Here is a 53,910-nt window from a genome sequence, read left to right as displayed (position 1 = left end):
GCGATCTCCAGCCGCTCGCGCGCACCGGCCCGGGCGACGGCCGCCCATGCCAGGACGGTGGCGGCGAAGCCCGGTTCGCCGGGTGCCGGCGCGGCGTCCGTACGGCTCGGGGCGGCGGTCTTCTTCGTTCGCGTACGAGAACCACGGCCGGTACCCGTGGCGGGCTCCTCCTCGGCCCGGCCCGGAGCGGGCACCGAGGCGTCGCGCAGGTCCGGGGTGTCACCCGCGGCCTGTGCCATCCGGTGGGCGAGCGCGAGCAGCCGGTCGTCGGCGGCGGTGACCCGGTCGGCCGCTGTCTTCCGCAGCCCGGCGAGCCGCTCCTCCAGGGCGGCGAACCGGCGGGTGTCGAAGAGCCGGCCGAGCAGCTTGGCGCGGGCCTCGGCGTCGGCCCGCAGGAACTTCGCGAACTCGCCCTGCGGCAACAGCACGACCTGGCAGAACTGCTCCTTGCTCATGCCGAGCAGCTGCTGGACCTCCTCGCCGATCTCCTGGTGGGACCGGCTGAGCGCCCTCCACTCCCCCGCCACCGGGTCGAACTCGCGCAGCGCGCTGTACGCCTTCTCCATCGTCGTGCCCGTGCCGCGCTTCTTCAGGCGGGGCTGCTCGGGGCGCCGGGTGATCTCCAGCCGGCGGTCGGCGACGGTCAGGTCGAGGACGACCTCGGTGAGCGTGCCGGGTGCGGCGAGGGCGCTGCGCAGGGACTGGCCGCCGGGGCGGGCGCCGGGCACGGAGCCGTACAGCGCGAAGCAGACGGCGTCCAGGACGGAGGTCTTGCCGGCGCCGGTCGGGCCGTGCAGCAGGAAGAGCCCGGCGCCGGAGAGCCGGTCGAAGTCGACGGTCTGGGCGGCGCCGAACGGCCCGAAGGCGGTGAGGGTCAACCGGTGCAGCTTCACGCCGACTCCTTCGCCGCCTGGTCGGTCCGTACCTCGTCGAACGCCGCGCCGAGCAGAGCGCGCTCCGCCGCGTCGGCGGCGCGTCCGGGCCGCACGTGGGCCACGAAGTCCTCGGCGATCTCCTGGTCGCTGCGGCCGCGCAGCCGCTGCGCGTAGGAGACGTCGGGGCCGCCGTCGCGTGCTTCGGGCTCGAAGGCGAGCGCGAGGGTGTGCGGGAAGCGCGCGGTGAGCCGGGCCATCGGCTCGTGCGGGCGCGCGGGGTCGGTGAGGGTGGCCTCGACCCAGGACTCCTCGTGCCGGGCGAGGCCGGGGTCGGCGAGCAGGTCGTCGAGGCGGCCGCGGAGGCGGGCGAGCGGGCGCGGCACGGGGCACGGCAGCCGCTCGGCCTCCACGGCGCCGTCCGCGCCCAGGTCGATGAGCCACATCGACTTGCGGTGCTGCACCTCGGAGAAGGAGTAGGCGAGCGGGGAGCCGGAGTACCGCACCCGCTCGGTGATCATCTGGCAGCCGTGCAGGTGGCCGAGGGCCGCGTAGTCCACGCCGTCGAAGACGTCGGCCGGTACGGAGGCGACGCCGCCGATGGTGATGTCGCGCTCGCTGTCGCTGGGCGCGCCGCCGGTGACGAAGGCGTGCGCGAGGACGACGGAGCGGGTGCCGGCGGGCCGGTCGGCGAGGTCGGCCCGCACCCGGTCCATGGCCGCGCGCAGTACCGGGGTGTGCTGGGCCTTCTCGGCGCCGAGCGCGTCGCGGACCAGCGCGGGTTCGAGGTACGGCAGGCCGTAGAAGGCGACGTCGCCGTGCTCGTCGGTGAGCACGACGGGCGTGCCGCAGCCGGCTGGGTCGGTGCGCAGGTGGATGCCGGCCTTCGCCATGAGGCGGGCGCCCACGCCGAGCCGGCGGGCCGAGTCGTGGTTCCCGGAGATCATGACGGTGGGTACACCGAGGTCGGCGAGGCGGTGCAGCGCCTCGTCGAACAGCTCTACGGCGGCGAGCGGCGGGACGGCCCGGTCATACACGTCGCCCGCGACGAGCACCGCGTCGACCCGCTGCTCGCGGACGGTCTCGACGAGGTGATCGAGGAAGGCGCGCTGGTGGCCGAGCATGTTCACGCGGTGGAAGGAGCGACCGAGATGCCAGTCGGAGGTGTGCAAGATTCTCAACAGACGGCTCCGACCTGCATGGTTTCCTTCTTCCGCGCGATGCGTCCGCGACCGGCCCGCAGCCGGTGGTCAACGGCACGCACCACGCTAGCGCCCCTGGGCCCCCGGTTTCCCACGGACCTCGGTTTTCCGTGCACCGGGCGGCCTTCCGCCGGGGATCGTCCGAGTCAGCCGGCGCCCTGCGGACGGGCGCGTTCGGGCACGACCTTGCCGGGGTTGAGGATGCCCTGCGGGTCCAGCGCGGTCTTGATCGCGTGGTGCATGTCCAGGACGGGCGCGGACAGCTCCTGTGCCAGGCCGTCGCGCTTGAGGAGCCCGACGCCGTGCTCGCCGGTGACCGTGCCACCGAGGTCGATCGCGTCCGCGATGATCTCGTGGAAGGCAGCCTGCGCGCGCTCCTGGGCCGCGGTGTCGCCGGGCGGGGTGATCAGCAGCGGGTGGAGGTTGCCGTCGCCGGCGTGCGCGATGTTGGCGATGAGGGTGTCGTGACGGGCGGCGGCGCGCTCGATGCGGGCGAGCATCTCGGGTACGGCGGCCTTGGGGACGCACACGTCCTCGGTGAGGACCGGGCCGAGGCGTTCCAGCGCCGGGTAGGCGAGCCGCCGGGCCGCGAACAGCGCGTCGGCCTCCTCCTGGTCGGTGGACTGCGCGGCCCAGGTGGCGCCCGCCTCCTCGAAGCAGGCGAGCATGTGCGCGGCCTCCTGCTCGCCGGCCGGACCGGGCGCGTCCGTACGGCCGAGCAGCACCACGTCCGCGTCGACGGACAGGCCCATGTTCTTCCACTTGTCGACGGCGGCCAGGCAGTGCCGGTCGATCAGCTCCAGCGCCGAGGGGGTGAGCCCGGCGGCGCCGACCGCGGCGACGGCGCGGCCCGCGTCCACGACGGAGGAGAAGTACCCGGCGACCGTGCGCTCCGGCTCGCGCTGCGGGCGCAGCCGTACGGTGATCTCGGTGATTACCCCGAGCGTGCCTTCGGAGCCGACGAGGAGTCCGGCGAGGTCGTACCCGGCGACGCCCTTGGCGGTCCGCCGGCCCAGCCGGACGAGCTCGCCGGTGCCGGTCACGGCCTCCAGCCCGAGCACGTAGTCCCGCGTGACGCCGTACTTCACGCAGCACAGGCCGCCCGCGTTGGTGGCGACGTTGCCGCCGATGGTGGACCAGGGGGCGCTGGCCGGGTCCGGCGGGTACCACAGGCCGTGCTCGGCGCAGGCGGCGCGCAGGTCGTCGTTGACGACGCCGGGACCGACGACCGCGAGCCGCTCGACCGGGTCGATCTCCCGGATCGTGTTCATGTGCTCGGTGGAGAGCACGACGCAGCCCTCGACGGCGTTGGCGCCGCCGGAGAGGCCGGTGCCGGCGCCGCGGGTGACGAGCGGGACGCCGTGCCGCAGGCAGGCGCGGACGACGGTGCGTACTTCCTCCGCCGTGCGCGGCCGGACGACGACGCGGGGCGTGCCGTGCGGCGCCCACTCCGCCTCGTCGTGCACGAATCCGGCGGCGACCTCCGGGTCCTCGACCAGCCGCCCGTCCGGCAGCTCCTGCCGCAGCTCATCGATCAGCACGCCGGATCACCCGCCACTTCCTCGAACATGTCTGCCATCTCCGCACCGTATCCGCAGCCCCGAGGGGCGGTGATCACCGCCCCTCGGCCGGGTGCTGCGCCGTCTCAGCGCAGCGTGCCCGTGAGGTGGTAGCTGCCCGAATCGAGCAGGTACTCGGCGGTGCCGTCGGCGAAGCCGAGGAACTTCACGCCGGACGCCCCGGCCAGTGGGGACCGGTCCTCGCGGACGGTGGACGGATCGGCGGTGGGGATGCGCAGCGTCGCCTTGCTGTTCGGCGGGACGACCGCGTGGTACGTCAGCGTCTCGCCGTGTACCCGCCACTCGCTGACGATCCTGCCGTACGGCGAGCGGTGCGCACCGGTCACCTCCCGGATCCTTCCGGTCGGATCGGGGTGCGGCTGGAGGAAGAAGTGCCGGAATCCGGGGTGGGCCGGGTCCTTGGCGATCCCGGCCATGTCCTCGTACATCCACTCCACGATGGCGCCGTAGGAGTAGTGGTTGAACGAGTTCATCTCGACCGGGCCGAAGCCGTCCTCCTTGGAGTAGGAGTTCCACCGCTCCCAGACCGTGGTGGCCCCGTTCTTCACCGAGTACAGCCACGACGGCATGGCGTCCTGGTGGAGCAGCCGGTACGCGAGGTCGGGCCGGCCTTCGGCGGTGAGGACCGGGGCGAGCACGTTCACGCCGAGGAAGCCCACGGACAGGGTGTACTCGTCGTAGTCCACCCGGCTGCTGTCCGGGTGGGCCCGCTTGTAGGCCGCGCTGTTCTCGATGTTCTCCGCGAGCAGCTCGACCAGCTGACGGCGCTGGGCCTGCGTGTCGTACAGGCCGAGTTTGAGCACCCACAGCAGTGCGGTCTGCGTGTTGTCCTCGGTGGGCTGCTCGCTGCCGCCCGGTTCGACGGCCGAGGCGCCGTCCAGGCCCGACCGGACCGTCAGCCTGCCCGCGGAGTCCGTGGCCAGGTACTTCGCCGTGAACGCCCCCTTGATGCGGGAGAACAGGTCGCGGTACTCCTTCACTTCGGCGTCGCGGCCGATGGCGCGGGCCATGTCCGCCATCAGCCGGGTGGAGTGCGCGTAGTAGACGTCGCTCATGAACTGGGCGCTGGTGCGCTGGAAGGCCAGCCAGTCTCCGAAGATCGCGCCCGGACCGGCGTACTTGTCGCCGGTGCGCCGGCGGATCCAGTCGAGGTACTTCGTCATCGCCGGCCAGCAGCGCTCGACCACGGTGGCATCGCCCGACATCTGCCACACGGTCCAGGGCACGACCACACCCGCGTCGGCCCAGCCGCTGCACGGCTGCTTGGGCTCGTACCGCGCCCCCGGTGCCACCGCGGTGAACTGCGCGCCGTCGACGCCGTACACCTCCTGCGATGCGGCCAGGTTGTACTCGGCGAAGTGGCTGAGGAAGTTCACGGCGTCGGCGTTGTAGAGGCCGGTGTTGGCGAAGAGCTGCGTGTCGCCGGTCCAGCCGAGCCGCTCGTCGCGCTGCGGGCAGTCGGTGGGGATCCACAGGTAGTTGCCGCGCTGGCCCCAACGCGCGTTGCCGAACAGCTGGTTCACCTGCTCGTCGTCGGTGGTGATGCTGCCGATGTCGTCCAGGGCCGAGGTGGCGACCTTCCCGGTCACCTCCGAAACGGTGACCGCCGCGCCGGCGGTGGCCACCGTGACCTCGACGTAGCGGAAGCCGTAGAAGGACAGCGAGTCCTGGTGGGTCTCCGGCGCGCCGCCCTTGAGGGTGTATGTGCTGGTCGCCTTGGCGGAACGCAGATTCGCCCGGTAGACCGAGCCCTCGGGGCCGTCCGCGCCCGCGCTGTCGTCGTTGAGCATCTCCCCGAACCGGAGAACGACCTGGGCGCCCGCGGGGCCGCTGACGGTGTAGCGGGGCACGCCGACCATGTTCTGGCCGAGGTCGAAGACCGCGGTGTCGCCGGCGCGCAGGGTGACGGCGGTGTGTGCGGCCTTTTCGGCGTCGGTGGTGGACCGGGACCGGTCGACGACGATGTGCCCCTTGCCGTTGGCGCTGGAGCTCTTGCCGGCGACCGTGCCGTAGACGACGACGGACTGCGGTCGCCGGTCCCACTCGGGCGCCAGCCGTGCGGACTCACCTGGGTACGCGACGAGCCCGGCGCCGGGAAAACGGGCGGTGAAGTCGTCCTCGTCGGCCGCCTGCCAGGCCGCGTCGTCGAAGCCGTTCGCCGCCCAGCCGGGCAGCTCCTTGCGCGCGTCGTAGGTCTGGCCGTCGTAGATGTCGTCGGCGCGGTAAGGGCCCGTGTCCGTCGCCTTCCAGCCCGCACCGGGCTCGGTGACCACCGTCTGTGTGGTGCCGTCGCCGTACCGGATCAGCAGTTTCGCCTTCAGCGCCAGGCGGTGGCCGCTCTTCGCGTAGTACGTACTGCCCTCGGAGATCCGGCTGTTGTACCAGCCGTTGCCGAGCACCGCGCCCAGCGTGACCCGGTCGCGGTCACGGGCCACCAGGTCGGTGACGTCGTACGTCAGATAGCTGACCGTGCGGTCGTAGTTGGTCCAGCCCGGCGTCAGCAGCTCGTGCGTCTCGCCCTTGCCGTGCGGCACTCCCACCCGGCTGCCGTTGACGTAGGCCTCGTACACGCCCAGCGCCGAGACGTACAACCGCGCCTCGCTCACCTGCCCGGAGCTGCCTGCTCTGGCTGCCTTGCCTGCTCTGCCCGCTTTGCCTGCGCGCAGGGGCACCTCGCTGCGCAGCATCGGCGCCCCGGGGCTGTTGGGCTTCTTCCCCGCCATCCCGATCCACTTGGCGCCGTCCCAGCCGGCCACTCCGTCGGTGCTCAGCAGGCCGGTCTCGAAGTGGGCGGTGGGGCTGTGGGAGACGGGGCGGCCGTCCTTGTCCCAGACCAGGACGGTCCAGTGGTACCGCGTGGACGCCGCGAGCCCCTTGCCTCCGTACGGCACGGCCACCGAGTCGGCGGAGGTGACACGGCCGCTGTCCCATACGTCGGCGGAGCCGGGGCTGTTCAGGCGCTGAGGAGTGGTGGCCACCAGGATCCGGTAGGCGGTCTGCCGCTGCCCGCGAACGGCAGACTCCAGGCGCCATCCGAAGCGGGGCCTGGCCGCGTCCACTCCGAGGGGCGCGGTGCGGTGCTCCACGGTCAGCCCGGTCACGGATGTCCCACCGGAAGGCATTCCGGCGGACGCCGGTATCCCGCCGAGGACCGGCTCGGCCGCTGCCGGGGTGGCGGCCCCCAGTCCTCCGGCCAGGGCCACGGAGGTGGCGCCGAGAGTCGTGGCGAGCACGGTCCTGCGCGCCACCCCACCGCTTCCCGTGCCGCTTGCTGCCTCGGTCATACCGTCTTCCCTTCAGCTTGGCGAGTCCCCGTAGAGTCATATCCGGATTGGATCGTTTCAACGCGCTGTCGCTGGAAGGTAGTAGGCGGACACGCGAGTGTCTACCACTCACGCAGCGAAACAATGAAACATTTCAAACAGCACCTGCAAAAAGCAGCGGCTCCCGGACGTGCCGCCGGGAGCCGCTGCCTCTCAGGGACGCGACAGCTGTCTGCTGATGACCAGCCGCTGGATCTGGTTCGTTCCCTCGAAGATCTGCATGATCTTGGCTTCGCGCATGTAGCGCTCGACGGGGAAGTCCCGCGTGTAGCCGTATCCGCCGTAGACCTGCACGGCGTCCGTGGTGACCTTCATCGCGGCGTCGGTCGCGATGAGCTTGGCGACGCTGGCCTGGCGGCTGTACGGGCGGCCCGCGTCGCGGCGGCGGGCGGCGTCGAGGTAGGTGGCGCGTGCCGAGTCGACGGCGGCGGCCATGTCCGCGAGGACGAAGCCGAGGCCCTGGTGGTCGATGATCTTCCGGCCGAAGGCGGTGCGCTCGTTGGCGTACGTGACGGCCGCGTCCAGGGCCGCCTGCGCGACGCCGGTGGCGCACGCCGCGATGCCCAGCCGCCCGGAGTCCAGTGCGGACAGCGCGATCTGCAGGCCCTGGCCCTCGCTGCCGATCAGCCGGTCCGCCTCGATGAGCGCGCCGTCCCAGTGCGCCGCCGTGGTCGGGATCGCGTGCAGGCCCATCTTCTCCTCGGGCCGTCCGAAGGTCAGCCCTTCGGCGGCGCCGGGCGCGAAGAAGCAGGAGATGCCGCGGCTGCCGACGGCGGTGCGGGCGAAGAGGGTGTAGAAGTCGGCCTTGCCGCCGTGGGTGATCCACGCCTTGCTGCCGGTGATCCGGTAACCGTCGGCGTCCCGCACGGCCTTGCAGGTCAGCGCGGCGGCGTCCGAGCCGGCCTGCGGCTCGGAGAGGCTGTAGCCGCCGACCTGGTCACCGCCGAGCATCCCGGGCGCCCAGCGGTGCCGCTGCTCCTCGCTGCCGTACGTCATCAGGGCGTACGCGGACATGGTGTGCACGCTGGCGGCCACCGCGACGGCCGCCCAGCGGGCCGCCAGCTCCTCAATGACCTGGAGGTACACCTCGTACGGCTGGCCCCCGCCGTCGTACTCCTCCGGGTAGGGCAGGCCGAGCAGTCCGGCCGCGCCCAGGGTGGTGAACAGGCCCTCCGGGTACAGCTCTTCGCGCTCGTGCTTGTCGACGCGCGGCGCGAGCTCCTTGTCGGCGATGTCGCGGGTGAGGTCGAGCAGGTCCTCGGCCTCCCGGGTGGGCAGCATCCGGTCGACGGTCATCGTGCCTCCATGTGCGTGCCCGCTGCGGGACGGGCAGTGGTGGTACCGAGACCCGCGAGTGCGGCGCGGGCCTGCTCGCGGAAGTCCGCGACGCGCGCGAGCTTGATGTCCTCGTACCCGCGCACGAGGTCCGGCAGCTCCGCGACGGCGCGCACGGCGTCGGCGCTCTCCGGCGTGAGGTGGGCGAGCGCGCCGCGCACCAACTGGCGGTACTCGCCGATCAGGGCGCGCTCCACGCGCCGGACCTCGGCGTACCCGAAGAGGTCCAGGGAGGTGCCGCGCAGCACGCGGCCGGCGCGCAGGGACCGGAAGGCGACCGGCGCCGTGCGGCGCAGCCGGATCTTGCGCTTCATGCCGAGGGCGCGCAGAACGGGCGGGTGCAGCAGGACGGAGACGCTCGATCCGGTGCCGAATTCGTCGTCCAGCTTGGCCTGTTCCGTGGCGTCGAGATGCAGCCGGGCCACCTCGTACTCGTCCTTGTACGCCATGAGCTTGTGCAGGCCGCGGGCGTAGGCGAGGGCGATGGAGGCACCGGCTTCGGCGCCGCCGCGCTCCTGGGCGAGGGCCGCGACACGGGCGACGTCGTCGGCGTACCGGCGGGCGTACCGCTCGTTCTGGTAGCCGATGAGGTCGGCGGTGCGGGTGGCGATGGCCGCGCGCAGCTCCTCGTCGGCGAGGTGCCCGGTGGTGTGCTCGGCGGCGATCGCCGCGGCGGCCGGGGTGATCCGGACGACCGGGCGTTCGGGGGCGGCCAGTGCGGCCGTCACGGCGCCGCGGTCGAGCACCGCGGCGCGGCCCCAGCGGAAGGCGGCGAGGTTCTTCTCGACGGCGGCGCCGTTGAGGCGGATGGCGTCCTCGACGGCCTCGGCGCTCAGCGGGAGGCAGCCGTGCTGGTAGGCGGCGCCGATGAGCACCATGTTGGCCGGCATGTGGTCGGCGAAGAGGGCTTCGGCCAGGCCCTGCGCGTCGAGGTAGAGGTTGTCGTCGCGGCGGGTGACCGACTCGATGCGTTCCAGGGCGTCGTCGGGCGAGCCGGGCAGCACGACGCGGCCGGTGACCATGGCGGCGGTCGGTACGACGGCGGTGTTGACGACGGCGACGGTGTGGCCGGCGCGGGCCACCGCCATGTTGCTGTCGGAGGCGGCGCCGAGCAGGTCGAAGCCGACCAGGACGTCGGCGGTGCCGCGCGAGGCGCGCAGCGCGCCGGTCACCGGCGTCTTGGCGATCCGCAGGTCGCTGAGGACGGGCCCGCCCTTCTGCGCGAGGCCGGTCTGCTCCAGCCCGGCCGCGTACAGGCCGTCCAGCCGGGCCGCCATCTGGAGGATCTGGGAGACGGTGACCACGCCGGTGCCGCCGACGCCGGGCATCCGCAGCAGGGTGCCGGCAGGGCCGAACCGGCGGGCCGGTTCGCGCAGTTCCACCGGCAGGTCGGGGATCTTCCGGGGCTCCTTCCGGCCCGGCTCGACGAGCAGGAAGGACGGGCAGTCGCCCTTGAGGCAGCTGAGGTCGGTGTTGCAGGACGCCTGGTGGATGCGGGTCTTGCGGCCGAACTCGGTCTCGACGGGCTGCACGGAAAGACATGTCGATTTGTCGCCGCAGTCCCCGCATCCCTCGCAGACCCGCTCGTTGATGGCGACCTTCTCGACCGGGGTGGGCAGCTGGCCGCGCTTGCGCAGCCGCCGCTCCTCGGCGGCGCAGCGGTCGTCGTGCAGCAGGACGGTCACGCCTTCGGTGGCGGCCAGTTCCCGCTCGGCCTCGGCGAAGTCGTCTCGGTGCCGCACGGTCGCGATCGGGTCCAGCCGTACGCCGCGGTAGCTGCCGGGCTCCGCGGTGGTGACGACGACCTTGCGCACACCTTCGATGGCCAGCAGTCGGATGACGGCGGGGATGTCGAGGCGGCCTTCGGCGCGCTGGCCGCCGGTCATCGCGACGGCGTCGTTGTAGAGCAGCTTGTACGTCATGGTGACGCCGGCGGCGACGGCGGCGCGGACGGCGAGCGAGCCGGAGTGGTGGAACGTGCCGTCGCCGAGGTTCTGCACGAAGTGCGCGTCGTCGGTGAAGGGCGCGATGCCGATCCACTGGGCGCCCTCGCCGCCCATCTGGGTCAGCCCGATCTGCGTGCCGCGCCCGGCGCCGTCCAGCGCGATCATCGCGTGGCAGCCGATGCCGACGCCGACGAGCGTGCCGTCGTCGGTGCGGGTGGAGGTGTTGTGCGGACAGCCGGAGCAGAAGTACGGAGTGCGGGCGGCGACGGTGGGCAGGGTGATGCGGGCGGGGCGGGCCGGGGTGAGCGCGTCCAGGTGCGCGCGGGCCCCGTCGGGCAGCCGGTCGGCGCCGATGCGGCGGGCCAGCGCCCGGGCCACGTCCTCGGCGCCCAGCGTGCCGCGCGCGGTGAGCAGCGGCCGCCCGCTCTCCTCCCGGCGCCCGACGACGACGGGCGCGTCCGCCGTCCGGTACAGCGCCTCCTTGAGCAGCCCTTCCAGGAACGGCACCTTGTCCTCCACGACGAGGACCTGCTCCAGGTCGCCGGTCATGGCCACCAGATCCTCGTCGGCGACGGGGAACGGCATGCCCATCCGGATCAGCCGGATGCCCAGCGCCTCCATGGCCGCCTCGTCCAGGCCCAGGTCGTCCAGTGCGCGCTGCACGACGGCGTACGAGGTCCCGGAGGCGAGCACGCCGAGGGTGGCACGGCGGGCGCTGAAGGTCACCTTGTTGAGCCCTGCTTTACGGGCGTAGGCGCGGGCCAGGTCGAGGCGGCGGGTGAGCATGTCGTGTTCCGCGTCGAGCGCGGCGGGGCCCACGAGGGCGGGGGCCGTGGGGCGCACGGTGCGGTCCGGCTCGGGGATGCCCTGGCGCACCGCGTCGAAGTCGACGGTCGCCGAGGCGTCGGCGATATCGGCGACGATCTTCAGTCCGGTCCACAGGCCGGTGGCGCGGGACAGCGCGACGGCGTGCAGCCCGAACTCGATGATCTCCGCGACGGACCCGGGCGCGAGGACGGGCATCGCCAGGCTCTGGCACATCCGCTCGCAGGTGCTGGGCACGGTGGAGGACTTGCTGCCGGGGTCGTCGCCGATCCAGGCGACAGCGCCGCCGAGCGGTGCGGTCCCGGCGAGGGTGGCGTGCCGGATCGCGTCGGCCGCGCGGTCCAGGCCGGGGTTCTTGCCGTACCAGTAGCCGGTCACCCCTTCGTGCCGGCGGCCGGGCACCTGGCCGAGCATCTGGGTGCCGGCCACCGCCGTGGCGGCCAGCTCCTCGTTGACGCCCGCCTTGAAGACCACGCCGGCCTCGTCCAGGAAGCGGGCCGCGCGCCCCATCTCCAGGTCGACACCGCCCAGCGGCGATCCCTGGTATCCGCTGACGAAGGCCCGGGTGTCCAGGCCGCGGGCCTCGTCCAGCCGGCGCTGCTCCAGCGTCAGCCGTACCAGGGCCTGGACGCCCGAGATCAGCGCGCGGCCGTCGGTGGCCGTGTACTTGTCGTCGAGCGACACCGCAGCGGGTGGGGTGCTCACGCAAGCCTCCTCGACATCGTTGTGAAGGATCTTGGAAATGAGGTGGTGACGAACGGGCACAGCACAGCAACGGGAAGCGGAACGCACAAGACTCGAAACAAAACTCGGCGCCAACGCGCAAACTATTTACGAATGATCAGCTGCGACATACATTCCTTTGCATGACTGAGGTCGACGACATCGATCACCGCCTGCTGCGACTGCTGCGCGAGGACGGCCGCCGGACCTTCTCCGAGATGTCCGCCGAGGTGGGCCTGTCGGTCGCCGCGGTCAAGCGGCGCGTGGACCGGCTCAAGGACATCGGGGTGATCACCGGCTTCTCCGTGCAGATCGACCAGAGCAAGCTCGGCTGGGGCATCGAAGCCTTCGTGGAGCTGCGGTACGCCGGCACGACGCGGGTCAACGAGATCGTCCGCTCGGCCTACAACGTCCCCGAAGTACAGGCCGTCTTCACCATCGCCGGCGACCCGGACGCCCTCATCCAGGTCCGGGTGCGCGACATCGCCCATCTGCAGCAGGTCATCGACGGCCTGCGCAGCGCGGGCCGGGTCACAGGCACGAAGACGCTGATGGTCCTGGGGTCGTGGAGCCGGACCTGAGGATCACCGGTCACACCTCGCCGCAGAGCCGCTGTACGGCATCGCGCGCGCACTGTGCCACCTCACGGGACCGTTCGGCCTGGCGCCGGTGGTCGTCAGCGGCGTCCGGATACTCCGTCATGAGGCGGTCGTGGCGGCGGGCGAGCTCTTCCTCGGCGGCGGCCAGCCCGACCGCCGCCGCGAGGAACTGCGCACGCAGCCGGGCCACCACGCCGTCGGGGTCCGCCGCCTCGCCGAGGACTTCCGCGTCCGCCACGTCCGCCTCGTCGTCGAGGCCCTGTTCGCCGCGGCCGGTCGCCCCCTGCCGCTCCGAAGCCCTGAGCTCCCGGTCGACGGCCTTCTGGTCCCGGTCGTCACTGGCGTCCGCGCGGCGCAGCGCCGCGTGACTCCGCTCCAGGCCCGCGGCGGTCGCGTCGAGCAGGGCGCGGGACCGCTCCACCGCCTCGTAGGACCGCTGCCGGCTGCCGGCCGACATCAAGCCCATCTGCTGTGCGCGGTGGTCCAGCCGGCGTTCCAGCTCACGCAGGCGCACCTCCCGGTCGTCCGCGGCGCGCTCCCGCTCGTCGGCGAGGCGTTCCCGTTCATCCGCCAGGCGTTCGCGCTCGTCCGCGGCGCGGTCCCGTGCATCGGCACTGCGGTCTCGCTCCTCCGCCGTGCGGTCCTCTTGCTCGCGCGCGTATCGGTCGCCCCGATCGGCGCCCGATGTGTCCGACGGCTCGCTGTCCATGCCGCCAGTATGCGTCGCTCCGCCGTCCGCCGGGCTTCCGTCCGGGCGCGTTCGGGGGAGGGTGGCTCGTTACCGCTCAGGGCATATGCCCGGATTGACGTCACCCGCCCGCGGGAAGCCGTGGGTACATGGCACAGGATCACACGCAGGCCCCGGTTCTCGAAGCGCTCGCCGACTACCGCGAGCTCGGCCGGCTCTCCTTCACGCCCCCCGGACACAAGCAGGCCCGCGGCGCCGATCACCGCGTCCGCGAGGTGCTGGGCGACGCCGTCTTCCACGGCGACGTGCTGGCCAGCGGGGGCCTGGACGACCGGCGGACCTCGGGCCGGGTGCTGGAGCGCGCCGAGCGTCTGATGGCCGATGCCGTGCACGCGTCGCACACCTTCTTCTCGACCTGCGGCAGCTCCCTGTCCGTCAAGGCGGCGATGCTGGCCGTCGCGGGGCCGCACGAGAAGCTGCTGATCGGCCGGGACGCGCACAAATCCGTCGTGTCCGGTCTCATCCTGTCGGGCGTCAACCCGGTCTGGGTGGACCCGCAGTGGGACGCCGACCGGCACCTCGCGCACGCGCCCTCGCCCCAGGCGTACGAAGCCGCCTTCGACGCCTGCCCGGACGCCCGCGGCGCGCTGGTCACCAGCCCCACGCCGTACGGCAGCTGCGCCGACATCGCGGCCATCGCCGAGGTCTGCCACCGCCGCGGCCGGCCGCTGATCGTGGACGAGGCGTGGGGCGCTCATCTGCCCTTCCACCCCGATCTGCCGTCCTGGGCCATGGACGCGGGCGCCGACGTCTGCGTGACCAGCATCCACAAGATGGGCAGCGGCCTGGAGCAGGGGTCGGTGTTCCATCTGGGCGGCGACCTCATCGACCCGGCGCTGCTGAAGTCCCGCGCCGACCTGCTCGGCACCACCAGCCCCTCGGTACTGCTGTACGCGGGCATGGACGGCTGGCGGCGGCAGATGATGCTGCACGGCGAGGCGCTGCTCGGCCACGCGCTGGAGCTGGCGGCGGAGGTGCGGACCGGGATCGAGAAGATCGACGGGCTGCACGTCAACGACCGGGCGGACTTCTGCGGCCCCGGGCTCGGGCACGACTTCGACCCGCTGCCCGTGGTGATCGACGTCAGCGGGCTGGGGACGACGGGCTACTGCTGCGCCGACTGGCTGCGCGCGCACCGCGGCATCGACGCCCATCTCGCCGACCACCGCCGGATCAGCACGCAGCTCACGCACGCCGACGACCGCGGCACCGCCGACCGGCTGCTCGCCGCGCTGCACGATCTCAGCCGGGCCGCGCCGGAGCTGCGGCCGGCGCCGGAGATCGAGATCCCGCCGCCGGCCGGGCTGCGGCTGGAGCAGGCGTGCCTGCCGCGGGACGGGTTCTTCGGGGCGACGGAGGACGTGCCGGTGGCCGAGGCGGCCGGGCGGATCTCGGCGGAGATGCTGACGCCGTACCCGCCCGGCATCCCCGCGGCCCTGCCCGGCGAACGGCTCACCGCGCCCGTACTGCACTACCTGCGCACCGGCATCGAGGCGGGCATGAACCTGCCGGACGCCACGGACACCACGCTCGGCACGGTCCGGGTACTGGTGGAGGAGACGCACCCGTAGAGGTACGCACGGGGGCGAGCCTCTGCCCTCAGATGCCTTCCGTGACCGTGAAGAGGCCGCCCTCCGGGTCGCGGAGGGCGGAGCGGTGGCCGCCGCCCTCGGTCTCCACCGGCGGGGAGGCGACCGCGCCCCCGGTCGCGACAGCGGCCTCGGCGGCCGCCTTCACGTCCGGTACGCAGAAGTGCACGTGCCAGCGCGGCCGGACGTGCGGGTCGGGCGCCGACTCGACCGCTCCCCCGCGCAGCTCGGCCACCGTGTTGTCGCCCTCCCGCACGATCACCCGCTCCTGCTCGTACGCCACGTCGCAGCCCTTGCCCTCCTCGGCCGCCCACTGCAGTACCTCGGCGTAGAAGATGGCGGCGTCGAACGCGTCACGCGTCCGCAGCTCCAGCCAGGCCGGCGCGCTGCCCCGGCCGACGGACCAGCCGGCGGGGACGCGCCCCTCCCAGATCCCGAAGGTGGCGCCGTCCCGGTCGGCGGAGATCGCGGCGCGGCCGGGCCCGAAGGACCGGGGGCCGACGGCGACCGTGCCGCCGCGCTCCCTGATCCGGGCGGCGCAGTCGTTCGCGTTCGCGACGGCGAAATAGGGGGTCCAGGCGACGGCGACGTGCAGGGCACCCGCGAGCTCGCCGAGGCCCGCGACCGGATTGTCGTCCATGTAGGCGACGGAGAACTCCTCGCCCAGCGCCCCGGGCCGGAAGGTCCAGCCCAGTACCGCGCCGTAGAACTCCTCGGCCCCCTTCAGGTCGCGCGCGCTCAGGCTGACCCAGCACGGAACTCCTGGCACAGGTTCGGTCGACGCCATGCTGGACGTCACTCCTTTCGCTCCGGCCGGGCTGCCCCGCACCGGCCTCCCGCTCCGCGGCGCACGGGGTCCGGGCCCGGCCTGATCCATTCGCCCCACAGTGTCATCCGTGGGCCGGGGACACGCGTGGACGACACCCCGGTACCTCCCGTCCGAAACCGCAGGAAGTACGGACAGCGGGACGGATCCCGTGCTCGGGCGCTCAGCGCACCGGCACTCCCGAGGCTACGCCTGCGAGCGGAAAGTGGCAGGCCACGCGGTGTCCGGGCGTCGCCGGCTCGGCGGGCGGCGGCTCGGTGGTCGCGCACAGCTCCCGCGCGGCGGGGCAGCGGGTGCGGAAGCGGCAGCCGGAGGGCGGCTCGGCGGCCGAGGGGGTCTCGCCGCCCAGCGCCGCGGCGGCGGGCACGGCCCGCGGGTCGGGGATGTTGACCGTGTCGAGGAGGCCGCGCGTGTACGGGTGCAGCGGGCGGCCGAGTACGGCCTCGGCGGGCCCGGTCTCCACGAGCTTGCCGAGGTACATCACGCCCACGGTGTCGGCGAGGTGGCGCACGACGGCCAGGTCGTGGGAGATGAAGAGGTAGCCGATGCCCTTCTCGCGCTGCAGGTCGCGCATGAGGTTGAGGATCTGGGCCTGTACGGACACGTCCAGCGCGGAGACCGGCTCGTCGGCGACGACGAGGGAGGGGTCCAGGGCGAGCGCGCGAGCCAGGCCGAGGCGCTGCCGCTGGCCGCCGGAGAACTCGTGCGGATAGCGGTCGGCGGCGCCGCGCGGCAGCCCCACGTCGTCCAGCAGCCGGCCGACCCTGGCCCGCTGCCCGGCGCGGTCGCCGATGCCCTGAATGGCGAGCGGTTCGCGCAGGATGGCGCCGACGCGCATCCGCGGGTCCATCGAGGCGTAGGAGTCCTGGAACATCAGCTGGACGTCGCGGCGGTGGGCGCGCAGCTCCCGGCCGCTCAGGGCGGCGACGTCGCGCCCGGCGAAGCGGATGGTGCCGGAGGTGGGCGCCTCCAGGCCGACGACGAGCCGGCCGAGGGTGGACTTGCCGCAGCCGGACTCCCCCACGATCCCGTACGTCTCGCCGCGCCGTACGGTCAGCGAGATCCCGGCCACCGCGCTGACCTGCCGGGCACCGCGTCCGGGGCCGCGCCGCAGGGTGAAGGGGCCGGCCCGCAGGGGGTAGTCCTTGACGACGTCGGTCAGGCGCAGCAGGGTGTCCGGCTCCTCGGTGGCGGCCGGGGGCGCGGCGGCCGCCTGTACGGCTTGGGCGGGTGCGCCTTCGCGGGCGGGCCCGACAGGGTGGAAGCAGGCGAAGAGGTGGCCGGGCGCGGTGGCCGCGTCGCCGGTCAGCTCCGGTGCGTCGGTGCGGCAGGCGTCCGTGGCGTAGCCGCAGCGCGGCGCGAAGCGGCAGCCCGCCGGGAGGGTGTCGAGGGCGGGCGGCAGGCCGGGGATGGTGGCCAGCGGCTGTGCCGCGTCGGTGGCCCGTTCGGGGAGCGCGGCGAGCAGGGCTTCGGTGTAGCGGTGCCGGGGTGCGGCGAACAGGTCGTGCACAGGGGCTTGTTCGACGACCTTGCCGCCGTACATGACCGCGACCCGGTCCACCCGGTGGGCGATCACGCCGAGGTCGTGGGTGACCAGGATCAGCGCCATGCCGAGGCGGTCCCGCAGCTCGTCGATGAGTTCCAGGATCTGTGCCTGCGTGGTGACGTCCAGCGCTGTGGTCGGCTCGTCGGCGATCAGCAGCCGGGGCTCGCAGATCAGCGCCATGGCGATGGCCACGCGCTGTCGCATCCCGCCGCTGAGCTGGTGCGGGTAGTTCTTCAGCCGCTCGGCTGGGCGGGGCATCCCGACGAGCCGCAGCATCTCCTCGGCCCGCTCCCACGCCTCGGCGCGGCTCGCTCCGGTGTGCAGCAGGAGCGGCTCGGCGACCTGGGCGCCGATGGTCATGGTGGGGTTGAGGGAGGTCAGCGGGTCCTGGAAGACCATGCCGACGGTGTTGCCGCGGACGTCGCGCAGCGTGCGTTCGGGCGCGGCGGCAAGGTTCGTGCCGTCGAAGCGGATGCGGCCGCCGGTGATCCGCCCGCCGCCGGGGAGCAGTCCGAGTACGGACAGCGCGGTGATGGTCTTGCCGCAGCCGGATTCGCCGACGACGCCGAGGGCCTCTCCGGGGGCGAGGTCGAGGCTGACCCGCTCCAGGGCCTGTACGGTGCGGCCACGCCCGGTGATCTCGACGCTGAGGTCCTCGATGCTGAGGAGCGGAGGTGTCATGACGGTGCCTCAGTTCTTCTGGAGTCGCACGTCGAAGGCGTCCCGCAGGCCGTCGCCGAGGAAGTTGAAGGCGGCGACGACGAGGACGATGGCGATGCCCGGCGGGAAGATCAGCCACCAGTGGCCGACCTGGGTGTAGGTGATGCCGGCGGAGAGCATCGAGCCCCAGTCGGCGGCGGGCGGTGGGATGGACAGCCCGAGGAAGGACAGGTAGGCGACGTAGAGGATGGCGTCGGCGATCTGGAAGGTGGCGTTGACGACGACGGTGCCGAGGGCGTTCGGGACGATGTGCCGGAAGACCGCCCGGCCTCCGCCGCCGCCCATCAGGCGCATGGCGTGGACGTAGTCCCGGCTGCGCAGGGCCAGTGCCTCGCCGCGGATGAGCCGGGCCGGGGAGAGCCAGGCGACGGACGCGATGATGAGGATGAGGACGGGTTTGCTGGGCGTGACGATGGCGGCGACCACGACCAGCAGGAAGAGCGCGGGGATGGCGAGCGCGGCGTCGGTGATCCGCATCATGGCGGCGTCGAGCCAGCCCCCGAAGTACCCCGCGACCGCCCCGTACACCGTCCCGAAGAGGGTGGCGAGCAGTCCGGCGGCGAGACCCACTTCGAGGGAGGTCCGGCCGCCGTACATCAGCCGGCCGAGCATGTCGTACCCGAGGTCGGTGGTGCCGAGGAGGTGCCCGTCGGTACCGGGCGGGAGGCTGGCCCGGGAGAGGTCGGTGTGGACCTGGTCGGTGGGGTGGAGCAGCGGGCCGAGGAAGCAGAGCGCGAGCAGCGCGGCGAGGACGATCAGTCCGGCGAGCGCGAGCCTGTTGCGGGCGAAGCCGGCGGCGGTGCGGCGGGCGAGGCTCGGCGTGGCGGCGGCCGGGCCGGCGCCGCCGGGCACGGGGAGTTCGGCGGCGGTCATGCGACGCTCCTGATGCGCGGGTCGAGCAGGGCATACGCGATGTCGGCGAGCAGCGAGCCGAGCACGGTCGCACAGCCGACGACGAGGGTGACGCCGAGCAGCACCGGGAAGTCGCTGCCCTGCGCCGCGTTCCAGAACAGCAGCCCCATGCCGGGGTAGTTGAACATCGACTCGACGACGAGGGTGCCGCTGAAGAGCGTCGGGAGGTAGAGCCCGAGGAGGGTCGCGAGCGGGATGAGGGCGTTGCGCAGCACGTGCCGGGCCATGATGCGGGCGCCGGACTGGCCCTTGGCGCGCGCGGTCCGTACGTATTCCTCGCCGAGGTTGTCCAGCACGGCCGAGCGCATGTAGCGGCTGAACGCGGCGATAATGCCGAGCGCCGTGGTCACGACGGGCAGCACGAGGGCGCGTGGCTCGCCGAGGATGCCGCCGACGGTGTCGGCCTGCGGCGCCTGCGCGGGGAAGACGGGGAACTGCTGGCTGAAGACCAGGATCAGGACGAGGCCGAGGAAGAAGACGGGCGTGGCGTAGGCGAGGAAGGCCGCGCCGGTCAGGACGTGGTCGGCGGCCTTTCCGCGGCGCACGGCCTGCAGGATGCCGAGCGGCACGGCGAGGACGGCGGCGAGCGCGATCGCCAGGCCCGCGAGCAGCGCGGTACGGGGCAGTCGCTCACCCAGCAGCGAGGTGACGGACTGGTTGAGCTTGTAGGACTCCCCCAGGTCGCCGCCGAACAGCCGCCCGAGGTACAGCACGTACTGCTCGGGCAGCGAACGGTCGTACCCCTGCTGGTGGTTGAAGTGCGCGACGGCCTGCGGGGTGGCCTGGACGCCGAGGATGGCGCGGGCCGGGCCGCCGGGCAGCAGGTGCAGGAGGACGAAGACGATGACGGAGACGAGCAGGAGCACGACGGCGGCCTGCGCGAGCCGCGTGAGCAGGAAGCGGGTCATGTGTCCCGGCCCCCCTTCTTCACGAAGTACCAGTCCTGGGGTGCCAGGGTGAGGGTCGGGTTCTGGTCGATGCCGCGCAGGTCGTTGCGGATGACGGAGACCTGGTAGGCGGGGTTGGGCGTCCAGAGCACGGGCAGCTGTGCGGCGACCCGGCGACCGTAGTCCCGCATGGCGCCGGGGTCGTCGGAGAACTCCGTCGCCTTGATCAGCCGGTCCGTCGCGGGGTCGGACCAGTTGCCCATGTTGGAGGGCGCGCCCGTGGCGAAGAGCTGTTCGCCGCTGGGGTTCACCGGGAAGTACCAGCTGCCCTGGGTGCCGAAGAAGCCCAGCTGCCAGGCCGAGCAGACGGGCTCGGTCCTCTCGCAGGGCACGGTCGTGCCCAGGACGGTGTTCAGCGGCTGCTGCCGGATGTCGAGGGCGACGCCCGCCTTGCCGAAGGAGGACTTGATCTCCTGCATGGTGTTGGAGGTCTCGGTCGAGCCGGACTCCGTGAGCAGTTCGAGCCGCAGCTCCTGACCGCGGGCGATGCCCTTGCCGCACTCCCCCGGCCCCGTCCCGGGGCGCGCGCAGCGCAGTACCCCGTCCGGGTCCGCCGCCGGCGCCCGCCAGCCGTGCCGCGCGAGGAGCCGCGCCGCCGCCTTCGGGTCGTAGGGGTACGGATTGTGGTCCATCAGGCTCGCGGGCACGGGCCCGAGCGTCGGCTCGGCGCTGCCGTGCCAGATGACGCGCGAGATGGACTCCTGGTCGATGAGGCGCTGCAGGGCCTGCCGGAGATAGGTCTGGCGGAGCATGGGCCCGGCGGTGGGGTGGTGGAAGTTCAGTACGAGATAGGTGATCGCCCAGCCTTCCCAGGGATCGATCCGGTATCCGAGCTTCTTGAAGGTCGTGGACTGGGCCATCACGGAGGGCGGGATGTAGCCGTAGTCGACGCCGCCCGCGCGGAGCACGTTGAACTCGGAGTCGGCGGTGGTGAAGGGCTTGAGGACGACCCGGTCGAGGTGCGGCTTGTCGGGGCCCCGGTACTTCTTGTTGGGCACCAGCGTGACCTGCCCGGAGGTGTTCCACTTCTCGATGGTCCAGGGGCCGTCGACGGTCTTCCACAGCGGATCGGTGGCGAACGTCGACAGCTTCTTGGCGTGGCCCGTCAGCCGCGCGAAGACCTTCTTCGGCCCTTCGCCCTTCGGGTTCCAGGCGTGCTCGGGCAGCGCGGTGAAGTTCTGGAGTTCGTTGGCGGTGAACCAGGCGGGGTTGTACGCGCGGCGGAGCCGGAGCCGGAAGGTGCGCTCGCCGACGACCTCGAACCGCTTGACGTCGTCCGGCATGAGACCGGGCGAGTACCCGACCCACTCCTTCTTGTTGTGCCGGATCAGATCGAACCAGAAGGCGACGTCGCGGGCGGTGACGGCTTTGCCGTCGGACCACTCGTACCCCGGCTTCAGGGTGACGGTCACCGTTCTGTTGCCGTCGCTGTAGCGGGGCTGCCGCGCGAGGTTGCGCCGGCTTTCCATGGTGAGCGCGTCGCCCTTGGGCTCGGGCGTGTAGAGCGGCAGGAACAGCAGGTTCTGGATGGCGCTGTTGTACGACGCGAGGTAGCCGGGCGCCGCGATCGGGAAGATCCAGTTGGGGGTGGCGGCGGGCGGCAGCGCCATGGTCGCGGTGCCGCCCTCGACTCTCGTGCCGCCCGTGGCGCCGAGGCCGGTGACCCGTTCGCCCCTCGGGGCGCAGCCGGCGAGGAGCGCGAGGACGAGCAGGGCAGCACCGATGGCCGTCAGCGGGCCGCGTATTCGGGTGGAACGCGGTCCCATGCTGCCTCCGCTGTGGTCGACCGGCCGAAGATAGCGAGCAAAGTACGGATGACCGCGAAAAGAAGTCAAGGGTCTGGCGCAACTCCCGCAACTACTGTTCACTGGCCCGCAGTTCCTTCCCTCTCTTTCTTCGAGAATCGAAGGAAGTCATCACCGTCAGGAAGCCACACCGTCGTCACCGAAAGGCTCGCGTCACCATGACCGCCGCCGAGGAGCAGCCCGGATCCGCCGCGCACGTCCTCGAACTCGTCGCGAACGGCTCCGCCGCCTCCCGCGCCGACCTCGTACGGGAGCTGGGGCTCGCCGCCTCGACCGTCTCGGCGCGCGTCCAGGAGCTGGTCGACGCCGGGCTGCTGGCCGAGGACGGCGAGGGCGCCTCGCGCGGCGGCCGCCGCCCGCGCCTGCTGCGCGTCCCGGACAGCGGCGCCGTCGCGCTCGCCGCCGACCTGGGCAGCCGTCACATCCGTACCGGCGCCGTGGCCCTGACCGGCGCGGCCTTCGACGTCGAGGAGCAGGCGTACGACCTGACGGCCGGGCCCGGCCCGGCCGTCGAGCTGCTCGCCGAGCGCCTGGCGTCCCTCGCCGACCGGCAGCGCGCGGCGGGCCGTACGGTACGCGGCGTCGGTATCGCCTTCCCCGGCCCCGTCGACCCGGCGTCCGGCCGGGTCATCGCCCCGTCCCGGATGCCCGGCTGGCATCTGTACGAGCTGCGCGACACGCTCGCGGACCGCCTCGGGCTCCCCGTCGCCGTCGACAACGACGCCAACGCCCTGGCGCTGGGCGAACACCGCGCGGCCCACGCCGCACTGCGCCACCTGGTCGTCGTCAAGGCGGGCCGCGGCATCGGCTCCGGTGTCATCAGCCACGGCCGGCTCTACCGCGGCGCCCGCGGCTCGGCGGGCGACATCAGCCACGTCCGGGTGGACGCGGCCGCCGAACGCCCGTGTTCCTGCGGCAACGTCGGCTGCCTGGAGACGGTGGCGAGCGGCGCCGCGATCGCCGCCGCGCTGCGGGCCGAGTCCATCGAGGCGGACTCCGCCGCCGACATCCTCCGCCTGGTCGAGCACGGCGAGCCGCACGCAACGACGCTGGTCCGGCAGGCGGGGCGGCACATCGGCGCGGTGCTCTCCGTCGTCGTCAACTTCTTCAACCCCGAGGCGGTGGTGCTCGGCGGCGCGCTGGCGGGCGCGGAGCCGCTGGTCGCGGCGGTGCGCGGGGTCCTGTACGAGCGCTGCCTGCCGATGGCGACGAGCGATCTGACGATCGTGGCGGCGAGCGGCGGCCCGGACGCCGGGCTGCTGGGCGCGGGATACGCCGCTCTGCACGAACTGCCCTCTGCCATCAGCCCGCACTGATTTCCCCACCGCCTTGTTCCACACGGGAGTTGCCATGCTCAGAATCGCCATCGGGGGTATGTCCATCGAGTCCAGCCAGTTCTGCCCGCACCGCTCGGCGTACGACGACTTCCGCGTCACCCGCGACGGCGAACTGCTGGACCGCTACACCTGGACGCAGCCCGAGAGCGATCTCGCCGACCTCGTGGAGTGGGTGCCGCTCGTGCACGCCGTCGCCCTGCCCGGCGGACCGGTCGAGCGCGCCACGTACGACCGCGTCAAGGCCGAACTCACGGACCGGATCAGGGAATCAGGGCCGCTGGACGGACTTGTCTACGACATCCACGGCGCGATGAGCGTCGTCGGCATGGACGACGCGGAAGCGGATCTCACTGCGGCCGTACGGGACGCCATCGGCCCCGACGCGCTGATCTCCGCCGCGATGGATCTGCACGGCAATGTCTCGCGGGCCTTCGCCGAACCCCTCGACCTGCTCACCGCGCACCGCCTCGCGCCGCACGAGGACGCCTGGGAGACCCGCGAACGCGCCGCCCGCAAGCTCGTCGAGCGGCTGGCCGCGGGGCTCGGCCGTCCGCACCGCGCGTGGGTACAGGTGCCGGTCCTGCTCCCCGGCGAGAAGACCAGCACCCGCCTGGAGCCGGCGAAGTCCCTGTACGGGCGGCTCGCCGCCGTCGAGGCGCTGGACGGCATCGTCGACGCGGCGGTCTGGGTCGGGTACGCGTGGGCCGACGAGCCCCGCTGCCGGGCCGCCGTCGTGGTCACGGGCGACGATCCGGACCTGGCCCGCGACCAGGCCCGTTCGCTCGCCCAGCGGTACTGGGACGTACGCCGCGACTTCGTCTTCGTCGGCCCGACCGACGACGCCGACGGCTGCGTCCGCCGCGCCGTCGCGTCCCCCGCCCGCCCCTTCCTGATCAGCGACTCCGGCGACAACCCGACCGCGGGCGGGGCCGGCGACCTCGCGTACATGCTCGGCCGGCTGCTCGCGCACGAGGGCCTGGCGAGCGGCCGGGTCACCGCGCTGCACCCGGGTATCACGGACCCGCAAGCGGTCGCCGCGTGCTTCGCCGCGGGCGTGGGCGCCGAGGTGACCCTGTCGGTGGGCGGCCGCTTCAGCGCGGGCACGGGCCCGCACGCCGCGCCGTACGAACTGACCGGCACGGTCACGGCGTTGGAAGGCCCGGCCCCCGCATCGGGCGACGCCCCGCGGGGCAATCCCGCCTATGAGCAGGGCGGCCGCCGCGCCGCCGTCACCCGCGGCGGCGTCACCGTCGTGCTCACCGAACGCCGCACGCCGTTCCACACACGTGCCGACTTCGGCGCACTGGATCCGACGGCGTACGACCTGGTCGTCGTCAAGATCGGCTACCTGGAGCCGGAGCTGTACGACATGGCCGCCGACTGGCTGCTCGCGCTGACCCCCGGCGGCGTCGACCAGGACCTGCTCCGCCTGGGCCACCACCGTGTCGAGCGCCCCCTCTACCCCTTCGACGACAAGGACTTCGAGGACCCGGACCTCACGCCGGTACTCCTCCCGCGCTGATCCCGCGTGTTCATCCCTGTCATCCCTGTCATCCCGGTCATCCCTGATCCTGATCGGAGCCGTGGCGACGGGAAGCGCTGCGCCGCGCGTACACCGGGAGCGCGAACCAGCACAGGATGAACCACACGAGCATCCCGCCCACCAGCCACAGCGCACCGGAGCCGTGCAGCGCGACGCGCAGGATGAGCAGCATGGCCGACGCCATCGTGCACAGCAGCAGCACCAGCCCGAGCACGGTGAGGCGGGAGGCCCACGTCACCGTCTGCGGCTTGAGGCGGTGCCCCGTCACGAGCCGGTGCAGCGACACCGGGCCGATGAGGGAGCCGGTCGTCGCGGCGCCGAGCACGACCGTGACGACGTAGATGTCCCGGCCGATGTCGTCCAGGCGCGCGAAACCGGGCTGGAAGACGACGGTGAGCAGGAAGCCGAAGAGGATCTGTACGCCGGTCTGCGCGACGCGCAGCTCCTGGAGCAGCTCCGCCCATCGCCGGTCCGCCCGCTCCTCGGGGGTCTCGCGCCGGCCTCTGACCCGGCCGTCCGGCCCGCCGCCGTCGGTCATCAGTCGGGTGGCTCCGGCGCCGGGGCGCCGGGCGGGGTCTCCGGCTGCTCGTCCGGAGGCGCGTCGGGCGCCGCCGGGCCGGGGGTGACGGGCGCCGGTTCGTCGGGGGTCTGCTCGGGCGGTTCGGGATCGCGCGGTACGGGTTCCGGGTCGCGGGGAGCGGATCCGGGCGCGGGCCCGTACGTTTCGGGATTCGGTGCAGCGGTGCTGGTCATCGCACCTCCTCACGCGTTGAAAGGGACAATCCTGCTCGCCCCGCACGTGACCGGTTACCCGGCACCGCGGGGCTCAATCAGGACAACCCCGCTACGCCGCCGTAGGACTACTCCGCGTGGGACTACTGGCCGCAGGACTACTGGCCGCAGGGCCACTCCCTGTACGGCTACTCTCCGTACGGCTACTCTCCGTACGCCTCGCCGCCCAGCTCCAGCGTGGCCGTGCCGGCGGTGGCGTCGGCGAGCCAGGCACGGAAGGCGGGCAGCTCGCTCTCGGGGAGGCCGATCTCGAAGGTGACCGCCTCGGCGTAGCGGACGTCCCGGACGTCGCGCCCGGTGGCTCGCAGGTCGTTCTCGACCTTGCCGGCCCGCTGGTGGTCGACGGTGACCGTGACCAGCCGGAACCGGCGGCGGGTGACGGTGCCCAGCGCGTCCAGGGCCTCCCCGACCACCCCGCCGTACGCCCTGATCAGCCCGCCCGCGCCGAGCTTGATGCCGCCGAAGTAGCGGGTGACGACGGCGACGACGTACCGCATCTCGCGCCGCACGAGCATCTGCAGCATCGGGACGCCCGCCGTGCCGCCCGGCTCACCGTCGTCGCTCGCCTTCTGGACGCCGCCGTCGGCGCCGATGACGTACGCGAAGCAGTTGTGCCGGGCGGTCGGGTGCTCCTTGCGGATGCGCGCGATGAACTCCTGCGCCTCGGCCTCACTCGCCACCGGCGCGAGCGCGCAGATGAAGCGAGACTTGTTGATCTCGATCTCGTGGACGCCTTCGGCGGCGAGGGTGACGTACTGCTCCTGCATCACGCCACCCTACGGGGCGGCCCGGGCCCCGCCACAGGCGGACCGGCAGGACGGTCACCGGCCCCTGCAGCCCCTGCAGCCCCTAAAGCGGACGGGCAGGGCGGTCACCGTTCCCTACAGCCTCGACAGACGGACCGGCAGGGCGGTCAGCCGCCAGCTGCCCGGTACCGGTGCCCGCTGCAGCTCCGCCGGGTCGACGGCGAGGGACAGGCCGGGGTACCGGGCGAACAGCCGGCCGAACGCGACTTCGCCCTCCTGGCGGGCGAGCGAGGCACCCAGGCAGTAGTGCATGCCGTGGCCGAAGCCGACGTGGTCCTCGGCGCGCCCGGCCGGGTGGCGGGTCAGGTCGAGCCGGTCGGGGTCGGCGTAGTGGCGGGGATCGCGGTTGGCGGCGACCAGGAGCAGCTGCACGGCCTCACCCTTGCGGATGCGGGTACCGGCAATGTCGGCGTCCTCGGCGGCGTACCGCAGCTGGGTCATGTGCACCGGCCCGCACCAGCGCAGCAGCTCGTGGACGGCGGACGGGAGCAGCGCCGGGTCCGACCGGAACAGGCTCAGCTGGTCGGGATGGGTGAGCAGCGCGGCCGTGCCGTTGGTGATGAGATGCGCCGTGGTCTCGTGCCCGGCCAGGACCAGCGTGAGGATCATGGTGACCATCTCGACGTCGCTGAGCCGGCCGCCGTCGTCGTCATGGGCCCGTATCAGCTCGCTGATGAGGTCATCGGTGAGCGCGCCGCGCCGCTCCCTGACCAGCTCGTGTATGTGCTCGATCATGGCGGGGAACGTCCGGCCCATCCGCTCCGGGTCCATCGTGAGGAGGTCGGCGCCCCAGGCCCGCCACTGCGGGCGGTCCTCCTCCGCGATGCCGACCAGCTCACAGATGACGGTGATGGGCAGCGGGTACGCGAAGTGTTCGAGGAGGTCGACGACGCCGTCCTCGGCGTGCTCGGGGAGGCGGTTCAGCAGGTCGTCGGCTATCTCCTCGACCCGCGGCCGCAGATCGGTGATCTTGCGCGCCGTGAAAGCGCGCGACACCAGGCGACGGAGCCGGGTGTGGTCGGGGGCGTCGTTGTTGAGGATGGAGCCGCGCATGTAGACGTGCAGGTGCTCGGGCATGCCGAGCATGTCCAGCAGCCGGATCAGCGGGTCCTCGCGCGTACCGTCCGCCGCCACCACCGCCGGGTTGTTCACGAACCGCTGATCCCGCAGGACTGCGCGTACCTCGTCGAAACGGGTCACGAACCATACGGGCGAGTCGTCCACGAACCGGCCGCGGACGACGGGCCCCTTCTCCCGCAGCGCGCCGTAGCCGCCGAACGGGTCGGCGAGGAGCGCGGGGTCGGCGACGTTCGGCTCGCCGGGGTGCTTGCCGACGTGGGCGGTCATCGGGGAGGCCGGGGTGGCGGGTGCTTCGGTCATCGTGCGTTCTCCTCCAGGTCGTGGGGGGTCGGTCACGTCAATGACGCAATTGCCGCCGCATTTCCTGCTCGCTGAGCTCTTCGAGGCGCTCGTAGAGCGGGATGATCTCCAACGCGGCGGCTTCCGCGGCCGCGCGGGTGCGGGCGGGGGCGGGGGCGGTTCCGGGGTCCGGGTCGGCTGAGGTCTCCAGCGCACTCCGGATCGTGTGGGCGAGGATGGCGGACCGGTCCTCCGCGGTGTGCGGGGCGCGGTCGTGCAGCAGCGCTTCGGACAGGAAGAAGCCGGAGGCCGTCGCGAGCAGCGCGTACTGCTGCTGCACGACGTCCATGTCCGTGCGCACCAGCCCGTGTTCGCGCAGCACTTCGAGGTAACGGCGCACCACCTGGTCGCCGTACGCCGAGAGCTCGGCGAGCTCCTTCTTGGCGATGTCGTTGAACTGGCCGAGAACGTCGGCGTCGTCGTTGTAGAAGGCGCGCAGTACGGGGTCCGCCAGGAAATCCTGGTACACCCCGCTCATCATCCGGCTGGGCAGCACTTCCAGCGGGTCGGTGCGCATACGGGCCGACTGGGCACGGTGGCTGCGGAGTTTGGCCTGCAGGACGACGGCCAGGAAGAGCGCGTCCTTGGTCTTCCAGTGCAGGTAGACCGTGCCCTTGCCGACCTGGGCGCGACGGGCGATCTCGTCGATGGTGACGCGCCGGTACCCCCATGCGACCAGCAGCTCCCCCGCCGCCTCCAGAATCCGCTCACCACGCTCCACCTGCTCGCCTCCTCCATGTACCGCTCTGACTTCATGACCAATTTCGAAATCTGGTCACGAGGTCAACGTAGAGCGGCTGCAAGCATGGCCGTAAGACGCTTTCCGGCCAGGAGCCACGAACCAGGGGTTACAAAAACGAGGTGCCCGTACCTTCCGGTACGGGCACCTCGTCATGTCATCTCAGCTCAGAGCGCGCGGACATCCACGGCCTGCGGGCCCTTGGGGCCCTGGACGACGTCGAACTCGACCTGCTGGTTCTCATCGAGGCTGCGGAAGCCCGCGCCGTCGATCTCCGAGTAGTGGACGAAGACGTCCGGGCCGTCGGCCTGGGCGATGAAGCCGAAGCCCTTCTCGGCGTTGAACCACTTAACGGTGCCCTGGGTCATTTTCTGCTCCTTACAGGGGCTGTGTCGGAACTCGCACCGTGCGAGATCCCGGCCGCCTCACGACGCGACTGCTCCTGGAAGGAAAGCTCCGCGCTCGCAACATCGTTTCTCTGCGAGCATGCGACTGCACAAACACAAGCAAAAACTGCGACCGACCTCTTCAACGAACACCCCGGCAGAATCATTCCCGACCGGACAAACCCCAGGTCATCCCGGTCAGCGAGGTGGGTCGGGTGCCGTGGTGCCGGAACATCGGCGTCATCATGGACTGATATTTTCACCTGACAACCGCAGGAGGCACCCATGTACGGCGATGACGACTCGGCGACCATTCGCAAGATCCTGACGGAGCTCGGGGACACCTGGGCCATCGTGGGCCTGTCCTCGAACCAGCGGAGGGCCGCGTACGGCGTCGCGGACGTACTGCAGCGATTCGGCAAACGGATCGTCCCCGTGCACCCGAAGGCGGAGACGGTGCACGGGGAACGGGGTTACCCCTCCCTCGACGCCATCCCCTTCGAGATCGACGTCGTCGACACCTTCGTGAACAGCGCCCTCGCGGGACAGGTCGCCGACCAGGCCGTCGCCATCGGCGCCAAGGCGGTCTGGTTCCAGCTCGGCGTCATCGACGAGGCGGCGTACGAGCGCACCCGCGCCGCCGGACTCGACATGGTCATGGACCGCTGCCCCGCGATCGAGATCCCCCGGCTGGGCTGAGAACCGACAGCTGGGGCTGAGAACCGACGGCGCCCCGGCCTGAGCCGGGGCGCGGACGGGGGTTACGGGTGGTCGAGGTGGTCGACGGCTTAACGGCTCGTCGACAGGCGTACGGGTCGTCGTCGGCCTTACGGGTCGCCGTCGGCGTCGTCGTCGGACTTACGGGTGCTCGGGGCTCTGATCGGCAGGGACGCCGCCACCCGGGCCACCGCCCTTGCGGCCCTTGTCGGTACCGTGCGCGTGCTCGGCGCCGCCGGGGCCCACCTTCCGGTCGGAGCCCGCCTTGGCCTCGGCCGCGTCCTGGACGGCGGCGCTCTTGCCACTGCGGCGCAGTTCGTTCGACTGCGGGTTCTTGCTCTTGCTCACCGCGTCCTCCTCAGGAGTTCCGCTGGTCGTCGCGTTCGTTGCGCTGCCCCTTCGGGCCGAGCCCGCGCTCCGTCCGGGGGCCGTGGGTCTGCCAGTGCGGGTCGTCCTCGAGCCGCCCCTTCGCGTCCTCGTTCGCGTGCTTGTCCGGGATTCCCTGGTCCTCGGCTTCCCGACGGAGCTTCGCCCGTCGCCTGTCGAACTTCTTGCTCCCTGGTTCGGGCATGGCTTCCACACCTCCACTGGACCGGTTCTCCTCTCCCAGGATCCCAAAACAACCAAAAAGCCGCTAATGGCCAAGGCGCTGCGCTCACGACGTACGCATACGTGCGCCGGCGCCCCGCGCGCGTGCGCTAGCGTCCGGTCATGATCGAGATACGACAGGCAGGCCCCGAGGACGCCGAGGAACTGGTACGGCTGCGTCGGCTGATGTTCGCGTCGATGAACGGCTCCGACGAGCCGGGCAGCTGGGAAGAGAGCGCCGCGGAGATCGCGCGCCGACAGCTCTCGGGCCCCGACCCGGTGCTGGGCGCCTTCGTCGTGGACGCGGACGGCGCGGCGGACGAAAGCACTGCTCCCCGACTGGCCGCCTGCGCGGTGGGAACGGTCGAGCAGCGGCTCCCCGCACCGCAGCACCCCACGGGACGCTTCGCCTTCATCTTCAACGTGTGCACGGACCCGGAGTACCGCGGCCGCGGGTACGCCCGCGCGACGACCGAAGCGCTGCTGACGTGGCTGGCCGAACAGGGCGTGTCCCGAGTCGACCTGCACGCCACCGACGAGGCGGAGGCCCTGTACCGCGGCCTCGGCTTCGCGGAACACTCGACACCCCTGTCCCTCGACGTCCGCACCTACGCGAATGCACGCCGCACGTAGTCACATCTCGTACATAGGCACATCTCATACGCGTGGGCACAGCTCGTACGTGGCCATACATCGCACCCACCGCCGCTGACCTGCCACTTCGGCCATACACTGCCACCCGGATCTGGTCCCGATTCTGGTTCTGGTCCCCACTCCGACTTCGGCCCTCACTCCGACTTTGGTCGTCGCTCCGACTTTGGTCGTCGCCCCGCCCCGCCCCGTCCAGTCCCGTTCCCTTCCGCACCGCCGCTCCCCCTTCCCCCCGCCGCCCCCACCCTCATGAAGGGACCGCCATCGTGGCCGACTCCCCCGCCACCGCGTCCTCCCGCGCCGACCAGGCGCACCGCACGTCCGTCGTCATCATCGGCGCCGGCCCCGCCGGGCTGACGCTCGCGAACGTCCTGCACGCCGCCGGCGTCGGCTGCGTCGTACTGGAGGCGGGCAGCCGGGAGTTCATCGAACAGCGGCCGCGGGCCGGCTTCATCGAGGAGTGGGTGGTACGTGCCCTGGACCGGCACGGGCTGGCCGACGGGCTACTGGAACGGGCCGAGCGGCAGCGGTCGTTCGAGTTCCGGTGGGACGGGGAGCGGCACGTTGTGGAGCCGGGCAAGTTCTCCGGGCAGAGCCATTTCGTCTACCCGCAGCCGTTGTTGGTGACGGACCTGGTCGCCGCCTACGCGGACACGGCACGCGGCGACATCCGCTTCGGCGTACAGGACGTCCGGCCGACCGGCATCGACACGGACCGACCCTCCGTCTCGTACACCGACCCGGAGACGGGCGAACGGCGCCGCATCGACTGCGCGTACATAGCCGGCTGCGACGGCGCGCGGAGCGTGGCTCGCGCCGCGATACCCGCCGACCAACTCCGCATCTCCCGCCTGGACTACGGCATCGGCTGGCTCGCGCTGCTCGCCGAGGCCCCGCCGTCCGCCGAGGGCGTCGTCTTCGGCCTCCACGAGCGCGGCTTCAGCGCCCAGATGGCGCGCACGCCCGAGGTCACCCGGTACTACCTGGAGTGCCCGCCGGGCGACGACCCGGCGAACTGGCCGCACGAACGGATCTGGAGCGAGCTGCGCACCCGCCTCGCCGCGACCGGCGCACAGCCGCTCACCGAGGGCCGGATCATCGAGAAAACGGTCCTGGACATGCACAACTACGTGGTCGAGCCGATGGGATACGGCCGCCTGTACCTCGCCGGCGAGTCGGCCCACCTGGTCGCCCCGATCGCGGCCAAGGGCATGAACCTGGCCGTACACGACGCACTGCTGCTGGCCCAGGCGCTCATCGCGGCCTGCACGACGGGGGACGAACAGGCGCTCACCCGCTACTCGGACGCCTGCCTGGGGAAGATCTGGCAGTACCAGGAGTTCTCCCAGTGGCTGTCCGAGGTGATGCACGGGGCGTCATCCGGCGACCGCTTCCGCGCGGGCACGGCGGCGGCCCGGCTGCGCCAACTGTTCGCGTCGGACGCAGCGGCGGCGGCCTTCGGCGAGACGTACCTCGGCTCGGCCACGGACATCACGGCGCTCTGACCACGGCCGGCACCCTGGCCGCTGCCGCCGACCACCTGCCTCCCCCGCCCCCGCCCCCGTCCGCTCAGCCGGCGGCGCGCCCCAGCCCTTCCAGCACCCGCGCCCCCGGCAGGTTCGCGAGCGCCTCGCCCGGGACGATGAGCTTGCCGCGCCGGGCGCCGCTGCCGATCAGGAGGTACGGGGCGGCGGCGACGGCCGCGTCCACCAGGAGCGGCCAGTCGGCGGGCAGCCCGATGGGCGTAATGCCGCCGTACTCCATGCCGCTGCGGTCGACCGCGGTGTCCATCGGGGCGAACGACGCCTTGCGGGAGCCCAGTTCGCGGCGCACGACGCCATTCACGTCCACACGAGTGGTGGAGAGCACCACACAGCCGGCGAGGGTGACGGTGTCGCCGCGCTTGCCCGCCACCACGACGCAGTTCGCGGACTGTTCGAGCAGCCAGGAACCGTAGTGCTCGACGAGCAGCGCAGTGTCGGCGATGGCCGGATCGGTGTCCACGTGAACAAGCTGCTTGACGTCCACCGGCCCCTGCCAGTCGCGGATCGCGGCGGCAACGGGCTCGGGCAGCAGATCCAGGCACTCGACGGCGGGCCGGACATCATCGAAAGCGTCCATGGGCGTGGCCGACGACGAAGAGGAGGGGAACGGGAACGGAGACGAGGACGGAGACGAGGCCGGGGAAGGAGAGGGCGGAGGCATTGAAGTCGGCATGTCCGTCAAACTAACAGGGTCACGGGCACAGCTGACTCCTGTCCCAACTCCCAGACTCAACGGCCAGGCTCAACGGCCGGACGGAACAATCACCGCCATCGTCATCTCCACGACCTCCTCGCCGTCATTGCGGTACTCGTGCGCGGCCGACGCCTCGAAGGTGGCCGAAGCGCCCGCCGGTATCGCATGTTCGGCCCCGTCCACGACGAGGATCAGCTCCCCGCGACGTACGTGGATCAGCTCCTTCGTCCCCGCCGGATGGGGATCCGACTCACTGTGGTCACCCGGCATCAGCCGCCAGTCCCACATTTCGAACGGGCCGGGCGCCTCCGTGCCGACGAGCAGCGAGGTATGGCTGCCGGTCTCGGTGGACCACATCCGTACCGCGTCGCCGGGCGCGACGATCCGCACCTGCGGCCCCTGGTCGTACTCCAGAAGCGTGGTGATGCTGATGCCGAGCGCGTCGGCGATCTTCACGGTCGTCCCCACGCTCGGGTTCGTCCGGGCCTGCTCGATCTGGATGATCATGCCGCGGCTCACGCCCGCACGGGCGGCCAGGGCATCGAGCGTGTAGCCCCTGTCGGTGCGCCAGTGCTTGAGGTTGCGCGCCAGCGACTGCGTGAGCTGATCGAGATCCGTCACCGTTCCATCCAGTCCAGTTCAGTTCAATGTTCAGTTCAATAAAATGAATGTGACAGTCCAGCATTCTGCACTACGCTGTCTTGCACTTCACCGTTCACCACACTGTACTTGCGAGGACTGACACCATGACCGCGGTATTCGCTCTGGCCAGCAGTTTTCTGTGGGGAGCCGCCGACTTCGGCGGCGGGCTGCTCACCCGACGCATGCAGGCACTGACCGTCGTGGTAGTCTCGCAGGTGATCGCCGCGACGGTGCTCGGCGCGATCGTCGTCGCCACCGGCGCCTGGCACGCGGCGACGCCGCAGCTGTGGTTCGCCGTCGCGGCCGGCGTCGTCGGCCCGGCGGCCATGCTGTGCTTCTACCGCGCGCTCGCGCTCGGCCCAATGGGCGTGGTCTCGCCGCTCGCCTCACTCGGCACGGTCCTCGTGCCGCTCGGCGTGGGCTTCATAGCCGGCGAACGCCCGGGCCTGGTGCAGATCGCAGGTATGGCGGTGGCCGTCATCGGCGTGGTACTGGCCGGCGGACCGCAGCGCGGCGGCGGTTCGGTCAAGCGCGAGGCCGTCGTCCTGACCCTCATCGCAGCATTCGGTTTCGGCGCGGTGATGGCCTTCATCTCCGAGGCGTCCACGACCGTGACCGGGCTCTTCCTCGCCCTGTTCGTGCAGCGCGTGTGCAACGTCGCGGTCGGTGGCGCGGCCCTGTACGTGGCGGTCCGGCGCGGCACACCCGCACTGCCCGAAGGCGGTATGGCCGTCATCCGCGCCGCGCTCCCGGCACTGGCGTTCGTCGGCATCGCCGACGTCGCGGCCAACGGCACATACGCCATCGCCACGCAGAGCGGCCCGGTCACCATCGCCGCCGTACTCGCCTCGCTCTACCCCGTCGTCACCGCGGTCGCCGCGATGGGCGTACTCAAGGAGCGGCTGCGTGCCGTCCAAACAGCAGGCGCCTCACTGGCCCTCGCGGGGACGGTTCTGCTTGCTTCCAGCGGGTGAGGTGATTGAGACGGTTGGAGCGGTGGTTGGAGCGGTGGTTGGAGCGGCGGTTGGCCGGCCTTACTGTCCACGTCCGGCCTCACTGACGATGCCGGCGCCGCCGGTCTCGCCGTACGGACCGTGCCCACTGGGCCTGTCGGTCCCCGACTCCGCCAGCGCCAGCAGCTGATCCGGGGTGACGCCCTCGGGGATCGGTACCGGCGGCGGCGTACGCAACGGAGGCTGCCAGCCCGCCGCCGGATCCCAGGTGCGGACGACCTTGGCGGGCGCCCCGGCGACCACGGCGTGGTCGGGCACTTCACCGCGTACGACCGCGCCCGCCGCGACCACGACGTTCCGACCCAGCCGCGCGCCCGGCAGGATCACCGCGCCCGCACCCAGCCAGGACCCGCTGCCGATCTCGACGGGCGCGGTCCGCGGCCACTGCTTGCCCACCGGCTGCGCCGGATCGTCGTACGAATGATTGTCGCTGGTGATGTAGACGTACGGGCCGCAATAGACCTCGTCGCCGATGGTGACCGTCTGCGAGGCGACGACGTGGCTGCCCCGGCCGAGTACGACGCCATTGCCCAGCCGCAGCACCGAGTGCGGGCCGAGATCGAGCCCCGGCATCATTCCGGCGGTCAGCGTGACCTGCTCGCCGATGATGCAGTACTCGCCCAACTCGATCCACTGCTCACCGAAGACCGTGCCCTGGGGGTAGGCGAGCCGGGTACCGCCCCCGATACGGCGGAAACGGTACGGCCCGGGCCGCTCGGCCGTCACCGCGCCGGCCTCCTGGACCCAACGCGTACCCCGGTGTACGGCCCACGACGCGGCCCGGCGCCGCCAGGCCCCGACAGATGAGAACACGTTCTTCTTCGCACGCACCCGCTCACCGTACTCACCAGTAAGACCGACGCACCCCGCCCCGAGCTGTGATCTTCACCCCATGGCCCCGACATCCGCCCACCACATCCCGCCCCCTACCAGGACCGGTACATCCGGAAGCCCCCCTTCGCTCGACAGGTCCGGCCCGACCCTCACATCTCCGCCTCCGCCTCCGCCTCCGTCTCTAGCTTTGCGGCCTCTCCCCCTCACACCTCTTCCGGCGCGTCCCCGAAGTCCGGTACCGGCAGCCGCTCCCCGCCCCGCTGCGCCGACTTATGGGCGACGATGCCCGGCAGGGTGTAGCGGGCGGCGACCCAGGCATTCACGGAGGGCAGCATGCGGGTGTTGACGGCGGTGACGAAGTCGTCGACCAGGAAGTGGTGGCTCCCCTCATGACCGTTGTGCATGTGATCGAACTCCCGCGGCAGCCGGGACCGGTCGTGCACGGGCGCCGAGCCTGACGTGAACGCGTCGCGCAGCGCGGGTGCGACGTGGCGCAGCGACGGGTCGTTGGGCGACAGGGTGGGCTTGGGCTGCAGGAGCTCGGTGATGTCCTTGACCCCCTTCTTGTCCTGCCAGCAGCTCACCGCGGCGAGCTGCTCCATGCTGCCGTCGGTACCGAAGAACCGGAAGCGCGACTCCCTTATGTGGGAGGGGTAGCCCACCCTCCGGAACTCGTTTGTACGGAACGCACCGCCACCCGCGACCTCGAACAGCGCCGTCGCATTGGACATGTCGTTACCGAACTGGCTCACCCCCTTGTCGAACACCCCGTCCCCCCGGTTGTCCGTGACGCCGATGGCCGAGACGCTCACGGCATGCGTCCGCCACGCGCCGAGCACGCCGCCGACGGAGTGGGTCGGGTAGAGCAGCGGCGGGTAGCTGGCGGTGGCCTTCCAGTTCTCGCCGCCGCTGTACTGGTACGCCTCGTAAAAGCCGAGGTCCATGTCGTGGACGTAGTCGCCCTCGGCGTAGAAGAGCCGGCCGAAGGCGTCGTCCGCCAGCTGGTTCCGGGCGTAGACGGTGGCCGGGTTGTACTGGCTGGTCTCACCCATCATGTACGTCAGGCCGGTCTCGCGGACCGCGTCGATGATGGCGGCGATCTCCTCCTCGCTCACCGCCATCGGGACTGCGGAGTACACATGCTTGCCCGCCCGCAGCCCCTGTACGACGAGCGGGCCGTGGGTCCAGCGCTGGGTGAAGATCGCTACGGCGTCCACATCCGACGCGAGCATGTCCTCGTACGAGGAGTACGTGCCGGCGAGGCCCTCGGCGGCGACCAGGTGCTCGGCGCGCTCGGGGAGCAGATCGGTGACGTACACCTCGCCGACTCCGGGATGGGCGTGGAAGAGCGTGGCGAACTGCCCGGAGAATTGCCCGGCGCCGACGATTCCGAGGGAGAACGTCATGGAGATGGGTCCCTTCGCTGAGTGAGAGGGCTTCCCTCACTGGGAGAACATCACTGGGAGAACAGCAGATTGATCTGGCGATTGGTCCGGGGATGTCGCCGGTCCGGCCGTCGAGGAGGCCATATCCGCCAACCGGCACCCCTTGGCGGACCCCATCGCCATGGAAACCAAGGTCTCCGACTTCCACCAGTGGGCCCGCGGCGCCGCGGTCCTGGCCATCCAGGTACTGGTCCTGGGCGCGAAGGAGGGGTGAGCGGTCGGGGAGGGCAGCAGCCGCACATTGTCGGTGGCAGTGGGCGGTGGAAGGCGGCTTGTGGCCTGTGGATTGTGGTCTGTGACCGACGGAGCGTCAGGTGTGGTGCGTCGGCGGTAGGTGGTCGGTGCTTGGCGATAGGTGGCAGATGGCGGGTGGCAGGTGATCGTGTGACAGGCAGAGAAGTGATAGGTCGCTAGGCCATAGGGCAGACGCTGAGGGGGTGGGTGCGGGATGCGACGAGCGGGATGTGGCACGGTGCAGGTGCGTCTCGTGTCTGGAACCGCCCGTGCGGTGCCTGGGCCGTGGGACGTGAACGCAAGCACAACGAGGAGGAGAGTCCATGTCGAATCCGCCGCTTCCCGAGACCGCTGTCGCCATGCTGCGGAAGCCGAATCCGGCTGTCATCACCACGCTCCGGTCCGACGGCCAGCCGGTGTCCACGGCCACCTGGTACCTCTGGGACGACGGACGGGTGCTGGTCAACATGGACGAAGGCCGTAAGCGGCTGAGCCATGTGCGTAAGGACCCGCGGGTGACGCTCACCGTGCTCGACGAGGAGAGCTGGTACACGCACATCAGCATCATCGGGCGCGTCGTCGAGCTGCGTGACGACGAGGGCCTGGCCGACATCGACCGGCTGGCCCAGCACTACATGGGAAAGGAGTACCCACAGCGGGACCGCAAGCGGGTCAGCGCCTGGATCGAGATCGACCGCTGGCACGGCTGGGGCACGCTGAAGGACAGCAGCCAGCCGGGCTGATTCCCCGGCGAGGGACGGCTCCGCCTGCCGGGCCCCGCTCGGCCCGGTCTGCAGTGCCGGCCCGTCCGCGGTACCGGCCCCGGTCCGCGGTACCAGCCCGCGCCTCGTTCGGGCACCGGCGGCCGGCGCCGGGGGTGCCCGGGTGCCGGGGCCGTACGCGGCGAACCGGATTGCGGGCGCCAGTCGCAGCCGTACAGCTGGTGCCGGCGGCGGATCGGGTCCGGGCCGGGCCCCAGCTGGAGCCGCGGCTCGGCGCCCGTCACCGCCCCCTGTTGCTGCCCCGGTGCCCGCTACGCGCAGCTCGGCTTCGGCTCAGCCGCGGCTCGGCGTCGGTAGTCGGTCACCGGCGGCTACGGCTACAGCTACGGCGGCTATGCCTCGTCGGGCTGGGTCGGCTTGGTTGAGTCGTTGGCGGGCTGGACCGTCTGGCGGTGGCGGATGGCCAGGTCGACGTAGACGGCGGCGTTCAGCTTGATGGACTCGCGTTCTTCGTCGGTCAGCTCGCGCTTGACCTTGGCCGGCACTCCGGCAACCAGCGAACCGGGCGGCACCTGCATCCCCTGCGGGACCAGGGCCTGCGCGGCGACGAGGGAGCCGGCGCCGATGTGGGCGCCGTTCAGGACCGTGGCGCCCATGCCGACCAGTACGTCGTCCTCGATGGTGCAGCCGTGCAGTACCGCGTTGTGCCCGACCGACACGCGCTCGCCGACCGTGACCGGGAAGCCGGGGTCGACGTGCACGGTGCAGTTGTCCTGGATGTTGCTCTCGGCACCGATCGCGATGGGGCCGCCGTCGGCCCGCAGGACGCTCTGGTACCAGACGCTCGAACCGGCAGCCATGGTGACCTCGCCGAGTACGACGGAGGTGGGAGCGGTGAACGCCTCGGGGGCGATCCTCGGCTCCGGCCCGCCGACCCCGGAAATCAATGCCTGTTCCGCCATCGCTGTCTCCTCGTCGCGTGTCGTCACGTGTCTCGTCGCGTGTCGTCAAGTACGTGTACCGGGCGGCGGCACACGGTGTCAGTGCCGTATCAGTGGCGGTGTGGGTGCCACGTCGGTGTCACCGACACTGACACCGACGCCTACGCCTACGCGGACACCGGCACGGCAGTCGCTGATCGTGTTGCGCCGAGAGCACCGTAGGCGACGCACGTCGGGGCCTCGCCTCACTGGGGCGAAGATCACAAGAGGAGATCACGAGGGACGGACACCGGCGTCGCGTGAGACACGTGCCGAAGGTGACCACGCACGCCACGGAGTGATCCGGGCAGCGGTCAGTCCGTGGCCGCCGTGGCGGCCGGCTGACGGTCCTGCTGGTCAGCGGTGGCCTTGGCCGCCCGACGCTTCATGACGACCAGCGAGCCGAGGCCGAAGAGGAGCGCGGCGACCAGGCCCAGCCAGGAGAAGCGCTTCAGCCAGGGCTCCGCGACGATGCCGACGCTGTAGATCAGCGCGGTGGTGCCGCCTGCCCAGACGATGCCGCCGAGGACGTTCGCGATGAGGAACTTCCAGTACGGCATCCTCAGCACGCCCGACAGCGGTCCGGCGAAGATCCGCAGCAGGGCGATGAACCGTCCGAAGAAGACCGCCCACATGCCCCACTTGTCGAACTTCGCTTCGGCCATCGCGACGTGCTCTGGCCCGAAGTGGCGCGGGAATTTCCGCCCGGCCCAGTCCAGCAGTGGCTGGCCGCCCTTGCGGCCGATGACGTACCCAATGGAGTCGCCGACGATCGCGCCGACCGACGCACACAGCCCCAGCACGACCGGGTTGATGTGGTCCTGCGTCGCGGCCAGCAGGGACGCGCTGACGAGAACGATCTCGCCCGGCAGCGGAATGCCCAGGCTCTCCAGCCCGATGACCACCCCCACCAGGAGGTAGACGCTCACCGCCGGTACGGACTCGAGCCACTCCTGGACGTGCAACGCGGCTTCCTCCACCTCATATCGGGCCCTCGTACGGGCCGCCCCCTGACGCGCGATGCCGCACGTCAGGGAAGGGTACTCGATCTCCTGGTCACGACCGCGGGTGCCGCGCGTGGCGCACGGCAGCCGGCAGTCGCTGTTCAGCGGCATCGGCCACTGGTCGTCAGAGGGGGAGACGCAACATGGAGCACATCAGTTGCCCGCGGGCGCCGGCGGATTCTCCGCCGAGCCTGCTGTGCGGCAAGAGGGACGCCTCAGCGGGACGAGTGGACGAATGGACGAGACGAAGGAGACGGACGCTCGGACTCCTCCTATACCTCTATACCTCGCTGCCCTCACTACGGCGGCCCATGCCCTCACCGACCGCGGTATCCCTTGAGGCCGCCCGCCGCGGCGGGGCCGGCCAGATGCGGTGGATCCGGCCGACCCGGGGCGGGTGAAGCGTCAGCCTTGTGCCAGGGCTGCGATCTCGGCCGCTGTCAGCGTCTTCCCGTATACGCGGAAGTCGTCGACCGCCGCCTTGAGGTACGGGTCGGGGTACTGCGACTTGCCGATGTAGGCAGCGGGGATGTGGTTGCCGAACCAGTCCGGCTGGGCGGTGACCTTCTCGTTGCGCCCCGCCTCGCGGCCGTTCACGTACAACACCGCCGTCCCCTTCCCGTATGCCACGGCGACGTGCACCCACTCACCCGTCGGCAGCGGGTCGGCGTCGATGCGCTGCTCGGTTCCGCCTCCTCCGACGGTGATGGCGTACCGCAGGGTTCCCGCGTCGCTGCACGGGGTCAGGAACATGTTGGCCGTCGCGCCGGTGCCGAAGTCGAAGATCCTGCTCCAGGTCGCCGGCTGTCCGTCGAGCTTGACCCAGGTCGCGACGGAGTACGCGGACGCTCCCACGAGGATGTCCTCCGCGAGCCGCACATGCCCGCCCCCGCCGTCCAGGGCCACGGCGCCACCTGTCTTCCCGGTGGCCCATGATGCGCCGCCCACCAGCTGCGCGGCCTTGTCGTTGCCGGTCGCGTCGACCGCCGTCGTCCCAGAGGTCTCGTCGAAGCGGTACCAGGCGGCGAACGCGGGCGGGGGCGACGGCGGTTCGCCGGTCAGCCAGTAGACGTTGTAGCGCTGATGGTGCACGCGCGCGATCGGCAGGAGGGTGACGGCCTCGTCGTCGGCGCGGGCGGTGAACCGCATCGGGACGGCCGTCTGCTTCTCCACGGTCTCCGGGTCGAGCCGTGGCATGCGCATCGCGCCGCGGTCACCGTACGCCCCGGCGAGTACCACCGGCCCGTACAGCACCGCCTGCACATCCGGGTCGTCCGGCGTCGGCTCGGTCGTCAGCCGCATCGGAAGCGTCACCTCCACCCGGTCCCCGGCCCGCCACCGGCGGTCCAGCACCAGCCAGCTGCCGGGCTTCGGGCGGTCCTGGAGCATCCGGCCGTCCAGTTTGACCCGCGCGCCGGAGGCCCAGGACGGGATGCGGATGCGCAGCTCGTGTTCCGCCTCCCCGGAGGCGACGGTGAGGAGGGTCGAGGACCGGTCCGGGAAGTCGGTGGTCTGCCGCCAGGTGATGCCCTTCTCCCGCCACGTCACCTCGGACGGGATGAAGAGGTTGACGAGCAGGCTGTCGGCGCGGTGCGTGTAGACGGTGTCCGCGAACTTCGCCTGCGTCTCCATGCCGGTGCCGTGGTCGCAGGAGAAGTTGTCGTAGTCCGTGGAGTAGGCGTTCGGGTCGCTGCCCATGAAGGACGGCTGCTGCTTGAAGGATCCCGGCGCCAGGCCGGTGTAGTAGATATTGAAGCCGTGTTCGGAGTCCGGGTCCTGCTCCCCGAGCATCTGGTTGAACAAGGCGCGCTCGTAGTAGTCGAGCAGGTCGGTGCGTTCGGGCGCATGGAAGTGCATCAGCCGCGTGAGCTTGAGCATGTTGTAGGTGTTGCAGTTCTCGCAACAGCCATTGGACAGCTGGGAGGCGATGGCGTCCGGTGCGTGGAACGCCTCACCGTTGCTGTTGCCGCCGATGACGTATGTGTGGTGGTCGGTGACGATCTGCCAGAAGTTCTCGGCGATGGTGCGGTACCGGTCGCTCAGCCCCTCCTCCCAGAGCCGGATTGCGCCGACCATCTTCGGTATCTGGGTGTTGGCGTGGAGTCCGGCGAGCCGGTCCTCGTTCCTCGCGAGGGGATCGACGACGTGGGCGTGGGTGAACCGCTCGGCGACCTCCAGCCACTTGGTGTCGCCGGTGATCGCGTGCAGGTCGGCGAGGACGTCGTTCATACCGCCGAACTCCGTCTGCAGAACGCGCTGCATCCGGTCGTAGCTCAGCTTTGCCGTCCGCGCGTCCACCCAGGCGGCCTGGCGCAGCACGACGTCGAGGGCCTGCTCGCTGCCCGCCAGCCGGTACTGGTCGACGAACCCGGCCATGATCTTGTGGATGGTGTAGTACGGCGCCCAGACTTCGGTGCCGGCCTCCAGCCGGTCGAAGAAGCTCTCCGGGAACGCCGACACATAGCCCTTGCCGTATCCGGCCCGGGGCGACGCGGCCTGGCACTCGGCGAGCGCGGCGACCAGCCTGCGGCCCTTGTCGCGCAGCGCCTCGTCCCCGGTATGGGCGTAGGTGAGGGCGAGCCCGGAGAGCAGATGCCCGGTGCTGTGGCCGCGCAGCTCGACTTTCGGGGCCTCCCAGCCGCCGCACGGCTGTGAGCCGCTCGGCAGACCGACGTTGAGGCGGAAGGTGTGCAGCAGCCGATCGATGTCGACGAAACGCAGGTAGGCGGTGTTGCGCGCCTGGTTGTCCTGGAAGGCGCCCGGGAGCAGGGTCACGGCGTCGAGTGGGAACGGCCGGACCGCGCCGTCCCGCACCGCCGCCCGCTGCGTCCCGACGCCGTCGCGCGGAGTGCTCGCGTGCGCCGTACCGCTGCCGGCCGTGGTGAGCACCGCGGCCGCGGCGCCTCCGGCCGCCGTCGCGATGAAGTGCCGTCTGTCCAGGGGGGTGTGCGGGGCTTGTTCTGTCATCGTCTTCTCCCTCAGCACGCGTCTTTGACCGAGGTCTGCGAGGCGTCTCTCGGCGGGATCTTCGGTGCGGCTCGCGTCGCTCCCCTCAGGAGTCCGGTCGCGCGGGCCCATGGCCCCACGTGTTCGTGATATCGAACGCTATCCATAACTTCGAACGCGAAGATAGGGTGAACGGGCAGGGGCGTCAACGCTCCGCGTAGATCTCTCTCGCAGCGCGACCGCCGCCTTCCTCGGCCCCGTCACTGCCCAGACCTGCCGCAAGAAGCTCACCAGGGCGACGACAGAGGCTCATTCTGACGTCCCGTCAGGTCGCCTCGCGGACGGGCGGGTCATGGGCGGCACGCCGCTGCGGATCGCGTCGTGGGGGTTTACAGACGCCTCACGGTCTGTGCTATATCACATGTCACCTGTCACCCATTGAGCTGTGTGAGTCCGGCAGCAGGTCACGGACTCGGATCATCAGGCATGTCCCGACCCCGCGTCGCGCCCCTCAGAGCAGGAGACAGCCTTGCGTAGAAGACGAAGCGCCTCGATAGCGATCGCCGCCCTCCTCTTCACCGGCGTCGGGGCAGCACCGCCTGCCAGTGAACGCGCGCACGCTGCACCCGCTTCGAACACTGCGCGGTGCAAGCTGCCCGCTGCGACCGACGACCTGGGCTCCGGCTTCCCTGTCGACAACCAGGCCCTGCCCGCCGTCGGGAAGCTCAAGTCGGCGATGCTCTTCGTCGATTTCGAGGATCACCCCGCCACCCGCGGTTCGCTGCTCAAGGCCGAGTCGAACCTGCGCTCCGGCGTCGAGTACCTCGAGAACGTCTCGGGCGGCAAGCTGGATGTCGAGGTCACGAGCTCCGACCGCTGGGTACGCATGCCCGAGCCATCGACCTCATACCCCTTCGAACGGGGCCTGAGCTACGAGGACCACGTCCGGTACATCGAGGACGCGATCGAGGCCGCCGACGCGGACTTCGACTTCTCCGACACCGACGTGGTCTGGGTGGTCGCCACCGAGCAGGCGAAGAACATCACCTACTCCCCCACCACCAACCACCTCGACGTCACGGTCGATGAGCACCACATCACGCATGCGATCACCTTCGGCTACGACCAGTGGCGGTGGGGCGGCCTGGTACTCGCCCACGAGAGCGGGCATTCACTCGGGCTGCCCGACCTGTACCTGTTCGAGGCGCCGACGGATGACCCGGGCAACTGGCATGCTGCCGTGGGCGGCTGGGACCTGATGGGCCTGATCTCCGGTCAAGCGCCCGAGTACTTCGCCTGGCACCGCTGGCAGCTCGGCTGGCTGGGTGACCGGCAAGTGGCCTGCGCACCGCTCGACTCGAGCACGACCACGACCACGACCACGACCATCGTCCCGGTCGAGAAGTCGACGACGGGCAAGCCCTCTGGTCACGCGATGGTGGTACTGCCCGTCTCGGAGACGAAAGCCGTCGTGGTCGAGAACCGTCAGGCCATCCGGTACGACCGGGAGATCCTGACCTCGGGCGCCCTCGTCTACACCGTCGACACCAGCGTGCGGACCGGCCACGGACCGATTCGGGTCGTGGACGCGACGCCCGAGTCGGCCCACCGCCTCGACGACGCCCCGTTCCAGCCGGGCACATCGTGGACCGAGCCGTCCACCGGTGCGGTCCTCTCATTCGAGGAGGCCCGCGCCGGCAGCCTCCGGGTCACGGTCGAGCCGGCGGCCTGAGAAACCCCTTACCGACTGAACGAAAGAGGCACCACCATGACCGGATCACCGTCACGCCGTACAGTGCTGAGTCTCGCAGCGGCCAGTGCTGCCGCGCTGCCACAGCTCACCTGGACCGCCACCGCCTCGGCCACCGCCTCCGCCGGAGCCTCCGCCGGGACCGCCGCGAACCCGCTCCCCGTCCCGGCGACCTGGCGGGTCACCCCCTTCCGGCTCGACCAAGTCTCCCTCCGCGACGGCGTCTTCCAGGCCAAGCGCGACCTGATGCTGAGATACGCCCGCGCCTACCCCGCCGACCGGATCCTCGCGGTGTTCCGCGCCAACGCCGGGCTCGACACGTACGGCGCCCACCCGCCCGGCGGCTGGGAGACCGCCGACGGCAACCTCCGCGGACACTACGCCGGCCACTTCCTCACCTTCGTCGCCCAGGCGTACGCCGGCACCCGCGAGCCGGCGCTGAAGGAAAAGCTCGACCACCTTGTCTCCGCCCTCGGCGAGTGCCAGGCGGCCCTCGCCGCCTCCGACGACCCGCCGAGCCACCCCGGCTACCTGGCGGCGTACCCGGAGACCCAGTTCATCCTGCTGGAGAGCTACACCAAGTACCCCACCATCTGGGCGCCCTACTACACCTGCCACAAGATCATGCGGGGGCTGCTCGACGCCCACGTGCTCGGCGGCAGCCAGGAGGCGCTGCGGATCGTCTCCGGCATGGGCGACTGGGTGCACAGCCGGCTGAGCCGGCTGCCGCGCGAGCAGCTGGAGAAGATGTGGGCGATCTACATCGCGGGCGAGTACGGCGGGATGAACGAGGTCCTCACCGACCTGGCCACCGTGACCGGCAAGCCCGAGCACCTGGCCGCCGCCCGGCTCTTCGACAACACCGCGCTGCTCGCCGCCTGCGCCGAGAACCGCGACATTCTCGACGGCAAGCACGCCAACCAGCACATCCCCCAATTCTCGGGCTACGTCAGGCTGTACGACGAGACCGGCGACGCCGAATACCTCAAGGCGGCGCGAAACTTCTGGGGCATGGTCGTCGGACCCCGCACGTACGCGCTGGGCGGTACCGGGCAGAGCGAGATGTTCCGCGCCCGCGACGCGATCGCCGCCACCCTCGATGCCAAGAACGCCGAGACGTGCGCCGCGTACAACATGCTGAAGCTCAGCCGATACCTCTTCTTCCACGAGCCCGACCCCGCGTACATGGACTACTACGAGCGGGCGCTGACCAACCAGATCCTCGCCTCCCGCCGGGACCAGCCGTCCACCCACAGCCCGGAAGTCACCTACTTCATCGGGATGGGCCCCGGCGTCACCCGCGACTTCGACAACACCGGCACCTGCTGCGGCGGCACCGGGATGGAGAACCACACCAAGTACCAGGAGACGGTCTTCCTCCGCTCCGCCGACGGGGAGACGCTGTACGTCAACCTGTACATCGCCGCCACCCTGGACTGGGCCGAGAAGGGCTTCGTCCTCACGCAGCAGAGCGACTTCCCGTACGAAGGCGACCGCGTGCTGACCGTGCGCAAGGGCAGCGGCCCACTGGAACTGAAGCTGCGCGTGCCGCACTGGGCCACCCGCGGCTTCTCCGTCGCTGTCAACGGCGTGCGCCAGGACCTCGACGCCCGCCCCGGGACGTATGCGAGCCTGCGCCGGAACTGGAAGCCCGGGGACGTAGTGCGCGTCCGCATGCCGTACGCGCTGCGCACCGAGGCCGCACCCGACGACCCGACGGTGCAGTCACTCTTCCACGGGCCGGTGCTGCTGGTGACACAGGACCGGGCGACCGAGCTGCTGGAGTACTCCTTCTACCGGCACCTCACCCTCGACGGCGACCTGTCGGCGGTCGTGCGGCAGGGACGGGAAGCGGGGCACTTCACCACACACGACCGCACCCTCGCCCCTTTCCACATCGGCGACGAGACCGCGTATCACGCCTGCTTCCGCCGCTCTGAGCCGGTCATCGCCTTCCGCAAGGCCGACTCCGAGGTGCCGAACCGGGCGGACGGCGAAGGGACGACGTACCTGGACCGGCTCTGGGCGCAGGCACCGTTCCGGGACCGGGCGGCGTTCCTGCGCACCGTGCGGGCGGTCGCGGACGAGTGGCAGGCGGCGGGCCGGCTCACCCCCGCCGAACGGGGCGCGGTGCTGGCAGCGGCCGCACGCGCCGACATGGAGCCGTAGCCCGGCGGCGCACGGCGGGCGGGGCACGGCGACCATCGGTCCGTGCCCCGAGCTACCGTCGCTACTCGGCCCAGAGCCCGCGGATGTGGCCGATGTGACGGGTCATCACTTCAAGCACGGCCGACTCGTCGCGGGAGAGCAGCGCGTCGAGGATCTCCACGTGTTCCTCGGCGGAGGCCTGCAACTTCTCCTCCTCCACGAGAGCCGTGAGGCCGTACAGCCGGGATCGCCTGCGCAGATCGCTGACGACCTCGACGAGGTGCGCGTTGCCCGCGAGGGCGAGCAGGCCGAGATGGAACCGCAGGTCCGCCTCGACATACGCGATGAGGTCGCCGGCGGCCGCGGCGGTCACGATCTCGTCGGCGATGGGCCGCAGCGCCTCCAGCGCGTCGGGATCCGCCGTGGAGGCGAGCCCGACGGTGGTCGGGATCTCGATCAGGGCGCGGATGTGCGTGTACTCGTCCAGCTGCTGGTCGGAGACGGCGGTGACCCGGAAGCCCTTGTTGGGCACCGTGTCGACCAGGCCTTCCTTGGTCAGGTCGAGCATGGCCTCGCGCACGGGCGTCGCGGAGACGCCGAAGCGCGCGGCGAGTCCGGGTGCGGAGTAGACCTCGCCCGGGCGCAGTTCACCGGCGATCAGCGCGGCGCGCAGCGCGTCCAGAACACGCTCGCGGTAGCTGCTCCGCGTCCCCCCGAGGGTGGGCAGAGCAGGGCCTGCGGTCTTGGCGCTGGTGCGCTGGGCGGTCATCGGGTTTCCTTCCATGCCATGTGATGTGCCACCAGTATCCAGGCGCGAGCGCCGAGCCTCCGATGCCTGCCCTCGCCCGCGCCGGTCGTGCCGCCGGCCACCGGGCCGCAGTCCACCAGGGCGACGCGCAGGCCGGCCCGGGCCGCGTGCAGGGCACAAGCGGCGCCCGTCATTCCGGCCCCAACGACCCAACATCGCAGGTCAGTTGCTTAGTCACGCCGGTACTATGTCACATTCCTCCTACTCGGCCAAGAGGTTCACAGCTCCACACGGCGCCCGGCCCTCCGGCGCCCCAGCCACTTCTTCCGCCTCCCACCGCCCACGTAAATTCCACGGAACAACCATTGCCGTCCTTCGAACCGCACCCCTAAGGTCAGCCCAGCACCGCAGTGCTATTGCACAGTGCAATGCCACATATCACTGGAGGGCAGCCCATGACACCGGAGCAGGCCAGAGCACGTTCAGGGGGCCGAGCGGGAGCCGTACGGACCGAGGCGGGGGCCGTTGCCCCGCTCTCCTCCGTGCACCTGACGGGCGGACTGCTCCGGCACTGGCAGGACCGCAATGTGCGGTCGACGATTCCGCACACCATCGAGCAGCTGCGCGCGGCCGGAAATCTCGACAACCTGAGCCGCCTCCTGGCCGAGGAGCCTCCGCCCTATCGCGGGCGTTACCCGTTCCTCGACACCGACCTGTACAAGACCCTGGAGGGTCTGGCGTACGAGATCGGCGCGGGCCGGACGGACGCCGGCGTCCGGGAGTTCTTCGACGAGGTCGTCGGCCTCCTCGAACAGGTCCAGGCCGAGGACGGCTACCTCAACTCGTTCCTCCAGGACGCCGCGGCGACCAAGAAGCCCTGGGAGGACCTGGCCTGGGGGCACGAGCTCTACAACCTCGGCCATCTGATCCAGGCCGCCGTCGCGGCCCGTCGCCGTATGGGCGACGACCGACTCCTCGCCGTGGCCGTGCGCTTCGCCGACCTCGTCGTGCGCCGCTTCGGCGAGGGCGGCGAAGCGGGCATCTGCGGGCACCCCGAGGTGGAGATGGCCCTGGTCGAGCTGTACCGGGAGACCGGCAACCGCGACTACCTCACCCAAGCCCGCCTGTTCGTGGACCGCCGCGGGCACGGGAACCTCCGGCACAGCATCTTTCCGCCCGAGTACTTCCAGGACCACCTGCCCTTCCGCGACCTCCCCACGGTCACCGGGCACGCGGTCCGCATGGCGTATCTGGCCGCCGGCGCGACCGACCTTTTTTTGGAGACCGGTGACCGAACCATGTTCGAGACTCTGGACAGGCTCTGGGACGACATGGTCGCCACCAAGCTCTACCTCACGGGCGGGCTCGGCAGCCGGCACTCCGACGAGGCCATCGGCGACCGGTACGAGCTGCCGTCCGAGCGCTCGTACAGCGAGACGTGCGCGGCCATCGCCCTGATGCAGTGGGCCTGGCGGATGTTCCTCGCCACCGGCGGCGCGAAGTACCTCGACGTCTTCGAGCGCGTGCTCTTCAACGCCTACGCCGTGGGCCTGTCCGCCGACGGGACGGCGTTCTTCTACGACAATCCGCTCCAGCGCCGCCCCGACCACGAGCAGCGCAGCGGCGCCGAGACCGGCGGTGCGGCGCTGCGCCGGTCGTGGTTCGGCTGCCCCTGCTGCCCGCCCAACATCGTGCGGTGGATGGCGCAGCTGGGCGACTACGTGGCCGCCGAGCGCCCGGACACTCTGCTCGTCGCCCAGTACGCCGAGGCGTGCATCGAGACGGACGCCCTCGCGGTGAGCGTCACCACGGACTACCCGTGGGACGGCGACGTGCGCCTCACCGTCGAGCGCGCCCCCGGCCGCCCCTACGCGATCAGCCTGCGGATCCCCGGCTGGGCCAGCGGCGTCACGCTCGACGGCGAACCCGTCACCGCCGAGGACGGCTGGCTGACCGTCGAACGGGAGTGGGCCCAGGGCGACACGCTCCGGCTGCGTCTGCCGATGCCGGTACGCGGCCACGCCTCGCATCCGCACCTGGACGCGACCCGTGGCGCGGTGGCCGTCGCCCGCGGTCCGCTCGTCCACTGCGTCGAGCAGCAGGACGCTCCCGCCCCGGTGGACGACCTCGTTCTCCCGGCCGACCGGCTGGCCGTCGCCGAACTCGCGCCCGCGCCGGAGGGACTGCCGGGAAAGGTCGCCGTCCGGGTCACGGCGGACGTCGCGCCCACCGCGCCGCCGGAACTGTATCCGGAGATCACCGGCCAACTCCTCGCCTCCGAACCGCCATTGACGGTTCCCGTGACTCTCGTCCCCTACTTCCTGTGAGGCAACCGCAGGGCCGAGGCCATGCGCGTATGGGTCAGGACCCGTTGACCGCATCCGTCGAGATGACCACATCCGTCGAGATAAGCACAGCCGTCGAGACAAGCACAGTCATCGAGATCGTCGACCGAAGGAATGCTCCATGAGGAGATCCACCGCGCTCACCGGCGTGACCGTACTCAGCACGCTGATGCTGGCCGCCTGCGGCGGCGGGCCGAACGCCTCGTCCGCCGGTGCCGGACCCGGGGGCGGGAAGCCGGCCACCGGTGGCACCGTGCGCTTCCTGGCCAACTCGGACTTCTCCCACCTCGATCCCGGGCTCGGGTTCGACGGCGGGGTCAACAACTTCTACCGGCTCATCTACCGCGGCCTGACCACCTTCGGGGCCGGACCCGGTGCCAAGGGCACCAAGGTCGTCCCGGACCTGGCGACCGACCTGGGCACCCCGTCCGACGACGGCAAGACCTGGACGTACCACCTCAAGGACGGGCTGAAGTTCGAGGACGGCTCCCCCATCGACAGCGCGTCCGTGAAGTTCGGCATCGAGCGGGCCTGGGACCCGGAGATGGGCGGCTCCCCGTATCCGAAGCAGCTCATCAAGGCGCCCGCCGATTACAAGGGGCCGTACCGGTCCGGAGGCCTCGACGCGATCGAGACGCCGGACTCCAGGACGGTCGTCTTCCACCTCAAGAAGTCCTTCGCGGACTTCCCGAGCGCGCTGACCATGCCGAACTTCACCCCGTTCCCCAAGGGGACCGGCGCGGGGCACGCCTTCGACACCAAGCCGATCGCCTCCGGCCCGTACAAGGTGGCGAGCCACACCCAGGGCTCGTCGCTCAAGTTGGTCCGCAACCCGCAGTGGAAGGCGTCGACGGACAAGGTCCGCGCGGCGAAGCCGGACGCCTTCGAGTGGACCTTCGGTCTCGACGCCGCCACCATCGACGAGCGCATGCTCGCCGGTCAGGGCGCGGACGCCGACGCCATCGCCGCGAGCATCCAGCCGGCGGCCCTCTCCCGCGTGCAGACGCCGCAGTTGAAGGCGCGCACCCTGTCAGGGCCCAACGGCTGCACCACGTACCTGGGCATGAACACCACGCGCAAGCACCTGTCCGACCTGAGGGTGCGTCAGGCCATCGCGTACGCCGTCGACAAGGGCTCGGTCGTCGCCGCGATGGGCGGCAAGCAGCTCGCCGCCAAGGGGACCGCGATCCAGCCGCCGCAGATGCTCGGCCGCACCGACTACGACCGCTACCCGCACAGCAGGACCAAGGCCAAGAAGCTGCTCGCCGAGGCGGGTCTTTCCGGCGGGTTCTCCCTCACCCTGGACACCCGCCCGGTGGCCCAACAGCAGGCGATCTCGGTCGCCATCCAGGAGGCGCTCAAGCCGCTGAACATCAAGGTGAAGATCAACAACATCGACACCTCGACGTTCTACGAGGTCATCGGCAGCACATCGAAGCAGCACGATCTGGCCCTGACCGGCTGGTGTCCCGACTGGCCTTCGGGCGCGACCTTCCTGCCCCCGCTGTTCGACGGCCGCAACATCACCCCGACCGCGAACACGAACATCTCGCAGATCGACAACGCCGCGATCAACAAGCGCATGGACGAGATCGCGGCCATGAAGGACGTGAGTGCCGCCAACAAGGCGTACGGCGAGCTCGACAAGCAGATCATGGCGCAGGCCCCGATCGTGCCGCTCGCCTACGAGAAGTACCTCTTCGTGCCGGGCGCCAACGTCGCGGGCGCCTATCGGTCGGACGCGTACACCGGCGGCATCGACCTCGTCTCGGTCGGCCTCAAGGACCCGGAGAAGTAGGCCGCTCATGACGATCGCCACCGCCACCGCGCGGGACGCGAAGGCCGATCCCGCGCCCGTCACCGCGGGCCGCCGGATCATGGGCGCGCTGTTGCACGACCGGGCCGCCCTGCTCAGCGCCGGATTCATCGCGCTGATGCTGCTGATGGCCCTCTGCGCCCCGCTGCTCTCCGCCCTCACCGGCCACGGGCCGACCACGTTCGACACGTCCGCCGTCGACGTCGACACGGGCGGGACGCCCAAGGGGTCGTTCGGCGGGATCAGCGCCGACCATCTGCTCGGCGTCGAACCGCTCAACGGCCGCGACGTGCTGGCCCGGATCGCGTACGGCGCGCGCGTGTCGTTCCTGATCGCCGCGTCGGCCACCGTGCTCACCACCCTGCTCGGGGTGGTGCTCGGGATGCTCGCCGGCTTCTACGGCGGCTGGGTCGACCAGGTCGTCTCGCGGGTCATGGACTTCCTGATGGCGTTCCCCGCGCTCATCTTCATGATCGCCATCCTGTCGTCGCTGCCCGCAGGCAACAGGTCGTACCTGCTCGTCGTCGTGATCAGCGTCTTCGGCTGGCCGTATCTGGCACGGGTGGTGCGCGGCCAGACGCTGACGCTGGTGAACCGGGACTTCGTGGAGGCGGCCCGCGCCTCGGGCGCCTCCACCCGCGCGCTGGTGTTCAAGGAGATCCTGCCGAACCTGCGCAGTTCGCTCATCGTGATGACGACGCTCGCCGTGCCCGGATACATCGGCACCGAGGCCGGCCTGTCCTTCCTCGGCGTGGGCGTCAGCCCGCCGACCCCGTCGTGGGGCCAGATGATCTCGAGTTCGGTCAGCTGGTACGCGGTGGATCCGCTGTACTTCGCGATACCCGGTCTCTTCCTCTTCCTGACCGTGCTCTCCCTGACCGTGCTCGGCGACCGCATCCGGGCCGCTACCGACGCCGGGGAGGCCTCCTGATGGCCCGCTATCTCGCAGGCCGGATCGCCGGGCTCGTGCTGATCCTGTTCATGGTCTGCCTGTTCACGTTCCTCATCTTCTTCAAGCTGTCGCCCGAGCCGGCGCTGATGATCTGCGGCAAGACCTGCACGCCCGAACGCGTCGACCAGATCCGCTCGGTCCTCGGGATCGACCAGCCCTTCCTCACCCAGTTCGGGGACTTCCTGGGCGGCCTGTTCACCGGCCGGGACTACGGGTCGGGCGCGAACCTCGTGCACTGCCCCGCGCCCTGTCTCGGCTACTCGTTCCAGACCAATCAGGCCGTGTGGGACATGGTCGTGAGCCGGCTGCCGGTCAGCGCCACCGTCGCCATCGGCGCCGCGGTGCTGTGGCTGCTCGCGGGTGTCACCGCGGGTCTGCTCGGCGCGGTCAAGGAGGGCACCTGGTGGGACAGGTCCGTGATGAACCTGTCGCTGGGCGGCGCCAGCATCCCCAACTACGTGCTCGCGCTGGCCCTGCAGTACGTCCTGGTCGTCCAGCTGCAATGGCTGCCGTTCCCGTCCGCCGTGGCGTTCGGCGACGATCCCGTGCGGTGGTTCGAGTCGTATCTGATGCCGTGGATCGTGCTCGCCACCGGCTACGCCTGCCTGTACTCGCGGCTGACGCGGGCCAACGTCATCGACACCCTGGCCGAGAACTTCATGCGCACCGCCCGCTCCAAGGGGCTGCCTCCCCTGCTCACGATGCGGCGGCACGCCCTGCGGCCCGCGCTCACCCCCATCACCACGATCTTCGGCATGGACTTCGCCGCGCTGCTGGGCGGCGCGCTGATCACCGAGACCGTCTTCGGCCTCAACGGCGTCGGCAAGATGGCCGCCGACTCGATCGCCAAGAACGACCAGCCGGTGATCATGGCGGTCACCCTCCTCGCGGCCTTCTTCGTGGTGGTCGGCAACGTGGTGGTCGACCTCGTCTACACCGGACTCGACCCGAGAGTGAGGATCCGATGAGCGAGCTCCTTGTGGTGGAGGACCTCACCGTGACCCTGCCGACCACGCGCGGCCCGGTGGACGTCGTCAAGGACGTGTCGTTCGCGGTCGGCCGGGACGAGACCGTCGGCATCGTCGGCGAGTCCGGCTCGGGCAAGTCGATGACCAGCCTCGCCGTGATGGGTCTGCTGCCGCCGGGCGCCATCACCCGGGGCAGCATCCGCCTCGACGGCGAGGAACTGCTCGGCCGCACGGACCGCGAGATGCGCCGAGTGCGGGGCGAGCGGGTCTCCATGGTCTTCCAGGACCCGCTGTCCTCGCTGAACCCGTACTACACGGTCGGCCTGCAGATCGAGGAGATGTACCGGGCCCACCGGGGCGGCAAGCGGAAGGCGGCCCGGGCGGTCGTCGTCGAGGCCCTCGACCACGTCGGCATCCCCGACCCGGAGCGGCGGGCGGGCTACTACCCCCACCAGTTCTCCGGCGGACAGCGCCAGCGCGTCATGATCGCGATGGCTCTGGTGTGTTCGCCCGCGCTGCTCATCGCGGACGAACCGACGACGGCCCTGGACGTGACCGTGCAGGCCCAGATCCTGCGCCTGCTCGCCGACCTGCAGCGGCAGACGCACACCGGGATGGTCTTCATCACCCACGACCTCGCCGTGATCAG

General features: G+C 71.1%; 44 protein-coding genes and 2 pseudogenes (1 of these 46 cut by a window edge). 17 read left to right on the top strand and 29 right to left on the bottom strand.

Annotated elements, in window-relative coordinates; all coding sequences use genetic code 11:
- The 6 genes from ABT381_RS01045 to ABT381_RS01020 all read right to left on the bottom strand — a co-directional run.
- Positions 1-893: AAA family ATPase (locus ABT381_RS01045; protein WP_351586184.1), on the bottom strand; the 893-nt coding region annotated here is incomplete at its 3' end.
- A complete protein-coding gene (locus ABT381_RS01040) occupies positions 890-2,053 on the bottom strand; it encodes an exonuclease SbcCD subunit D (protein ID WP_351586182.1) in 1,164 nt (387 codons plus the stop codon). The genes ABT381_RS01040 and ABT381_RS01045, both read right to left, overlap by 4 nt.
- A 167-nt stretch (positions 2,054-2,220) precedes the next feature.
- Complete coding sequence (locus ABT381_RS01035) at positions 2,221-3,600, bottom strand: FAD-binding oxidoreductase (protein ID WP_467754524.1); 1,380 nt, start codon at positions 3,598-3,600, stop codon at positions 2,221-2,223.
- Positions 3,601-3,719: 119 nt separating this feature from the next.
- Entirely contained in the window at positions 3,720-6,938 is a 3,219-nt protein-coding gene (locus tag ABT381_RS01030; protein ID WP_467754517.1) for an alpha-L-rhamnosidase, read from the bottom strand.
- 192 nt (positions 6,939-7,130) lie between these two features.
- Positions 7,131-8,273 carry an acyl-CoA dehydrogenase family protein gene (locus ABT381_RS01025; RefSeq protein WP_351586180.1) on the bottom strand — a complete coding sequence of 381 codons (1,143 nt, stop codon included), beginning with the start codon at positions 8,271-8,273 and terminating at the stop codon, positions 7,131-7,133.
- Positions 8,270-11,788 (bottom strand): indolepyruvate ferredoxin oxidoreductase family protein, encoded by a 3,519-nt coding sequence (locus tag ABT381_RS01020; protein WP_351586178.1) that lies wholly within the window; start codon positions 11,786-11,788, stop codon positions 8,270-8,272. The genes ABT381_RS01025 and ABT381_RS01020 overlap by 4 nt, the downstream gene beginning before the upstream one ends.
- Positions 11,789-11,949: 161 nt before the next feature.
- On the opposite strand from ABT381_RS01020, the gene ABT381_RS01015 reads away from it, so the two are divergent.
- A complete protein-coding gene (locus ABT381_RS01015) occupies positions 11,950-12,387 on the top strand; it encodes an Lrp/AsnC family transcriptional regulator (protein ID WP_351586176.1) in 438 nt (145 codons plus the stop codon).
- Between the two features lie 10 nt (positions 12,388-12,397).
- Here ABT381_RS01015 and ABT381_RS01010 read toward each other — a convergent pair whose 3' ends face one another.
- Positions 12,398-13,114, bottom strand: coding sequence for a hypothetical protein (locus ABT381_RS01010; RefSeq protein WP_351586174.1), 717 nt, complete (start codon positions 13,112-13,114; stop codon positions 12,398-12,400).
- A 128-nt stretch (positions 13,115-13,242) separates the two neighbouring features.
- On the opposite strand from ABT381_RS01010, the gene ABT381_RS01005 reads away from it, so the two are divergent.
- The gene (locus tag ABT381_RS01005; RefSeq protein WP_351586172.1) at positions 13,243-14,724 is read left to right on the top strand and encodes an aminotransferase class I/II-fold pyridoxal phosphate-dependent enzyme; all 1,482 of its coding nucleotides are present in this window, start codon (positions 13,243-13,245) and stop codon (positions 14,722-14,724) included.
- Between the two features lie 28 nt (positions 14,725-14,752).
- Here the strand turns inward: ABT381_RS01005 and ABT381_RS01000 are convergent, their stop codons facing one another.
- The 5 genes from ABT381_RS01000 to ABT381_RS00980 form a co-directional block, all read right to left on the bottom strand.
- Positions 14,753-15,529: a VOC family protein gene (locus tag ABT381_RS01000; RefSeq protein ID WP_351586170.1), complete on the bottom strand. Its 777-nt coding sequence runs from the start codon at positions 15,527-15,529 to the stop codon at positions 14,753-14,755.
- A 202-nt stretch (positions 15,530-15,731) separates the two neighbouring features.
- On the bottom strand, positions 15,732-17,795 hold the full coding sequence (locus ABT381_RS00995; protein ID WP_351586168.1) for an ABC transporter ATP-binding protein: 2,064 nt from the start codon (positions 17,793-17,795) through the stop codon (positions 15,732-15,734).
- A gap of 9 nt (positions 17,796-17,804) precedes the next feature.
- Positions 17,805-18,707, bottom strand: coding sequence for an ABC transporter permease (locus ABT381_RS00990; RefSeq protein WP_351586166.1), 903 nt, complete (start codon positions 18,705-18,707; stop codon positions 17,805-17,807).
- Complete coding sequence (locus ABT381_RS00985) at positions 18,704-19,654, bottom strand: ABC transporter permease (RefSeq protein WP_351586164.1); 951 nt, start codon at positions 19,652-19,654, stop codon at positions 18,704-18,706. The genes ABT381_RS00990 and ABT381_RS00985 overlap by 4 nt, the downstream gene beginning before the upstream one ends.
- A complete protein-coding gene (locus ABT381_RS00980; RefSeq protein WP_351586162.1) occupies positions 19,651-21,459 on the bottom strand; it encodes a peptide ABC transporter substrate-binding protein in 1,809 nt (602 codons plus the stop codon). Before ABT381_RS00980 ends, ABT381_RS00985 begins: the two co-directional genes overlap by 4 nt.
- A gap of 197 nt (positions 21,460-21,656) precedes the next feature.
- Between ABT381_RS00980 and ABT381_RS00975 the strand changes: the two genes are divergently transcribed.
- Both ABT381_RS00975 and ABT381_RS00970 read left to right on the top strand, forming a co-directional pair.
- A complete protein-coding gene (locus ABT381_RS00975) occupies positions 21,657-22,814 on the top strand; it encodes an ROK family transcriptional regulator (protein WP_351586160.1) in 1,158 nt (385 codons plus the stop codon).
- Positions 22,815-22,848: 34 nt separating this feature from the next.
- The gene (locus tag ABT381_RS00970; RefSeq protein ID WP_351586158.1) at positions 22,849-24,357 is read left to right on the top strand and encodes a M81 family metallopeptidase; all 1,509 of its coding nucleotides are present in this window, start codon (positions 22,849-22,851) and stop codon (positions 24,355-24,357) included.
- A 37-nt stretch (positions 24,358-24,394) separates the two neighbouring features.
- Here the strand turns inward: ABT381_RS00970 and ABT381_RS00965 are convergent, their stop codons facing one another.
- The 6 genes from ABT381_RS00965 to ABT381_RS00940 form a co-directional block, all read right to left on the bottom strand.
- The gene (locus ABT381_RS00965; RefSeq protein WP_351586156.1) at positions 24,395-24,916 is read right to left on the bottom strand and encodes a DUF6328 family protein; all 522 of its coding nucleotides are present in this window, start codon (positions 24,914-24,916) and stop codon (positions 24,395-24,397) included.
- Entirely contained in the window at positions 24,916-25,131 is a 216-nt protein-coding gene (locus ABT381_RS00960; RefSeq protein ID WP_351586154.1) for a hypothetical protein, read from the bottom strand. The genes ABT381_RS00965 and ABT381_RS00960 overlap by 1 nt, the downstream gene beginning before the upstream one ends.
- Before the next feature lie 182 nt (positions 25,132-25,313).
- Positions 25,314-25,937 (bottom strand): YigZ family protein, encoded by a 624-nt coding sequence (locus ABT381_RS00955; RefSeq protein ID WP_351586152.1) that lies wholly within the window; start codon positions 25,935-25,937, stop codon positions 25,314-25,316.
- Between the two features lie 114 nt (positions 25,938-26,051).
- Positions 26,052-27,356 carry a cytochrome P450 family protein gene (locus ABT381_RS00950; protein ID WP_351586150.1) on the bottom strand — a complete coding sequence of 435 codons (1,305 nt, stop codon included), beginning with the start codon at positions 27,354-27,356 and terminating at the stop codon, positions 26,052-26,054.
- Between the two features lie 37 nt (positions 27,357-27,393).
- Positions 27,394-28,116 (bottom strand): TetR/AcrR family transcriptional regulator, encoded by a 723-nt coding sequence (locus tag ABT381_RS00945; RefSeq protein WP_351586148.1) that lies wholly within the window; start codon positions 28,114-28,116, stop codon positions 27,394-27,396.
- Positions 28,117-28,301: 185 nt separating this feature from the next.
- Entirely contained in the window at positions 28,302-28,502 is a 201-nt protein-coding gene (locus tag ABT381_RS00940) for a cold-shock protein (protein ID WP_030255872.1), read from the bottom strand.
- Between the two features lie 303 nt (positions 28,503-28,805).
- Between ABT381_RS00940 and ABT381_RS00935 the strand changes: the two genes are divergently transcribed.
- Complete coding sequence (locus tag ABT381_RS00935) at positions 28,806-29,219, top strand: CoA-binding protein (RefSeq protein WP_351586145.1); 414 nt, start codon at positions 28,806-28,808, stop codon at positions 29,217-29,219.
- A gap of 159 nt (positions 29,220-29,378) precedes the next feature.
- Here ABT381_RS00935 and ABT381_RS00930 read toward each other — a convergent pair whose 3' ends face one another.
- Complete coding sequence (locus ABT381_RS00930) at positions 29,379-29,585, bottom strand: hypothetical protein (RefSeq protein WP_351586143.1); 207 nt, start codon at positions 29,583-29,585, stop codon at positions 29,379-29,381.
- Positions 29,586-29,595: 10 nt separating this feature from the next.
- Positions 29,596-29,808, bottom strand: a complete 213-nt coding sequence (locus tag ABT381_RS00925; RefSeq protein WP_351586141.1) for a hypothetical protein — start codon at positions 29,806-29,808, stop codon at positions 29,596-29,598.
- Positions 29,809-29,948: 140 nt separating this feature from the next.
- Between ABT381_RS00925 and ABT381_RS00920 the strand changes: the two genes are divergently transcribed.
- Positions 29,949-30,458, top strand: coding sequence for a GNAT family N-acetyltransferase (locus ABT381_RS00920; RefSeq protein ID WP_351586139.1), 510 nt, complete (start codon positions 29,949-29,951; stop codon positions 30,456-30,458).
- Between the two features lie 281 nt (positions 30,459-30,739).
- Positions 30,740-31,981, top strand: a complete 1,242-nt coding sequence (locus ABT381_RS00915) for a 4-hydroxybenzoate 3-monooxygenase (RefSeq protein WP_351586200.1) — start codon at positions 30,740-30,742, stop codon at positions 31,979-31,981.
- A gap of 64 nt (positions 31,982-32,045) precedes the next feature.
- On the opposite strand, the gene ABT381_RS00910 is transcribed toward ABT381_RS00915, so the two are convergent.
- Together ABT381_RS00910 and ABT381_RS00905 are read right to left on the bottom strand one after the other, a co-directional pair.
- Positions 32,046-32,597, bottom strand: a complete 552-nt coding sequence (locus ABT381_RS00910; protein ID WP_351586137.1) for a YbaK/EbsC family protein — start codon at positions 32,595-32,597, stop codon at positions 32,046-32,048.
- A 165-nt stretch (positions 32,598-32,762) separates the two neighbouring features.
- A complete protein-coding gene (locus ABT381_RS00905) occupies positions 32,763-33,335 on the bottom strand; it encodes a helix-turn-helix domain-containing protein (protein ID WP_351586136.1) in 573 nt (190 codons plus the stop codon).
- A 125-nt stretch (positions 33,336-33,460) separates the two neighbouring features.
- Between ABT381_RS00905 and ABT381_RS00900 the strand changes: the two genes are divergently transcribed.
- Positions 33,461-34,330, top strand: a complete 870-nt coding sequence (locus ABT381_RS00900) for an EamA family transporter (protein WP_351586134.1) — start codon at positions 33,461-33,463, stop codon at positions 34,328-34,330.
- A 60-nt stretch (positions 34,331-34,390) separates the two neighbouring features.
- On the opposite strand, the gene ABT381_RS00895 is transcribed toward ABT381_RS00900, so the two are convergent.
- Together ABT381_RS00895 and ABT381_RS00890 are read right to left on the bottom strand one after the other, a co-directional pair.
- On the bottom strand, positions 34,391-35,200 hold the full coding sequence (locus ABT381_RS00895; protein ID WP_351586132.1) for an acyltransferase: 810 nt from the start codon (positions 35,198-35,200) through the stop codon (positions 34,391-34,393).
- A gap of 206 nt (positions 35,201-35,406) precedes the next feature.
- Positions 35,407-36,609, bottom strand: a complete 1,203-nt coding sequence (locus ABT381_RS00890; RefSeq protein ID WP_351586130.1) for a Gfo/Idh/MocA family protein — start codon at positions 36,607-36,609, stop codon at positions 35,407-35,409.
- 91 nt (positions 36,610-36,700) lie between these two features.
- Between ABT381_RS00890 and ABT381_RS00885 the strand changes: the two are divergent.
- Both ABT381_RS00885 and ABT381_RS00880 read left to right on the top strand, forming a co-directional pair.
- Positions 36,701-36,862 (top strand): annotated as a pseudogene (locus ABT381_RS00885) (MarR family transcriptional regulator); the annotation flags it as partial.
- Positions 36,863-37,205: 343 nt separating this feature from the next.
- Complete coding sequence (locus tag ABT381_RS00880; protein WP_351586128.1) at positions 37,206-37,625, top strand: PPOX class F420-dependent oxidoreductase; 420 nt, start codon at positions 37,206-37,208, stop codon at positions 37,623-37,625.
- A gap of 371 nt (positions 37,626-37,996) precedes the next feature.
- Here the strand turns inward: ABT381_RS00880 and ABT381_RS00875 are convergent, their stop codons facing one another.
- From ABT381_RS00875 to ABT381_RS00865, 3 genes are all read right to left on the bottom strand, one after another.
- Positions 37,997-38,566, bottom strand: coding sequence for a gamma carbonic anhydrase family protein (locus ABT381_RS00875; RefSeq protein WP_351586126.1), 570 nt, complete (start codon positions 38,564-38,566; stop codon positions 37,997-37,999).
- 332 nt (positions 38,567-38,898) lie between these two features.
- Positions 38,899-39,549, bottom strand: coding sequence for a DedA family protein (locus tag ABT381_RS00870; RefSeq protein ID WP_351586198.1), 651 nt, complete (start codon positions 39,547-39,549; stop codon positions 38,899-38,901).
- Between the two features lie 444 nt (positions 39,550-39,993).
- Positions 39,994-42,555, bottom strand: a complete 2,562-nt coding sequence (locus ABT381_RS00865; protein WP_351586124.1) for a beta-L-arabinofuranosidase domain-containing protein — start codon at positions 42,553-42,555, stop codon at positions 39,994-39,996.
- A 508-nt stretch (positions 42,556-43,063) separates the two neighbouring features.
- Between ABT381_RS00865 and ABT381_RS00860 the strand changes: the two genes are divergently transcribed.
- The gene (locus ABT381_RS00860; protein ID WP_351586122.1) at positions 43,064-44,266 is read left to right on the top strand and encodes a M6 family metalloprotease domain-containing protein; all 1,203 of its coding nucleotides are present in this window, start codon (positions 43,064-43,066) and stop codon (positions 44,264-44,266) included.
- A gap of 36 nt (positions 44,267-44,302) precedes the next feature.
- The gene (locus ABT381_RS00855; protein ID WP_351586120.1) at positions 44,303-46,453 is read left to right on the top strand and encodes a glycoside hydrolase family 127 protein; all 2,151 of its coding nucleotides are present in this window, start codon (positions 44,303-44,305) and stop codon (positions 46,451-46,453) included.
- Between the two features lie 61 nt (positions 46,454-46,514).
- On the opposite strand, the gene ABT381_RS00850 is transcribed toward ABT381_RS00855, so the two are convergent.
- Complete coding sequence (locus ABT381_RS00850; RefSeq protein ID WP_351586118.1) at positions 46,515-47,201, bottom strand: GntR family transcriptional regulator; 687 nt, start codon at positions 47,199-47,201, stop codon at positions 46,515-46,517.
- A 68-nt stretch (positions 47,202-47,269) separates the two neighbouring features.
- Positions 47,270-47,418 (bottom strand): annotated as a pseudogene (locus tag ABT381_RS00845) (FAD-dependent oxidoreductase); the annotation flags it as partial.
- Positions 47,419-47,722: 304 nt separating this feature from the next.
- On the opposite strand from ABT381_RS00845, the gene ABT381_RS00840 reads away from it, so the two are divergent.
- From ABT381_RS00840 to ABT381_RS00820, 5 genes are all read left to right on the top strand, one after another.
- Positions 47,723-49,507, top strand: a complete 1,785-nt coding sequence (locus tag ABT381_RS00840; protein WP_351586116.1) for a glycoside hydrolase family 127 protein — start codon at positions 47,723-47,725, stop codon at positions 49,505-49,507.
- A 139-nt stretch (positions 49,508-49,646) separates the two neighbouring features.
- Complete coding sequence (locus ABT381_RS00835) at positions 49,647-51,323, top strand: ABC transporter substrate-binding protein (RefSeq protein ID WP_351586114.1); 1,677 nt, start codon at positions 49,647-49,649, stop codon at positions 51,321-51,323.
- Between the two features lie 7 nt (positions 51,324-51,330).
- Positions 51,331-52,272, top strand: a complete 942-nt coding sequence (locus tag ABT381_RS00830; protein ID WP_351586112.1) for an ABC transporter permease — start codon at positions 51,331-51,333, stop codon at positions 52,270-52,272.
- Positions 52,272-53,261, top strand: coding sequence for an ABC transporter permease (locus ABT381_RS00825; protein ID WP_351586110.1), 990 nt, complete (start codon positions 52,272-52,274; stop codon positions 53,259-53,261). The genes ABT381_RS00830 and ABT381_RS00825 overlap by 1 nt, the downstream gene beginning before the upstream one ends.
- Positions 53,258-53,910 carry the 5' portion of an ABC transporter ATP-binding protein gene (locus ABT381_RS00820; RefSeq protein ID WP_351586108.1) on the top strand. It continues 205 nt past the right edge of the window, so 653 of the gene's 858 nt are visible here — the first part of the coding sequence; the start codon lies at positions 53,258-53,260; its stop codon lies off the right edge, out of view. The genes ABT381_RS00825 and ABT381_RS00820 overlap by 4 nt, the downstream gene beginning before the upstream one ends.

The sequence above is a fragment of the Streptomyces sp. NPDC000151 genome, from assembly GCF_040301705.1.
Taxonomy (GTDB): domain Bacteria; phylum Actinomycetota; class Actinomycetes; order Streptomycetales; family Streptomycetaceae; genus Streptomyces.
This window is presented reverse-complemented; position numbering and strand designations above follow the sequence as displayed.

Excerpts from the sequence above, each read along its gene's own strand:
- ABT381_RS00925 (WP_351586141.1), bottom strand. The coding sequence starts at position 29,808 with ATGCCCGAACCAGGGAGCAAGAAGTTCGACAGGCGACGGGCGAAGCTC.
- ABT381_RS00990 (WP_351586166.1), bottom strand. The coding sequence starts at position 18,707 with ATGACCGCCGCCGAACTCCCCGTGCCCGGCGGCGCCGGCCCGGCCGCC.
- ABT381_RS00955 (WP_351586152.1), bottom strand. The coding sequence starts at position 25,937 with ATGCAGGAGCAGTACGTCACCCTCGCCGCCGAAGGCGTCCACGAGATC.
- ABT381_RS00935 (WP_351586145.1), top strand. The coding sequence starts at position 28,806 with ATGTACGGCGATGACGACTCGGCGACCATTCGCAAGATCCTGACGGAG.
- ABT381_RS00880 (WP_351586128.1), top strand. The coding sequence starts at position 37,206 with ATGTCGAATCCGCCGCTTCCCGAGACCGCTGTCGCCATGCTGCGGAAG.
- ABT381_RS00900 (WP_351586134.1), top strand. The coding sequence starts at position 33,461 with ATGACCGCGGTATTCGCTCTGGCCAGCAGTTTTCTGTGGGGAGCCGCC.
- ABT381_RS00850 (WP_351586118.1), bottom strand. The coding sequence starts at position 47,201 with ATGACCGCCCAGCGCACCAGCGCCAAGACCGCAGGCCCTGCTCTGCCC.
- ABT381_RS00965 (WP_351586156.1), bottom strand. The coding sequence starts at position 24,916 with ATGACCGACGGCGGCGGGCCGGACGGCCGGGTCAGAGGCCGGCGCGAG.
- ABT381_RS00975 (WP_351586160.1), top strand. The coding sequence starts at position 21,657 with ATGACCGCCGCCGAGGAGCAGCCCGGATCCGCCGCGCACGTCCTCGAA.
- ABT381_RS00825 (WP_351586110.1), top strand. The coding sequence starts at position 52,272 with ATGGCCCGCTATCTCGCAGGCCGGATCGCCGGGCTCGTGCTGATCCTG.
- ABT381_RS00950 (WP_351586150.1), bottom strand. The coding sequence starts at position 27,356 with ATGACCGAAGCACCCGCCACCCCGGCCTCCCCGATGACCGCCCACGTC.
- ABT381_RS00835 (WP_351586114.1), top strand. The coding sequence starts at position 49,647 with ATGAGGAGATCCACCGCGCTCACCGGCGTGACCGTACTCAGCACGCTG.
- ABT381_RS00970 (WP_351586158.1), top strand. The coding sequence starts at position 22,849 with ATGCTCAGAATCGCCATCGGGGGTATGTCCATCGAGTCCAGCCAGTTC.
- ABT381_RS00875 (WP_351586126.1), bottom strand. The coding sequence starts at position 38,566 with ATGGCGGAACAGGCATTGATTTCCGGGGTCGGCGGGCCGGAGCCGAGG.
- ABT381_RS00910 (WP_351586137.1), bottom strand. The coding sequence starts at position 32,597 with ATGGACGCTTTCGATGATGTCCGGCCCGCCGTCGAGTGCCTGGATCTG.
- ABT381_RS00980 (WP_351586162.1), bottom strand. The coding sequence starts at position 21,459 with ATGGGACCGCGTTCCACCCGAATACGCGGCCCGCTGACGGCCATCGGT.
- ABT381_RS01015 (WP_351586176.1), top strand. The coding sequence starts at position 11,950 with ATGACTGAGGTCGACGACATCGATCACCGCCTGCTGCGACTGCTGCGC.
- ABT381_RS01005 (WP_351586172.1), top strand. The coding sequence starts at position 13,243 with ATGGCACAGGATCACACGCAGGCCCCGGTTCTCGAAGCGCTCGCCGAC.
- ABT381_RS00830 (WP_351586112.1), top strand. The coding sequence starts at position 51,331 with ATGACGATCGCCACCGCCACCGCGCGGGACGCGAAGGCCGATCCCGCG.
- ABT381_RS01000 (WP_351586170.1), bottom strand. The coding sequence starts at position 15,529 with ATGGCGTCGACCGAACCTGTGCCAGGAGTTCCGTGCTGGGTCAGCCTG.
- ABT381_RS00865 (WP_351586124.1), bottom strand. The coding sequence starts at position 42,555 with ATGACAGAACAAGCCCCGCACACCCCCCTGGACAGACGGCACTTCATC.
- ABT381_RS00985 (WP_351586164.1), bottom strand. The coding sequence starts at position 19,654 with ATGACCCGCTTCCTGCTCACGCGGCTCGCGCAGGCCGCCGTCGTGCTC.
- ABT381_RS00855 (WP_351586120.1), top strand. The coding sequence starts at position 44,303 with ATGACCGGATCACCGTCACGCCGTACAGTGCTGAGTCTCGCAGCGGCC.
- ABT381_RS00940 (WP_030255872.1), bottom strand. The coding sequence starts at position 28,502 with ATGACCCAGGGCACCGTTAAGTGGTTCAACGCCGAGAAGGGCTTCGGC.
- ABT381_RS00995 (WP_351586168.1), bottom strand. The coding sequence starts at position 17,795 with ATGACACCTCCGCTCCTCAGCATCGAGGACCTCAGCGTCGAGATCACC.
- ABT381_RS01010 (WP_351586174.1), bottom strand. The coding sequence starts at position 13,114 with ATGGACAGCGAGCCGTCGGACACATCGGGCGCCGATCGGGGCGACCGA.
- ABT381_RS01025 (WP_351586180.1), bottom strand. The coding sequence starts at position 8,273 with ATGACCGTCGACCGGATGCTGCCCACCCGGGAGGCCGAGGACCTGCTC.
- ABT381_RS00890 (WP_351586130.1), bottom strand. The coding sequence starts at position 36,609 with ATGACGTTCTCCCTCGGAATCGTCGGCGCCGGGCAATTCTCCGGGCAG.
- ABT381_RS01030 (WP_467754517.1), bottom strand. The coding sequence starts at position 6,938 with ATGACCGAGGCAGCAAGCGGCACGGGAAGCGGTGGGGTGGCGCGCAGG.
- ABT381_RS00960 (WP_351586154.1), bottom strand. The coding sequence starts at position 25,131 with ATGACCAGCACCGCTGCACCGAATCCCGAAACGTACGGGCCCGCGCCC.
- ABT381_RS00920 (WP_351586139.1), top strand. The coding sequence starts at position 29,949 with ATGATCGAGATACGACAGGCAGGCCCCGAGGACGCCGAGGAACTGGTA.